The organism is Oceaniglobus ichthyenteri (genome assembly GCF_003057885.1).
Classification (GTDB): Bacteria; Pseudomonadota; Alphaproteobacteria; order Rhodobacterales; family Rhodobacteraceae; genus Oceaniglobus; species Oceaniglobus ichthyenteri.
Map to the genome: position 1 here is coordinate 1 of NZ_QAGK01000017.1, position 53974 is coordinate 53974.

The 53974-nt window shown below is 59.8% G+C and carries 56 protein-coding genes; 30 read left to right on the forward strand and 26 right to left on the reverse strand.

Annotated features, from left to right (window positions below):
- The 6 genes from C8265_RS17580 to C8265_RS17605 all read right to left on the reverse strand — a co-directional run.
- Window positions 1–457: acyl-CoA dehydrogenase family protein (locus C8265_RS17580; protein WP_206050364.1), on the reverse strand; the 457-nt coding region annotated here is incomplete at its 3' end.
- A complete protein-coding gene (locus C8265_RS17585) occupies window positions 457–1263 on the reverse strand; it encodes an enoyl-CoA hydratase family protein (RefSeq protein WP_108485349.1) in 807 nt (268 codons plus the stop codon). The genes C8265_RS17580 and C8265_RS17585, both read right to left, overlap by 1 nt.
- Window positions 1260–1727 (reverse strand): MarR family winged helix-turn-helix transcriptional regulator, encoded by a 468-nt coding sequence (locus C8265_RS17590; protein WP_108485350.1) that lies wholly within the window; start codon window positions 1725–1727, stop codon window positions 1260–1262. Before C8265_RS17590 ends, C8265_RS17585 begins: the two co-directional genes overlap by 4 nt.
- Window positions 1724–2467 carry an SDR family NAD(P)-dependent oxidoreductase gene (locus C8265_RS17595; RefSeq protein WP_108485351.1) on the reverse strand — a complete coding sequence of 248 codons (744 nt, stop codon included), beginning with the start codon at window positions 2465–2467 and terminating at the stop codon, window positions 1724–1726. Before C8265_RS17595 ends, C8265_RS17590 begins: the two co-directional genes overlap by 4 nt.
- Window positions 2464–4752, reverse strand: coding sequence for a bifunctional salicylyl-CoA 5-hydroxylase/oxidoreductase (locus C8265_RS17600; RefSeq protein WP_108485396.1), 2289 nt, complete (start codon window positions 4750–4752; stop codon window positions 2464–2466). Before C8265_RS17600 ends, C8265_RS17595 begins: the two co-directional genes overlap by 4 nt.
- A 96-nt stretch (window positions 4753–4848) precedes the next feature.
- On the reverse strand, window positions 4849–5814 hold the full coding sequence (locus C8265_RS17605; protein WP_108485397.1) for an AraC family transcriptional regulator: 966 nt from the start codon (window positions 5812–5814) through the stop codon (window positions 4849–4851).
- Between the two features lie 134 nt (window positions 5815–5948).
- On the opposite strand from C8265_RS17605, the gene C8265_RS17610 reads away from it, so the two are divergent.
- From C8265_RS17610 to C8265_RS17660, 11 genes are all read left to right on the forward strand, one after another.
- The gene (locus tag C8265_RS17610; protein WP_108485352.1) at window positions 5949–6389 is read left to right on the forward strand and encodes a cupin domain-containing protein; all 441 of its coding nucleotides are present in this window, start codon (window positions 5949–5951) and stop codon (window positions 6387–6389) included.
- Window positions 6389–7873, forward strand: coding sequence for a flavin-containing monooxygenase (locus tag C8265_RS17615; protein ID WP_108485398.1), 1485 nt, complete (start codon window positions 6389–6391; stop codon window positions 7871–7873). The genes C8265_RS17610 and C8265_RS17615 overlap by 1 nt, the downstream gene beginning before the upstream one ends.
- A gap of 3 nt (window positions 7874–7876) precedes the next feature.
- Window positions 7877–8677, forward strand: coding sequence for an alpha/beta hydrolase (locus tag C8265_RS17620; protein ID WP_108485353.1), 801 nt, complete (start codon window positions 7877–7879; stop codon window positions 8675–8677).
- Window positions 8678–8738: 61 nt separating this feature from the next.
- Window positions 8739–9569, forward strand: a complete 831-nt coding sequence (locus C8265_RS17625; protein WP_108485399.1) for a tryptophan 2,3-dioxygenase — start codon at window positions 8739–8741, stop codon at window positions 9567–9569.
- Complete coding sequence (gene kynU / locus C8265_RS17630; protein ID WP_206050365.1) at window positions 9566–10756, forward strand: kynureninase; 1191 nt, start codon at window positions 9566–9568, stop codon at window positions 10754–10756. The genes C8265_RS17625 and kynU overlap by 4 nt, the downstream gene beginning before the upstream one ends.
- Before the next feature lie 5 nt (window positions 10757–10761).
- Entirely contained in the window at window positions 10762–12237 is a 1476-nt protein-coding gene (locus tag C8265_RS17635) for a xylulokinase (protein WP_108485354.1), read from the forward strand.
- A complete protein-coding gene (locus C8265_RS17640; RefSeq protein ID WP_108485355.1) occupies window positions 12238–13149 on the forward strand; it encodes a substrate-binding domain-containing protein in 912 nt (303 codons plus the stop codon).
- 21 nt (window positions 13150–13170) lie between these two features.
- Window positions 13171–14676 carry a sugar ABC transporter ATP-binding protein gene (locus C8265_RS17645; protein ID WP_108485356.1) on the forward strand — a complete coding sequence of 502 codons (1506 nt, stop codon included), beginning with the start codon at window positions 13171–13173 and terminating at the stop codon, window positions 14674–14676.
- A 1-nt stretch (window position 14677) separates the two neighbouring features.
- Window positions 14678–15625, forward strand: a complete 948-nt coding sequence (locus tag C8265_RS17650) for an ABC transporter permease (protein WP_108485357.1) — start codon at window positions 14678–14680, stop codon at window positions 15623–15625.
- A 134-nt stretch (window positions 15626–15759) separates the two neighbouring features.
- On the forward strand, window positions 15760–16665 hold the full coding sequence (locus C8265_RS17655; RefSeq protein ID WP_108485358.1) for a LysR substrate-binding domain-containing protein: 906 nt from the start codon (window positions 15760–15762) through the stop codon (window positions 16663–16665).
- Between the two features lie 4 nt (window positions 16666–16669).
- Window positions 16670–17416, forward strand: coding sequence for a sulfite exporter TauE/SafE family protein (locus C8265_RS17660; RefSeq protein WP_108485401.1), 747 nt, complete (start codon window positions 16670–16672; stop codon window positions 17414–17416).
- A 7-nt stretch (window positions 17417–17423) separates the two neighbouring features.
- Here the strand turns inward: C8265_RS17660 and C8265_RS17665 are convergent, their stop codons facing one another.
- Genes C8265_RS17665 through C8265_RS17690 form a run of 6 tightly spaced genes read right to left on the reverse strand, consistent with a single transcriptional unit; the run spans window position 17424 to window position 22167 of the window.
- A complete protein-coding gene (locus C8265_RS17665; protein ID WP_108485359.1) occupies window positions 17424–18089 on the reverse strand; it encodes a fumarate hydratase C-terminal domain-containing protein in 666 nt (221 codons plus the stop codon).
- Window positions 18086–19045, reverse strand: coding sequence for a fumarate hydratase (locus C8265_RS17670; protein ID WP_108485360.1), 960 nt, complete (start codon window positions 19043–19045; stop codon window positions 18086–18088). The genes C8265_RS17665 and C8265_RS17670 overlap by 4 nt, the downstream gene beginning before the upstream one ends.
- Window positions 19042–20796, reverse strand: coding sequence for an L-aspartate oxidase (locus tag C8265_RS17675; RefSeq protein WP_108485361.1), 1755 nt, complete (start codon window positions 20794–20796; stop codon window positions 19042–19044). Before C8265_RS17675 ends, C8265_RS17670 begins: the two co-directional genes overlap by 4 nt.
- Complete coding sequence (gene sdhC, locus C8265_RS17680) at window positions 20796–21137, reverse strand: succinate dehydrogenase, cytochrome b556 subunit (protein ID WP_108485362.1); 342 nt, start codon at window positions 21135–21137, stop codon at window positions 20796–20798. Before sdhC ends, C8265_RS17675 begins: the two co-directional genes overlap by 1 nt.
- Window positions 21134–21463, reverse strand: coding sequence for a succinate dehydrogenase (locus C8265_RS17685; protein WP_240611132.1), 330 nt, complete (start codon window positions 21461–21463; stop codon window positions 21134–21136). Before C8265_RS17685 ends, sdhC begins: the two co-directional genes overlap by 4 nt.
- Entirely contained in the window at window positions 21463–22167 is a 705-nt protein-coding gene (locus C8265_RS17690) for a succinate dehydrogenase/fumarate reductase iron-sulfur subunit (protein WP_108485364.1), read from the reverse strand. Before C8265_RS17690 ends, C8265_RS17685 begins: the two co-directional genes overlap by 1 nt.
- A 190-nt stretch (window positions 22168–22357) precedes the next feature.
- Between C8265_RS17690 and C8265_RS17695 the strand changes: the two genes are divergently transcribed.
- Together C8265_RS17695 and C8265_RS17700 are read left to right on the forward strand one after the other, a co-directional pair.
- Window positions 22358–22972 (forward strand): glutathione S-transferase family protein, encoded by a 615-nt coding sequence (locus tag C8265_RS17695; RefSeq protein WP_108485365.1) that lies wholly within the window; start codon window positions 22358–22360, stop codon window positions 22970–22972.
- Window positions 22965–23795, forward strand: coding sequence for a nitroreductase family protein (locus C8265_RS17700; RefSeq protein ID WP_108485366.1), 831 nt, complete (start codon window positions 22965–22967; stop codon window positions 23793–23795). Before C8265_RS17695 ends, C8265_RS17700 begins: the two co-directional genes overlap by 8 nt.
- On the opposite strand, the gene C8265_RS17705 is transcribed toward C8265_RS17700, so the two are convergent.
- The 4 genes from C8265_RS17705 to puuE form a co-directional block, all read right to left on the reverse strand.
- Window positions 23792–25390: a thiamine pyrophosphate-binding protein gene (locus C8265_RS17705; protein WP_108485367.1), complete on the reverse strand. Its 1599-nt coding sequence runs from the start codon at window positions 25388–25390 to the stop codon at window positions 23792–23794. The two genes, C8265_RS17700 and C8265_RS17705, sit on opposite strands and share 4 nt — an antisense overlap.
- A 128-nt stretch (window positions 25391–25518) precedes the next feature.
- Entirely contained in the window at window positions 25519–26961 is a 1443-nt protein-coding gene (locus C8265_RS17710) for a uracil-xanthine permease family protein (protein ID WP_108485368.1), read from the reverse strand.
- A gap of 48 nt (window positions 26962–27009) precedes the next feature.
- The gene (locus tag C8265_RS17715) at window positions 27010–27501 is read right to left on the reverse strand and encodes an ureidoglycolate lyase (protein WP_108485369.1); all 492 of its coding nucleotides are present in this window, start codon (window positions 27499–27501) and stop codon (window positions 27010–27012) included.
- Window positions 27498–28910 carry an allantoinase PuuE gene (gene puuE / locus C8265_RS17720; RefSeq protein WP_108485370.1) on the reverse strand — a complete coding sequence of 471 codons (1413 nt, stop codon included), beginning with the start codon at window positions 28908–28910 and terminating at the stop codon, window positions 27498–27500. The genes C8265_RS17715 and puuE overlap by 4 nt, the downstream gene beginning before the upstream one ends.
- Window positions 28911–29058: 148 nt before the next feature.
- Here puuE and uraH point away from each other — a divergent pair, with 148 nt between their 5' ends.
- Window positions 29059–29412 (forward strand): hydroxyisourate hydrolase, encoded by a 354-nt coding sequence (gene uraH, locus C8265_RS17725; protein ID WP_108485371.1) that lies wholly within the window; start codon window positions 29059–29061, stop codon window positions 29410–29412.
- On the opposite strand, the gene C8265_RS17730 is transcribed toward uraH, so the two are convergent.
- A complete protein-coding gene (locus C8265_RS17730) occupies window positions 29397–30320 on the reverse strand; it encodes a LysR family transcriptional regulator (protein WP_108485372.1) in 924 nt (307 codons plus the stop codon). The genes uraH and C8265_RS17730 overlap by 16 nt on opposite strands.
- A gap of 103 nt (window positions 30321–30423) precedes the next feature.
- Here C8265_RS17730 and C8265_RS17735 point away from each other — a divergent pair, with 103 nt between their 5' ends.
- Window positions 30424–31656, forward strand: coding sequence for a urate hydroxylase PuuD (locus C8265_RS17735; protein ID WP_108485373.1), 1233 nt, complete (start codon window positions 30424–30426; stop codon window positions 31654–31656).
- A 7-nt stretch (window positions 31657–31663) separates the two neighbouring features.
- On the opposite strand, the gene C8265_RS17740 is transcribed toward C8265_RS17735, so the two are convergent.
- Window positions 31664–32485, reverse strand: coding sequence for a bifunctional allantoicase/(S)-ureidoglycine aminohydrolase (locus tag C8265_RS17740; RefSeq protein ID WP_108485374.1), 822 nt, complete (start codon window positions 32483–32485; stop codon window positions 31664–31666).
- Between the two features lie 232 nt (window positions 32486–32717).
- Between C8265_RS17740 and phnD the strand changes: the two genes are divergently transcribed.
- The 8 genes from phnD to repC all read left to right on the forward strand — a co-directional run bounded on the left by phnD (window position 32718) and on the right by repC (window position 40778).
- Window positions 32718–33692, forward strand: a complete 975-nt coding sequence (phnD, locus tag C8265_RS17745; RefSeq protein ID WP_108485402.1) for a phosphate/phosphite/phosphonate ABC transporter substrate-binding protein — start codon at window positions 32718–32720, stop codon at window positions 33690–33692.
- Window positions 33693–33788: 96 nt separating this feature from the next.
- Window positions 33789–34580, forward strand: coding sequence for a phosphonate ABC transporter ATP-binding protein (gene phnC / locus C8265_RS17750; RefSeq protein WP_108485375.1), 792 nt, complete (start codon window positions 33789–33791; stop codon window positions 34578–34580).
- Window positions 34577–35395 carry a phosphonate ABC transporter, permease protein PhnE gene (gene phnE / locus C8265_RS17755; RefSeq protein ID WP_108485376.1) on the forward strand — a complete coding sequence of 273 codons (819 nt, stop codon included), beginning with the start codon at window positions 34577–34579 and terminating at the stop codon, window positions 35393–35395. Before phnC ends, phnE (C8265_RS17755) begins: the two co-directional genes overlap by 4 nt.
- Window positions 35395–36210 (forward strand): phosphonate ABC transporter, permease protein PhnE, encoded by an 816-nt coding sequence (gene phnE, locus C8265_RS17760; RefSeq protein ID WP_108485377.1) that lies wholly within the window; start codon window positions 35395–35397, stop codon window positions 36208–36210. Before phnE (C8265_RS17755) ends, phnE (C8265_RS17760) begins: the two co-directional genes overlap by 1 nt.
- 2 nt (window positions 36211–36212) lie before the next feature.
- On the forward strand, window positions 36213–37100 hold the full coding sequence (locus C8265_RS17765; RefSeq protein WP_240611133.1) for an HAD-IIA family hydrolase: 888 nt from the start codon (window positions 36213–36215) through the stop codon (window positions 37098–37100).
- 273 nt (window positions 37101–37373) lie between these two features.
- Window positions 37374–38552, forward strand: coding sequence for a plasmid partitioning protein RepA (repA, locus tag C8265_RS17770; protein WP_108485379.1), 1179 nt, complete (start codon window positions 37374–37376; stop codon window positions 38550–38552).
- Between the two features lie 3 nt (window positions 38553–38555).
- On the forward strand, window positions 38556–39530 hold the full coding sequence (gene repB / locus C8265_RS17775; protein ID WP_108485380.1) for a plasmid partitioning protein RepB: 975 nt from the start codon (window positions 38556–38558) through the stop codon (window positions 39528–39530).
- A gap of 171 nt (window positions 39531–39701) precedes the next feature.
- Window positions 39702–40778, forward strand: coding sequence for a plasmid replication protein RepC (repC, locus tag C8265_RS17780; protein ID WP_108485381.1), 1077 nt, complete (start codon window positions 39702–39704; stop codon window positions 40776–40778).
- Between the two features lie 74 nt (window positions 40779–40852).
- Here repC and bhcD read toward each other — a convergent pair whose 3' ends face one another.
- On the reverse strand, window positions 40853–41818 hold the full coding sequence (bhcD, locus tag C8265_RS17785) for an iminosuccinate reductase BhcD (protein ID WP_108485382.1): 966 nt from the start codon (window positions 41816–41818) through the stop codon (window positions 40853–40855).
- Window positions 41819–41989: 171 nt separating this feature from the next.
- Here bhcD and bhcR point away from each other — a divergent pair, with 171 nt between their 5' ends.
- Complete coding sequence (bhcR, locus tag C8265_RS17790) at window positions 41990–42829, forward strand: HTH-type transcriptional regulator BhcR (RefSeq protein ID WP_108485383.1); 840 nt, start codon at window positions 41990–41992, stop codon at window positions 42827–42829.
- Here bhcR and C8265_RS17795 read toward each other — a convergent pair.
- The gene (locus C8265_RS17795) at window positions 42826–43692 is read right to left on the reverse strand and encodes a PfkB family carbohydrate kinase (protein WP_164512380.1); all 867 of its coding nucleotides are present in this window, start codon (window positions 43690–43692) and stop codon (window positions 42826–42828) included. The two genes, bhcR and C8265_RS17795, sit on opposite strands and share 4 nt — an antisense overlap.
- A 99-nt stretch (window positions 43693–43791) precedes the next feature.
- On the opposite strand from C8265_RS17795, the gene C8265_RS17800 reads away from it, so the two are divergent.
- The 6 genes from C8265_RS17800 to nagB all read left to right on the forward strand — a co-directional run bounded on the left by C8265_RS17800 (window position 43792) and on the right by nagB (window position 49107).
- Window positions 43792–44658, forward strand: a complete 867-nt coding sequence (locus C8265_RS17800; protein WP_108485385.1) for a dihydrodipicolinate synthase family protein — start codon at window positions 43792–43794, stop codon at window positions 44656–44658.
- Window positions 44651–45307, forward strand: a complete 657-nt coding sequence (locus tag C8265_RS17805) for a GntR family transcriptional regulator (RefSeq protein WP_108485386.1) — start codon at window positions 44651–44653, stop codon at window positions 45305–45307. Before C8265_RS17800 ends, C8265_RS17805 begins: the two co-directional genes overlap by 8 nt.
- A 69-nt stretch (window positions 45308–45376) precedes the next feature.
- The gene (gene dctP / locus C8265_RS17810) at window positions 45377–46372 is read left to right on the forward strand and encodes a TRAP transporter substrate-binding protein DctP (protein ID WP_108485387.1); all 996 of its coding nucleotides are present in this window, start codon (window positions 45377–45379) and stop codon (window positions 46370–46372) included.
- A 61-nt stretch (window positions 46373–46433) separates the two neighbouring features.
- Complete coding sequence (locus tag C8265_RS17815; RefSeq protein WP_108485388.1) at window positions 46434–46976, forward strand: TRAP transporter small permease; 543 nt, start codon at window positions 46434–46436, stop codon at window positions 46974–46976.
- Entirely contained in the window at window positions 46973–48268 is a 1296-nt protein-coding gene (locus tag C8265_RS17820) for a TRAP transporter large permease (RefSeq protein WP_108485389.1), read from the forward strand. Before C8265_RS17815 ends, C8265_RS17820 begins: the two co-directional genes overlap by 4 nt.
- 53 nt (window positions 48269–48321) lie before the next feature.
- The gene (gene nagB, locus C8265_RS17825) at window positions 48322–49107 is read left to right on the forward strand and encodes a glucosamine-6-phosphate deaminase (protein WP_108485390.1); all 786 of its coding nucleotides are present in this window, start codon (window positions 48322–48324) and stop codon (window positions 49105–49107) included.
- Here nagB and C8265_RS17830 read toward each other — a convergent pair.
- The 6 genes from C8265_RS17830 to C8265_RS17855 are packed head-to-tail and all read right to left on the reverse strand — an operon-like array spanning window position 49104 to window position 53963.
- Window positions 49104–49508 (reverse strand): RidA family protein, encoded by a 405-nt coding sequence (locus C8265_RS17830; RefSeq protein WP_108485391.1) that lies wholly within the window; start codon window positions 49506–49508, stop codon window positions 49104–49106. The two genes, nagB and C8265_RS17830, sit on opposite strands and share 4 nt — an antisense overlap.
- Window positions 49505–49906, reverse strand: a complete 402-nt coding sequence (locus tag C8265_RS17835) for an acyl-CoA thioesterase (protein WP_108485392.1) — start codon at window positions 49904–49906, stop codon at window positions 49505–49507. The genes C8265_RS17830 and C8265_RS17835 overlap by 4 nt, the downstream gene beginning before the upstream one ends.
- A gap of 19 nt (window positions 49907–49925) precedes the next feature.
- Entirely contained in the window at window positions 49926–51542 is a 1617-nt protein-coding gene (locus C8265_RS17840) for an AMP-binding protein (RefSeq protein ID WP_108485393.1), read from the reverse strand.
- A 3-nt stretch (window positions 51543–51545) separates the two neighbouring features.
- Window positions 51546–51995: a cupin domain-containing protein gene (locus tag C8265_RS17845; protein ID WP_108485394.1), complete on the reverse strand. Its 450-nt coding sequence runs from the start codon at window positions 51993–51995 to the stop codon at window positions 51546–51548.
- Window positions 51996–52011: 16 nt separating this feature from the next.
- Window positions 52012–53157: an acyl-CoA dehydrogenase family protein gene (locus C8265_RS17850; protein WP_108485395.1), complete on the reverse strand. Its 1146-nt coding sequence runs from the start codon at window positions 53155–53157 to the stop codon at window positions 52012–52014.
- The gene (locus C8265_RS17855; RefSeq protein ID WP_108485349.1) at window positions 53157–53963 is read right to left on the reverse strand and encodes an enoyl-CoA hydratase family protein; all 807 of its coding nucleotides are present in this window, start codon (window positions 53961–53963) and stop codon (window positions 53157–53159) included. Before C8265_RS17855 ends, C8265_RS17850 begins: the two co-directional genes overlap by 1 nt.
- Window positions 53964–53974: the final 11 nt, after the last annotated feature.

Below are 53974 nucleotides of genomic sequence, written 5' to 3' on the forward strand. Positions count from 1 at the left end.
TCAGCACATAATCATCGCCATCGCGTGTGGCGGTCATGGTGGAATTGGCCACATCTGACCCGGAATTGGGTTCGGTCAGGGCAAAGGCCGATATCGCCTGACCCCGGCGCACCGCTGGCAACCATTCCTGTTGCTGTGCGGGCGTGCCAAACAGCGAAATCGCGCCGGTGCCAAGACCCTGCATCGCAAAGGCGAAATCGGCCAAGCCATCGTGGCGCGCCAATGTTTCGCGGATCAGGCACAGGGCGCGCACATCCAACCGGCCCTGTGACCCCGGTTCGATTGTGGCGTGGTTCAACCACCCCGCAGCACCCAGTTGCGCCACCAGATCACGGCAGGCCTGATCGGTGTCGGTGTGATCAACGCGCAAATCGCTGGCAAAGCCTTCCAGTGCATCCGCCAGGGCGCGGTGGCGGTCCTCAAAAAATGGCCAGCTCAGGAAGGTTTTGTCGGCCATCAATCGCCCTCGAACACTGGTTTTTCCTTGGCGACAAAGGCGTTATAGGCGCGTTCGAAATCGCGGGTCTGCATGCAGATCGCCTGAGTCTGGGCCTCGGCCTCGATCGCCTGTTCGATCGACATTGACCATTCCTGCGCCAGCATGGTTTTGGTCATCATATGGGCAAAATTCGGCCCCGCGGCGATGCGCGTGGCCATATCCCGCGCGGTTTGCTCCAAATCATTGGCACCCACGACGCGGTTGTAAAACCCCCAGGCCGCGCCCTCATCCGCCGACATTGACCGCCCCGTATACAGCAATTCGGCGGCGCGCCCTTGGCCGATCAGGCGGGGCAGGATCGCACAGGCGCCCATATCGCACCCGGCCAGACCAACGCGGGTGAACAGAAACGCGCATTTTGCATCCTGGCTGGCAATGCGCAGGTCTGACGCCATGGCAATAATCGCCCCCGCCCCGGCGCACACCCCATCGACGGCGGCAATCACCGGTTTGCCGCAATTGATCATCGCCTTGACCAAATCGCCGGTCATGCGGGTGAAATTCAGCATTTCCTTCATGCTCATCCGGGTCAGCGGGCCGATGATATCATGCACATCCCCGCCCGAGCTGAAATTGCCGCCGTTCGAGGCGAAAATCACCACATCCACATCGTCGGCATAAGCCAGATCACGAAACCAATCGCGCAATTCCGCATAACTTTCAAAGGTCAGCGGGTTTTTACGGTCGGGCCGGTCCAGCGCGATTGTGGCGATACGATCGGCAATGGTGCATTTGAAATGGGTCACATCGGTGCGGGTATTCATGGCGTCAAACTCTTTTCCATACGGTCAAAACGGGCGGCCAGGGTGGCGGCCTCGTCGGATTGAAAATTGCCCAGCATCTGGTCGATCCAGGATTCGTGCGCGGCGGCCTGGCGCGCGAATTCCTCGCGCCCACGCTGGGTCAGCCGCACAAGGGTGGCGCGCCGATCTCCGGGTACGGCGACGCGCATGATCAACCCATCATCGGCCAATCGGTCAACAATGCCGGTGACATTGCCGTTGGACACGCGCAGCACGCCGGAAAGCTGGCTCATCTTCAACCCCGCGTCATGGTGCGACAGGGCCGCCATCACATCGAACCGGGGCAGGGTGGTGGCAAATTCCCGGCGCAGATTGTCGCGCAGGTGGGTTTCCACCCGGCGGCTGGCCTTGAGCATTCGCAACCACAGGCGCAGGCGGTGTTTTGATCCGGGGTCGGGCGTGGGTTTTGGGCGCGTTTGGGTCATGTTTCGCCCCCCGACAGGGTCAGGGTGTGGCCATTGACCGACCGCGCGCCATCGCTGCACAGCCACAGGGCGGCGCTTGCCACCTCGTCGGTCTGGATGAACCGGCGTTGGGGGTTGCCCTTGGTCAGGGAATTGGCGGCGTCTTGTCGGCTCATCCCGGTTTTTTCCACGATATTGTCGATGGATCGGTGCAACATCGGGGTTTCGATAAAGCCGGGGCAGATCGCGTTCACGGTGATGCCGGTCGCGGCCAGTTCCAGCGCCAGGGCGCGGGTCAGCCCGATAACCCCGTGTTTGGCGGCGCAATACCCGGCGGCATAGGCGTATCCCTTAAGCCCGGCGGTTGAGGCGATGGCGATCATCCGCCCCGTGCCTGCGGTTTTCATATCGCTCAGGGCCGCCTGCCAGACGTTGAACACCCCGGTGACATTCACATCATTCATCGCGGATAAATCGGCGGCGGTCATTTTGGCGAATGGCACTGATTTGGCCGCACCCGCATTGGCAATCACCACCGTGATCGGCCCCTGTTCGGTGCGCGCGGCGTCAAATGCGGCGCGCACGGCATCGCCGTCGGTGACATCGCAGATCTGATAGGGCAGGTTTTGCGCCGCCAGGGATTGTTCGCTGCGGCCCATGATCGTGACCCGTGCGCCCGCCCTGGCAAAGGCATGGGCGGTTTGTGCCCCCACCCCGGTGCCGCCGCCGGTGATCACCACATGGGTTTGGGGCTGTATCATACCCGGCTTGCCTCGGCCTCGCGGTCGGCCAGACGCCAGGCCTGATCGCGCCCGGCATCATAGGGCAGGGGCCAGATTTCGTGCCGGTCGCCGATTTTCGTGGCCTCGTGCAATGTCCAATAGGGATCGGCCAGATGTGGGCGGGCCAGACACACCAGATCGGCGCGCCCCGCCATCAGGATCGAATTCACATGATCCGCCTCGTAAATATTGCCCACCGCCATGGTTTTCAGCCCCGCCTCGTTGCGGATGCGGTCACTGAACGGGGTTTGGAACATGCGGCCATAAACCGGTTTGGCAAGGGTCGAGGTTTGGCCCGCCGACACGTCGATAATATCAGCCCCGGCGTCGGCGAACATTTTGGCGATGGTCACGGCGTCATCTGCGGTGACACCATCATCGGCCCAATCGGTGGCCGAAATCCGCACCGACATGGGTTTGGTTTCGGGCCAGACGGCGCGCATGGCGGTAAATACCTCAAGCGGAAAGCGCATTCTGTTTTCTAAGGAACCGCCGTATTCATCAGTGCGGATGTTGGACAGGGGCGAAATGAAGGATGAAATCAGATAGCCATGGGCGGCGTGCAGTTCGATCATGTCAAATCCGGCGCGTTCGGCCATTTCGGCGGCGGCGACAAAATCGGCCCTGACCCGGTCCATATCATCGCGATCCATCGCTTTGGGCATGGCATTGCCATCGGCCCAGGGAATGGCCGAGGCCGAAATCAGCGGCCAGTTGTCGGCGATCAGGGGTTGATCCATCCCTTCCCATCCGATGCGGGTTGACCCCTTGCGCCCGGCATGGCCGATCTGACAACAGGTTTTGGCAGTGGTTTCACCGTGGATAAATGTATTCAGCCGCGCCCAGGCGGTTTCATGTTCGGGCGCATAGAGGCCCGGACAGCCCGGCGTGATCCGCCCATCGGCCGATACACATGTCATTTCGGTATAGACCAGACCGGCGCCGCCCTTGGCCCGTTCGCAGTAATGGATCAGGTGCCAATCGGTGGGGGTGCCATCCACCGCCTTGTATTGCGCCATGGGGGAAACGACGATGCGGTTTTTCAACGCCATATCGCGCAACTGAAACGGCGCGAACATCGGCGCGCGCACCGGCCCGTTGGCCCCGGCGCCCGCCTGCTCCATGAACCAGCGTTCGGCAGAGGCCAGCCATTCAGAATCACGTTCGCGCAGGTTTTCATGGCTGATCCGTTGTGACCGGGTCAGCATGGAATAATTCAACTGCACCGGGTCCAGATCAAGATAGCGTTCCACATCCTCAAACCACTCAACCGAATTGCGCGCCGCCGATTGAAGGCGCAAAACCTCAAGGCGGCGCTTGTCCTCATAGTTGGCAAATGCGGTGTCCAGATCGACGCCTGACAATACCTCATCGGCCAAGGCAATCGCGCTTTCCAGCGCCAGTTTCGTGCCCGATCCGATGGAAAAATGCGCCGTGGCCGAAGCATCGCCCAAAAGAACCACGTTCTTATGGCTCCACTTTTTGCACAGCACGCGCGGGAACCTGATCCAGGCCGAGCCGCGAATGTGTTTGGCATTGGTCATCAGGGCGTGACCATCCAGATGATCCTTGAACACCTCTTCGCAGATGGCGATGGTTTCTTCCTGGCTCATCTCGCCAAAACCATAGGCATCGAATGTTTTCTGGCTGCATTCGACAATGAATGTCGCGGTGTCGTCATCGAATTGATAGGCATGAACCCAAAGCCAGCCCTTATCGGTTTCCTCGAATATAAAGGTAAAGGCATCGTCGAATTTCTGATGGGTGCCCAGCCAGATGAATTGGCATTTGCGGGTGTCGATATCGGGTTCGAACGTGTCCTGAAATTCCATCCGGGTTTTTGAATTCAACCCGTCACTGGCCACCACCAGATCGTAATCATCCATATAATCGCTGGCGGCGCCGACTTCGGATTCAAACCGCAGATCAACGCCCAGTTCGCGCGCCCGGCCTTGCAAGATCAACAGCAGTTTCTGCCGCCCGATGCCGCAAAACCCATGGCCGCGCGACACCAGTTTTTCGCCTTTGTAATGCAGGGCGATATCATCCCAATAGGCGAAATTGGCGCGAATTTCCTTGGCGCTGACCGGATCGTTGACCGCCAGATTATCCAGCGTTTCATCCGACAGAACCACGCCCCACCCAAAGGTATCGTCGGGTTTGTTGCGTTCAAACACTACCACCTCGGCGTCTGGAGACCGAAGTTTTGCAGAAATCGCGAAATAGAGGCCGGCAGGCCCCCCGCCGAGACATGCGATGCGCATCATATTGCCTTGTGATCGGGTCTGTTCGTGAAAAAGGCTAGGGAACAACAAGATTCGTTTCAAGTATAAATATTTTGAGCTTGAAACATTTAACGCTCAGTGGCGTTGGCTGGGCAAATGCCCGAACCGCGCCTTGTAGGCTTGGGAAAACCGGCCCAGATGGGAAAACCCGCTGGAAAACGCCACATCCGTCACCGAAGGCGGCGCGGTGCGTTGGGCCAGCTGATACCGGGCCGCATCCAGCCGGGCATCGCGCACCATGTCCATCGGGCTTTTGCCATAGTGGTGTTGAAACCCCTTTTGCAAACTGCGCGCGTTGATCGCGGCGGCGGTTGCAATATCATTCAGGCGGATCGGATTGCACAGGTTGGCATGAATGTAATCCACCGCGCGGCGCAGGGCGGCGGGCACCGCACCCCGGTCGATCCGGTTCAGCATGTGGGTGATATTGCTGGGCTGATGCAGGATCAGGGCGGTGGCCAGATCCCTTTCGGCCCACAGATCGCGCGCGCCTTGTACGGTGGTAAACAACGCCCCCGCCCCGGCCAGTTGGGTGGCGCGCAGGATCAGACGTTTCAACCCCGCGCCGCCCGGTCGGGTCAGATCGATCTGCGGCTCAAACCGGATCGGCCCCGGCGCGCCATGGCCGATCAGTTCGGCGGCAGTGGTTTCAACGAAACCCTTGTCGATCTGCAACAACAGTTTTCGGCAATCGCCCTGCCATGACATCCGGGTGTCGCGGTCAGGATTGAGCAGCGTGGCGGTGTCGGCATCGGCGGCAATATCGCTGCCCCGGTGGCGCACCCGCGCCTGACCGCTGATGGGCATCTGCAACAGATAAAACCCGCCCAATTGCCCCGGATCAATCGTCACATCGGCCCCATAATGCAGATAATTGATCGACATATGCCGCCCGGCCACATGATTGTGACGCACCATCAATGGCCCGCGTGCGGGCATGTGCAACCGGTGATCGCAAAACCTTTGGGTGACGCAAAACCGGGCCTCATCCAGATCGGATGTGCGCAACACTGGGAAAGAGGCCAGAAATTCGGTGTGCATGGGGTCTTTTACACCGGAACCGGCAAATCCCAAAAATTTATTTCAAGCCTGAAACAGTTTGAGTCGCAATCTGGATAATCGCCCTGACCGGTCTGGCGCAGAGTAGCCCACACATCAACAAGGAGGAAAACCGGATGGACAAGGGGATAACACCTGCCGCCGAGGGATTGAACAACGCCAGCTGGAATGTGGTCGGCCAAACCTATGTGCCGAAACTGCACAGCACCAATGCGTTTGTCTGGAGCGCCGATATTCCGGCCGATACATTCGTACCGCCCCATATTCACCCCACCCAGGATGAATGGATCATCGTCATCGACGGCAACCTTGAGATCGAGTTTTCGGGCGATCTGCACAAGGCGGGGCCGGGGGATGTGGTGCAAATGCCGATGGGGGTGGCGCACGGCATTTTCAACCGGTCCGGTGCCCATGCCAAGGCGATGTTCGGCGTGGCCCCGGCGCGCAAGCTGTATGATCTGTTCACCGTGCTGGACGGTGTCACCGATCCGGCGGAACTGACCCGCCTGTCGGCCCTGCACGAGGTTGATTTTCTGCCCCCGCCGGAGGGTGCATGATGGCGACCCCAAAGCGCAAGAAGGTTGCAGTGATCGGCGGCGGCATCAGCGGGCTGGCCGCCGCCAAGGCATTTGATCAACAGGGCCACCGGGTGTGCGGGTTTGAACGCAGCGCCGATTTTGGCGGCGTCTGGGAATTGTCGCGCAGTTACCCCGATGTGCAAACCCAATCGCCCAAGGATCTGTATTGTTACACCGATCACCCGATGCCCGACGATTACCCCGAATGGCCCAAGGGCCCACAGGTGCATGCCTATCTGCATTCCTACGCGGCAAAGCATGATCTGGCGCGGCTGTTCAAGCTGAACACCACGGTCAAGACCATGCAACAGGCCAAGGGCGGCGGTTGGACCCTGACGTTGAACCAGGGCGGGGCCGATTGGGACGAACATTTCGATTTCGTCACTGTTTGCACCGGGCAGTTTTCCGAGAAAAACATCATTTCTCATCCGGGCCAGGAGGCATTCATCGCCCGTGGCGGGCAGGTGATGCATTCGTCGGAATACACCGATCCGTCGATCTGCAAGGGCAAGGATGTGGTGGTTCTGGGCGGGTCGAAATCGGCCACCGATATTGCGGTCAACGCCGTGAACAGCGGCGCGCGGTCGGTGCGGATGGTGTACAAGAAAAACGTCTGGCGCCTGCCGTATTTCGTGGGCGGGATCAATTTCAAACGTCTGCTGTACATGCGCGCGCAGGAATTGCAGTTCAACACCTGGGGCAAAACGCCGGTGCAACGGGCCGTGGCGGCGGTGATGAAACCGCTGGTCTGGGCCAATTTTCGCGGTCTTGAAACCCTGATCAAACTTCAGCTTGGTTTGAAAAAGCACAATATGGTGCCCACCACCCCGATTGAAAAAGAGGTGTCGTGTTCGGTGCCTTTGGTCACGCCGGGCCTGTTTGAACATCTGAACGCGGGCAAGATCAAACCGGTGATCGGCACGTTTGAGAAATACACCGATGACGGGCTGAAACTGTCGACAGGGGAAACCGTGCCCTGCGATCTGGCGATCCTGGCGGTGGGGTGGAAACTGGGCGTGCCGTATCTGCCGCAGACGTATCAGGACAAGTTGATCGAGGAGGATGGCCAATACCGGGTGTATCGGTTGGCGGTGAATCCCGATTTGCCCGATCTCGGCTTTGTCGGTTTCAACTCCAGCTTTTGCACGGTGTTGTCGGCGGAAATGGTGGCCAACTGGCTGGTGCGGTTTGCCGATGGGCAATTGGCCGATCAACCCGATGCCGCACAGATGAACGCAAATATCGACATGATGCTGAACTGGAAACGAAATGAACGCCCGGCGGCGCAAATCTATGGCGGGTTGTGTTCGGCGCCGTTTCATTTCAAACATTTCGATGAACTGCTGGCCGATATGGGGGCCACAAAACACAAACGCGGGCCGGTCGGTGAATATTTCAGCTATCCCGATTACCGGGCCTATGGTGAATATCTGGCCTCGACGCCGCACTACCGGGTGGGATGAGCGATGAAAGATTGGGACGATGCCTTTGCGAATATGGCGCATATTCCGGGTGCTGATGCACTGCCCGGCATATGGGCCAGTGATGCCGCCGCCTATCGCGACAGCGGCGTGGCGGTTGACGAACACCGATACGGCGATCAGCCGCGCGAGACGTTTGATATGGTCTGGCCGGATGGCGCGCCCAAGGGGTTGGCGGTGTTCGTGCATGGCGGGTTCTGGATCAGGATGGACAAATCCCATTGGACCCATTTTGCCCAAGGCGCGCGCGCCAATGGCTGGGCCGTGTGCATGGTGCAATACACGTTGGCCCCCACCGCGCGGATTGGCCAGATGACCGCGCAGGTGGGCCGCGCCATCACAATGGCGGCGGGGCTGGTTGATGGGCCGATCCGCCTTTCGGGGCATTCGGCGGGGGGCCATCTGGTCAGCCGGATGATGTGCGATGACAGCCCGCTGTCGGGCGATGTGTTGGACCGGGTGGAACACACCCTTTCAATCAGCGGGCTGCATGATTTGCGGCCCCTGATGCGCACGAAAATGAACGCCGATCTGCGCCTTGATGAACCCGAGGCGCGGGTGGAAAGCGCCGCCTTGCACCGCCCCGATCCGCGCGCCAATCTTACCGCCTGGGTGGGCGGGGGCGAACGGCCCGAGTTTATTCGCCAGGCAAAGCTTTTGGCGCTGATCTGGGAAGGGTTGGATGTGCCGGTGTCCTGCACGATCGACGGCACCCATGATCATTTCTCGGTGCTTGAGGATCTGCGCGACCCAAACGGCGCAATCACCCGGGCCTTTGCGCCCTAGATTGCGTTTTCCCGGCGCGCGGCGTTATGTAATGTCAAACGCCGCAACCGGAGATCACACCATGGCAGGGTACAACCCCGAAACCGAAGGCGCGAAAATGTCGTTCGCCACGGATATGTCTTATATCGACTATCTGTCGCTTGATCCGATACTGGGCGCGCAAAACTGCCAATCGGACGCCCATGATGAAATGCTGTTCATCATTCAACACCAGACATCGGAACTGTGGATGCGCCTGTGCCTGCATGAGTTGGCCACGGCTCGCGGCGCGCTGATCCGGCGCGAATTTCAGCCCAGTTTCAAAATGCTCACCCGGGTGTCGCGGATTTTTGAACAGTTGAACAATGCCTGGGATGTGCTGCGCACCATGACGCCCAGTGAATACACCCAGTTTCGTGGCGATCTGGGCGCGTCGTCGGGGTTTCAATCGCATCAGTACCGGTTGATTGAATTCATCCTGGGCAATCGCAATCCGGCAATGATGAAGGTGCATGAACACCGCCCCGAACTGCATCACATGCTGGGTCAGGAAATGCGCACCAAATCCCTGTATCACGTGGTTCTGGAGTGTCTGGCCGAACGGATGGAAACATCCTTTCCGCCCGAGGCATATCGCATGGATGCCCCCCACGCCGCCTGTGATGCGGTCACGGCGGCCTGGGCCAAGGTATATAATGATCCAAAAACCTATTGGACCCTGTATGAGCTGGCCGAAAAGCTGGTGGATCTGGAAGATTACTTTCGCCGCTGGCGGTTCAACCATGTCACCACGGTAGAGCGGATCATCGGATTCAAACGCGGCACCGGTGGCACGGCGGGCGTGTCCTATCTGCGCCGGATGCTTGAAGTTGAACTTTTTCCCGAACTCTGGAACGTACGAGGCGTATTGTGAAAACCCTTCCCAAGAAACACGCGTTTTCCCTGCCTGAGGGCATGATTTACCTTGATGGCAACTCGCTTGGCCCGCTGCCCAAGGGCGTGGCCGAACGGGTGCAACAGATGATGCAGGATGAATGGGGCGCGCATCTGATCAAGGGCTGGAATGTCGATGACTGGATGGGCCAGCCGGTGCGCGTGGGCAATATGATTGCCCGGCTGATCGGCGCGCCCGAGGGATCGGTGACCATGGGCGATACCCTGTCGATCAAGGTGTATCAGGCCCTGTCGGCGGCGTTGAAAATGCGCCCTGACCGGCGCGTGATCCTGTCGGACAGCGGCAATTTTCCATCGGATCTGTATATGGCCGAAGGTCTGATCAACCAGCTTGATCAGGGGTATGAGTTGCGCATTGTCGCGCCCGAAGATGTGGCCGGGGCCATGGGCGATGACATTGCCGTGGCGATGATTACCCAGGTCGATTATCGCACCGGACGGATGCACGACATGGCCGGTATCACCAAGGCGGCCCAAGATGCGGGTGCGGTTATGCTGTGGGATCTGGCGCACAGTGCGGGGGCGGTGCCGGTTGATCTGGCCGGATGCGGCGCCGAATTTGCCGTGGGGTGCAGTTATAAATACCTCAACGGCGGGCCGGGTGCGCCCGGTTTCATCTATGCCCGCCCCGATATTGTAGGCGATATTCAGCCCGCCCTTGCCGGATGGCTGGGCCATGATGCGCCGTTCGCGTTTGAACGCGGTTATCGCCCCGCGCCCGATATCGAACGGATGCGTGTTGGCACCCCGCCGGTCATTCAGATGACCGCATTGGAAGAGGCGCTGAAGGTGTGGGAGGGCGTGGATATGGCCGATTTACGCGCCGCCTCAATTACCCTGTGTGATCTGTTTATCGAACTGGTCGAATCGCGCTGCCCGCAATTAACGCTGGCCAGCCCGCGTGACGGCGCGACGCGCGGCAGTCAGGTCTCGTTTGCCTTTGAACATGGCTATCCGGTGATACAGGCGTTGATTGCCCGCGATGTGATCGGCGATTTCCGCGCCCCTGACATCATGCGCTTTGGCTTTACCCCGCTTTATATCGACGAAACCGATGTGCGCGGCGCGGTCGATATTTTGGCCGATATTCTGGACAACCGGCTGTGGGATGCCCCCGAATACCACAAAAAAGGTCGGGTGACATAATCGCAATGACCGCCGACAGGATCATCGGCATTGATGTTGGCACCACATCGGTCAAGGCCGCCGTTCTGGGGTTGAACGGGCAGGTCCACGCGCGGTTTTCCACCGGCTATGACACCGCGCGCAGCGGCGCCAACCGGGTGGAACAAAACCCCGACGACTGGATTCGCCTGATCCGCGCCGCCCTGGATGACTTTGCGGATCAGCCGGTTGCGGCGATTGGCCTGTGCAGTCAGGTCAACACCCATGTGTTTGTCGATGCGGCGGGCAATGCCCTGTGCCCGGCGATTTCGTGGCAAGACGGGCGCGCGGGCCCCGAGGCGGCGGAATTGGATGCGCAGATCAGCGCGGCGCAAAAAACCGCATGGTGGGGCGCGCCGATGCCGATTGATGCCAGCCACGCGATTGCGCGCATGGCCTGGATGGCCAAACACCGCCCCGATATCTGGGAGAAAACCCGTTGGGTGATGTTGCCCAAGGATTACTGCCTGTTGAAACTGACCGGCGTGGCCGCAACCGACCCGGTGTCAAACATCGGGCTGGTCGATAAGGATCTGCGCTATATCGATGATGTGCTGGCCCTTGTTCCCGGTGCCGCCGATCGTCTGGCCCCCCTGGTGGGCATCACCGATGTGGCCGGGCAGGTGGGCGATGGGCCGCTTGCGGGCTGCGCGGTGGTGGCGGGCACGATGGATGCCTGGGCCGGGCTGGTTGGCACCGGCGCGGCGCAGGATCGTTCAACGATCTATCTGAGTGGGACGAGCGAGATTTTGGGCATATCCTCGGCCACGGTCACGCCCACGCCCGGCGTTATCGTGTTTCCGGTGGCGCAATCGATCCGGCTGCATGCCGCACCCACCCAGAATGGCGGCGATGCGGTGGCGTGGTTTTCACAACTGACCGGGCTGTCGATGGCGGCCATCGAACACCATGTCGCCACCACCCCGCGCAGCGGCGCAACGCCGCTGTTCCTGCCCCAGCTTGATGGCGAACGCGCGCCGTTGTGGGATGCCGATTTGCGCGGCGCGTTTCTGGGCGTGGGGCGACAGACCGGGATGGGTGATTTTGCCCGCGCGGTGTATGAGGGCGTGGCGTTTTCCGCCCGTCATGCGCTGGCGCCTTTGCAAACCTCGGCGGATGTGGCCGATGGTGTGATTTCGTGCGGTGGCGGCGGGTTTCGCGCCCCCACCTGGGCACAGATCCGCGCCGATGTGTTGGGCCGCCCCCTGCGCACCCTTGCGGCGGGCGAACCGGGGGTTTTGGGCGCGGCCATGCTGGCGGCCATCGGCACCGGGGCGTTTGCCGGGTTTCACCAGGCGGCCGCCTTGGCGCGGTACGAACGGCACTATCACCCGGACGGCGAAAAAACCGCGCTGTATGACCGGGTGTTTGCCATATACAAAGACGCAATCGCCGCCCATGGCGATATTTCAAAACGGTTAACGCGGGCCGTGCAGGATACCGAAATTCCGGGAGGATACTGAATGAAAAACACATTGAAACTGGCCGTTTCGGCCCTTGCCCTGACCGCCTCGGCCGCCTGGGCGGAAACGGTGGCGGTGATCACCCCCTATCTGGCACAGCCCGGCACCCAGGCCGCGATTGAGGGGTTTCAGGCATCGGCCAGCGAAAAGGGCTGGGATGTCAACGTGATCGACACCGCGGGCGATGTTGCCGCCGTGATCAGCCGGATCGAGGACGCGGTAACGCAAAACGTCGATGCCATCGTTATTGCCGTTGATCCCGCGCAGGTGGCCATTGGCCTCTTGGCGGCCCAAGATGCTGGAATTCCGGTGGTCGGTCTGGATGCCGGGTCTGATCCGCTGTTGGCGGCCAATGTCACATCGAACGGCTATGCCATGGCGGCGGAAACATCGGTGTATCTGGCCAACCGGATCAACGGTGAGGGCAATGTGGTGATGTTTGTGTTCGATGCCTTTCCGCCGGTGCAAATTCGCGGTGTCGTGGCCGATGCGGTGTTTGGCAATTTCCCCGATATCGATGTGATTGACCGGGTAACGCCCGATGTGTCCGACGGCGGCATTGCCGACAGCCGCGCCAAGATGGAGGCGATTTTGGCCGCCAACCCCGACCCCGGTTCCATCGCCGCCGTCTGGGCCGCCTGGGATCAACCGGCCCTGGGCGCGTTACAGGCGATCGAGGATGCAGGGCGCGCCAACGAGGGCATCGTGATTGTCGGCATGGATGCCAACCCCCAGGCCCGCGATGCCATCGCGGCGGGTGGCAATTTCGAAGCGTCAATGGCCCAGGATTTCGCCGCCATGGGCGCACAGGCCGCCGATGTGGTGGCCCATGTGGCGGGCGGGGGCACACAACTGGCCAAGGTCGTGTATGTGCCAACCCGTCTGATCACCGCCACCAACGCCGCCGAGTAACCGGCAGATCAAAAGACACCCATGCACAGCCTGACGTTTTCAAACATGTCCAAGGCCTATGGCGGTGTGCCTGCCTTGGCCGATGTGACACTGCACCTGGCCGGGGGGCGGGTGCATGCCCTGATGGGGGAAAACGGCGCGGGTAAATCGACGCTGATCAAATTGATTGCCGGGGTGGTGCGCGCCGACAGTTTGACGGTGATCAAGGATGGTCAAACCCTGCCCCTGACCAATGCACAGGATGCGCAAGATGCGGGGTTTCGGTTTATCCATCAGGAATTGAACATCGTGCCACAGGTATCGGTGGCCGAAAATATCCTGTTGGGCCGGGCATTGCCGCGCCGGTTTGGCGTGGCCGTTGATTGGGCCGATCTGCGCGCACAGGCCCGCGCGGCGCTGAAATTTCTGGGCGCAACCCATATTGACGTGCGCGCGCTGGCCGGGGATCTGCCCGCAGGCGACAAGATGATGATGAAAATCGCCGCCGCCCTTGTTGCCGCCCAAGGCACGCCTGCCGATTTATATGTGTTCGATGAACCCACCGCCGCCCTGACCGGCGAAGAATCCGACATGCTGTTCGCGGTGATTGAGCGTTTGCGCGCCGGGGGGGCGGCGGTTTTGTATGTCTCGCACCGCATGGATGAGGTGTTGCGCATTTGCGATGATGTCACCGTTTTGCGCGATGGTGCGCGGGTCAGCACCAAACCCGTGGCCGACACGTCAAAGGCCGAAATCATTCAGGCGATGACCGGGCGCGATGTAAAAGACGCCTATCCCCCGCGCAGCAGCGCCATGGGCGATACCATCGCGCGGGTGGAAAACGTGCAAACCCGCGATTTGCACGATCTGACCTTTGATATCAAAGCGGGCGAGGTGTTGGGCGTGTCGGGCCTGGCCGAGGCAGGGCAAAGCCGCCTGTTGCGCCTGTTCATGGGGCTGAACCGAGTGCAATCGGGGCGCGCGGAATTTGATGGCGCGCCGCTGCCCAATTCTCCGGCGCAGGCATGGGCGCGCGGCGTCGCCTATATCCCGCGCGAACGGCGGGCCGATTCCCTGTGCCTGAATATGGCGATACGATCCAACATCGTGCTGCCGCATCTGGGCCGCTATGGCCTCCGCGCGCAAAAACGCCGTGAACGGCGCGATGCGGTGGATATGGGCCAAAAGGTGCGGCTGAAATCAAACGGGCCCGAACAACCCGTTGGCCAGCTTTCGGGGGGCAATCAGCAAAAGGTGGTGTTTGCCCGTGCGCTGTTGGGCAATCCAAAACTGTTGCTGCTGGATGAGCCGACGCGCGGTGTCGATGTGGGCGCGAAATACGATATCTACCTGCTGGTGCGCGAACTCAGCGCGCAGGGCTGCGCCGTGATCCTGACCTCAACCGATCTGCCTGAAATTCTGGGCATGTGCGACCGGGTGCTGGTATTGCAGGACGGACGGCAGGCGCATCTTTTGGATCGCGCCGCCCTGTCGGGCAGTGGCGATCTTTTGACCCGGTTTTACAGTGCCGAACAGGGCGGACAGTGACATGATGAATACCTTTCGCCAATCCGGCACATTGTTGGGCTTTGCCCTGATCGTTGTGTTTTTTGCGGTGCAATTGCCCGATACGTTCCTGACCGCGCGCAATCTGATCAACATCAGCCAACAGTTATCAATGCTGGCCGTGGTGGCGGCCACCATGACCATCGTGATGGTGATGAACGATTTTGATTTGTCGGTCGGTTCCATGGCTTCGCTGTCGGGGATTGTTGCGGCAATGGTGTTTGCCGCCGGATATCCGGTTCCGGTGGGGTTGGCGGCAGGGCTGTTGGTGGGGGTCGCGGGCGGGCTGTTTAACGGATTTCTGGTGTCGGTCGTGGGAATTTTGCCGTTCGTCGCCACCTTGGGCACACTGACCGTGTATTCGGGGGCGGCGTTTTACATTTCCAACGGCAAAACCATCTTTGGGCGCGATATCCCGGCGGGGTTTTCCGGCTTTGCCCGCGGCGGAGTGGACATTGGCGATGTGAAAATACCGTTTCTGACGATCACGGCGGGCTTGGTGATTTTTGCCTGTTGGTTCATTTTGGAACACACCACATTTGGCCGCCGCCTCTATGCCATTGGTGGCAACAAAGAGGCGGCGCATCTGGCGGGCCTCAAGGTGGTGCGCCTGCGCCTGATTGCCTTTGGGCTGACCGGGCTGGGGGCGGCGGGGGCCGGGTTGATGTATGCCGCGCGCGTTGCCTCGGCCAATCCGACCCAGGGGTCTGGCCTGATGCTCGATGCCATTGCCGCCGTGTTTCTGGGCATGACGATGAGCCGCCGGGGCGCGCCGCGGGTGATGTACACGCTGGTGGGCGTGCTGATCCTGGGGGTGCTCGACAATGGGTTGACGCAAATGCGCGTTGACAGTTACGTGCGCGAAATGCTGGTCGGGCTGATCGTGATTTCGGCGGTGGCCATCGCATCGCTATCACAGCGCGGGCGATAAAGGATTGGTTAACATAATCATCCTTATAAATCGGTCCGCACGCATGCTTGACAATCGCGTTTTGTAAGGCAAACTGTGGTAAACACCCGGTCGATTGCGGTAATCGAAAGTTTTCCTGACAACAAGCGGGCGCCATGTCGATCCGAATGCTTCGAACCCTGATCGCCGTCGAAGAGCGCGGCACGTTCAGTGCGGCGGGCGATGCCGTGTTCGTGACCCATGCCGCCGTCAGCCAACAGATGAAGGCGCTTGAACAGACCTGGGGCATTGCCCTGTTTGATCGCACGCACCGCACCCCGAAACTGACTCCGGTGGGGCGCGCCATTGTCACCCGCGCCCGCGAAATCGTGGCCGCCTATGACAATCTGCTGCCTTCGGTTCTGGGCGATGACGGGCTGCGCGGCACCTTGACCCTGGGCAGTGTGCCAACCGGGCTAAGCAGCCTTGTTCCCTTTGCCATCACCCTGATCAAGGCGCGGTTTCCCGATTTGCATATCGCGGTGGTGCCGGGGCAAACCAAGGAACTGCTGATCGATCTTGAGCGCGGGATCCTTGACGCGGCGGTGGTCACAAAACCCCATGTCATCCGCGAAAACATGCGATGGGCCAAGATCAGTGATGAACCGATGGAGCTTTTGACCTCGCTCAATGTCACGTCAGACGATCCGTACCAGATTTTGGCGACCCATCCCTATATCCGCTTTACCCGCAAGGCGCTGGTTAGTGAATTCATTGAAAAATGGCTGCAATCGAAAGGGATTGTGGTGAATGACACGATGGAGCTGGAAAACCTTGAAATCATTTCAAGCATGGTCCATGCCGATCTGGGGGTGTCGATTGCGCCCCGGCGCAGTGTCGCGCCGCCCAATCCCCTGCCCCTGCGCCATATTTCCTTGGGCGATGATGCGCCGGTGCGGCAATTGGGGCTGATGTCGTTGGCCAACACGGTCAGATTGAGAGTGCTTCAGGAAATGGAAACCGAATTGCTGAATGCGGTCAGGGTTGGCCGGTTTGATCCCTTTCCCCGGGCAGAAAGTTGAACAGATGACAGTCGAATTTATCGTGATCCTGCTTCTTGGGGCGGCAGCGGGCGGGTTCATGAACGGGCTGGCCGGGTTTGGCACGGCGTTGTTTGCCATGGGGTTCTGGTTACAGATCATGCCCCCGACACAGGCGGTGTCGGTTGTTGTGGTGGTGTCGGCCCTGACCGGGTTGCAGGGGGTTTGGCTGGTGCGCGGATCAATCACCGACCATCCGCGCCGGTTGGCGCGGTTTCTGTTGCCGGCGCTGTTGGGCATCCCGTTGGGCGTTGCGGCGTTGTCGTATCTGCGGGCCGATACCCTGAAACTGATCATCGCCGGATTTCTGATTTTATATGGCGGGTTTTTCACCCTGCGCGCCGCCCTGCCGAAAATGGAGCGTCCGACGCCGGTGATCGACGTTTTGATCGGGTTTGCCGGTGGGATATTGGGCGGTGCCACGTCGTTGTCCGGTGTGCTTCCGACCATGTGGTGTGCCATGCGCCCCTGGCCCAAATCCGAAACCCGCGCCGTGTTGCAACCGTTCAACGTGGCGGTTTTGGCGGTGATCACCGGTGCCCTGGCGGTCAAGGGTAATTATACGGCGCAAACCCTGACCTATCTGGCCACGGTCCTGCCGGTAACGGTGATCTTTGCACAGCTTGGCATTGTCGTGTTCAAACGGCTGAGCGATGATCAGTTTCGCCGTTTGCTGATTGCGCTGATGCTGCTGTCGGGGCTGATTCTGATGGCGCGCGAGGTGGTGTGGTAAACCGGGCTTAAATCACCTCGTCCTTGCGATCATCGGTTTCGCCATACCGTTTCAGGGTGGCGGGGCGGGTGCCCTCATATACGCGGTGCAGGTTTTCAGCGATCTTGGCGTTTTCCCGTTCGAACAGGCAATCGCCGTTCTTGTCCGAGGCCACGATGAACGGCCCCATGTTATTGCACTTCAACACCCACATCGCCTGGGCCAGGCCCAGTTCTTCGTTCCAATGCACCGCTTCGACGTTTTCAACCCCGCGCCCCAGCAATGCGCCGGTGCCATAGCCCACGGTTGACAGATAAATCGCGCCATTGGGCACAAAGAACGATTTGTAATCCTTCGATGTCATGCCGCCTTTGCCGATAATCAGCTTGGCGCCTGTTTTTTCCATCCATTCCGGCAGCCATTTGGCAAACCGGAACGATGCGGTGGCCGTCACCGCGCCCATTTCAAACGAACCGTCGCTGTTGATCCGGGCGGCGGGCGAGCAATGGAAATTGGCGGCAGAATCGCGGGGCAATTCCATCGGGATGTTGGCTTTGTCCTCAAGCGCGCGTTTGTAAACGCCTTCGCGCGCTGTGTACATCAGCCCGTCAAGATACACGATATCGCCCAGGCGCAGATCGTTCAGCGCCTCTTGGGTCGGGGTGGTGCTGAGGCGGATTTTACGCGGGCTCATTGTGCGGCCTCCAATGCGGGGGCGTCCCATTCGACGGTTTCGCGGCGTTGATAATCGGTGAACCAATCGGGATCGGTGCGGTATTCCACCCGCCCATCGCCATAAACCCGCGCCACCGCGCGGCGCGATGACAGGCAAAAGGCATGAACCGACATTTGCATGCCCCCGGTGTGGCAATAGCCCACTTCGATATTGCAATCGACGACCATGGATTTACCGACAAACCCCATCGCCCCCATGCCGATGGAATTGCCGATTTCCTTGAATTCCCGCTCTAACGCGGCGATTTTCGGGTCGGAATTTTCGCTGCCCACGGTGCGCAGACAGGCGGCGCGTTTGCCCAGAACCATACAGGTGTCTTTGCACCCGCCAAGGCCGATGCCGATGATCGCGGGCTGACAGGCCAGACCGCGTTTGCCAAAGGCCACCAGACTGTCGAGGTAAAACCGTTTGATCCCCTCGATCCCGTCAGACGGAAACAGCATCCGGTAATCGGTGCCGAACAACCCGCCCTTGTGCACGGTGATCAGATCGATCCATTCGCCGCCCGGCTCATACCCATATTCGATTTCGGGCGCGCCGATGCCGACGTTGTTGTTGTGATCGGTGCGCCACAGGGGGTGCACCCGATTGGGGCGCAGGGGCACGCCATTGGTGGCCTGTGCCGTGGCCCGGCGCAGCGCCGCCTCAAGCGCGATTGGCCCGCCTTCGATCTGGGTTTCATTGCCCATCTTGACGTACCAGCGCGGCGTGCCGGTATCGCCGCACATGGCGCGGCGGTCTTCCTTGGCGGCCTCGTAATTTTCCAACATCGCCTGAAGAACAAAGGACGACAGATCGCCGTCTTCCACGGCGGCGGCGGCCTCTAACCCATCCAGATAATCCTGAGGAATTTCGATCGCTGCCTTGTCCATCAGCGTTTGCGCGGTTTGTTCGATGATCTTGATCGGAATCATTCTGCGGCCTCCACCAATGATACGGGTTCGCCTTCGGGCAATATGGTTTCGCCCGGGCGTACGATTGTGAATTGAACGTCTTCGCGGCTGACCTCAAGCGTGCCGCCGGTCTGTTTGGCCACGGTGAAATAGCTGCTTTCCATTGATCCGCTTTCGGGAAAATCCTCGCGGAAATGCGCGCCGCGTGAATTTTCGCGCGCCAGACCGGCCTTGGTGATCACCTCGGACACTTCGCACAAAGACGCCAGATTCAGCCAGTCATGCCAGGTCAGGTTAAAGGCCAGATTGTCGCCCGCCACGCCGGTGGCCAGAAGTTCGGCCTGCACATCGGCAATGCGGGTCAGGCCGCGTTCCATCCCGGTTTCGGTGCGCATGACGCCCACATCTTCCCACATCGCCTCTTGCAATTTATCGCGCAGGGGTTGGATGGGGGCAATTTTATTGGATAGCGGGCGCAGGGCGCGGGCGATTTCGGCCTGCAACACATTTTCATCCGGGTCACGCAGCGCGCCCATGTTGCGAATATCCATGCCCATCACATCACCGGCGACACCGCCATAGACGGTGGAATTGGCCACGCCATTGCCGCCCAACCGGTTTGATCCGTGCGCGCCGCCCGCATCTTCGCCCGCGACATACAGACCCTCAATCGCGGTGCGCGTATCGGGGTCAACCACGACGCCGCCCATGAAATAATGCGCCGTTGGCACCACTTCGACCTTGCCGGCGGCCAGATCGAAACCGCTGTCGGCACAGCGTTTGACCATGCCGGGAAATTTGGCGCGCACATTATCGGGGCCAAGGTGCGACATTGAAATGTAAACGCCGCCATTGTCGGATGTGTTCGATTTGCGCATTTCCGCGAATATGCCGCGGCTGACCACATCGCGGGTGGCGCGCTCCCCCTTAGCGTCATAATCGAACATGAACCGGTTTTCCGCCCCGTTCAACAATTGCCCGCCCGCGCCGCGCAACCCTTCTTCTAACACTGTGCCGGTCATCTTGGTGTGATCGCCCGCCAACAGCCCGGTGGGGTGGAATTGCACCATTTCCATATCGCGCAACGGCAACCCAAGGCGCAGCGCCATCGCCAGACCATCCATTGTCTTGTCGCCGCTTGGGGTGTGGTATTTATACATGGTCGGCCCGCCACCGGTGCCCATCATCACGGTCTTGGCGCGCACAAACCGGAATTTGCCGGTGCGCATGTCAATCATCAACACCCCGGCCAGGGCGGTGCCGTCTTTTGTCGGGATCAATCCGATGGCGCGATGCTCTTGCAGCTTTTCAACCGGGCGCGACAGAACCTGTTCCATCAACCGGTTGATGATTTCGATCCCGGTCAGATCGCCCTTGTGCACCGTGCGGTCGGCGGTTTGCCCGGCAAATGCCTTTTGATGCAACGTGCCATCACTATTGCGATCAAAGAAACAGCCGATTTCGTTTTCCAGCTCGCGAATGCGCACCACCGCCTGTTCGCACAGCTTCCAGGCCATATCCTGATTGGGCAGCCATTTGCCGCCATTGATCGTATCCATGAAATGCCGCTCAACCGTGTCGCCCCCGCCAAGCGCCACGTTATAGCCACCCTGCACCATCCGGGTGCAGCCGCATTTCCCGATCAGACCCTTGACCGCGATGGTGATTTTGGTGCCGGCCGGGGCACTTTGTTGCGCGTGCAGGGCGGCAAACATGCCCGCCCCACCAGTGCCCAGGATCAGGATATCGGTGTCATGTCTTTCGATTTGCATCAGATCGCCCTCAAAAGGAAAACGCCGGCCAACAGCGTCGAAAGGCCCACAGCGCCCGCCGCCGCGGTTTTCTGGCCCGATGTCCATGGCAGCCATTCCAGCGCCATCAACCGCAATCCGCCAAACATGTGCACCGCCAGCAAAAACACCAAACCAAATTCGGCCAGTTTGACAATGCCCATATCGGCCCAGTTCAAAAACCCATCCAGGCTTTCGGGTTTGTTCAACGCATAGGACAGCACCCAAAAATGCGCCGGTAAAAACAGCGCCAGCGCCACGCCCGAAACACGGTGCAGCAAAAACGCCAGCCAAAGGGTGTGGGTTCGGTATCCGCGGATCATGTTGCCGTTACCCCGTACACTGCCTGCATTCCCAGGATCAAAAGCACCGCCAGAATCGCCCAGGCGATGCCATTCAACAGCCCGCCGCGCAGGCCCGCCCATTCGGATAAAACCGTGCGCAGGCCAATCGCTGCATGCACCGAAACCGCCACGACAAAGGTGGCATAAAACAGCATCCACAACACGCTGCCTTGGGTGCGGCCCAGAATTTCGGCCGCCGACAACCCGCCCTGAATGGCGTAAATCATCACCGCGATATGCATCAGAACCAGCGGCGCCATGATCAGTGCCGAAATCCGCTGTGCCATATAAAGTTTCAGGGTCATCATTTGCGCCTTTTGAAAAAGTTGCGCGCGGTTTCGCGTTTCAGCCCGGCAATCGCCGCCATCGGGTTCAACTCGTTCGGGCAATGCACGGTGCAACTGCCCTGACTGTGGCAATTGTGGCATCCGCCCACGCCCGACACGGCATCAAGGATCGCCAGTTTATTGGCATCCTTGCTGTCGTTATACACGCTCCACGCCCGTTGCAGCGCGGCAGGGCCCAGATAATCGGGGTTGCCCGCCACCGTATCACAGGCAGCATAACAAACCGAACAGTTGATACATTCGATCCCGGCGTTTGCCTCAACCCGGTCTTCGCTGGTCGGGCTGATCGGTTCAATCGGGTCATGGCGGGTTTGGGTGGGGTGGTGAAACCCCTCGGCGGCGACCCATTTTTCAAAAAACGGGTCCATGTCGGTTGCCAGATCCTTGATCACCGGCAGGTTGCGCAGGGGGGCAATTTCCATTTTGCCATCCACCAGAACCTTGTTCACATGGGTGCGGCAGGTCCAGCGCGGCGTGCCATTGACCATCATCGCGCAAGACCCGCACATGCCCACCCGGCAGGCATAACGATAGCTCAGCGTCGGATCGGCATATTGCTGAATCCAGGCCACCACATCCAGAACGGTCTGATTATCCTCGACCTTGACGGAATAGGATTGAAACGATCCCGTCGCGCCCCCGCGCCAGACAGATACAGACATCTGCTGCTTATCTTCCAAAGCGCAACTCCCCCGGTTAGCGATCAGTCGGGTTTGGGTATAGATGATTGTTTTTCTAACACAAAGGAATAAAATCTTACCCATACCGTAACAAATATTTACACAACTGACGCCTTTTCAAACGCTGCCCTGTCGTTATGGTAAAATCCGAAACTCTGGCAAAGGACTGCGCATGTTTACACTTTATTACGCCAAAGGCACGGCGGCCCTGCCCGTTCATATCGCATTGCAAGAGGCCGGCGCCGATTACGATCTGCGCCTGATCGAATTTTCCAACCAGGATCAACTCAAACCCGAGTTTCTGAAGATCAACCCGAAAGGGCGGGTGCCGGCCCTGGTGACGGATCAGGGTATCCTGACCGAAACGCCCGCCATTCTGGCCTTTATCGCGCAAAGCTTTGGCGCCGCGAACCTGATTCCGTCAACGCCGTACGGGTTTGCAAAGGCACAGGAATTCAACGCCTATCTGGCCGCAACGGTGCATGTGGCCCATGCCCACAAGATGCGCGGCACACGCTGGTCGGATGATGCGGGCTGTGTTGCCTCAATGCAGGCGAAAGTGGCACAAAACATGGCCGATTGCGCGGATTTCATTGAAAACAACTGCCTTGAGGGGCCGTGGGTGATGGGCGCGCAATATACCATTTGCGATCCGTATCTGTTTTTGATCGCGCGCTGGCTCAGGGGGGACGGGGTGGATGACACCGCATTTCCCCGCATTCTGGCCCACCGCGCCCGGATGGAGGCCCGCCCCGCCGTACAGGACGTGTTGAAACACCATGTCTGACCGGCTCAATGCCGCCCTGCGCGCGCGGTTCACCGATGCCCCCGATACGCCCGCAGATCTGGCCGGTAATGACGCGGTGCACACGATGGCCGCGCGCGGATCGTGCCGGGCGTTTCGCCCTGATCCGGTGCCGATGCCGGTGATCGAAACGCTGTGTGCGGTGGCGTTATCGGCACCGTCAAAAAGTGATCTGCAACAGCGCGACATCGTGATTGTTCAGGATCCGGCCCTGAAGGCGCAGATCGTGGCGCTGTTGTCGGCCCAGACATGGATTGCCGATGCGCCGCACCTGTTGGTGTTTTGCGCCAACAACCGCCGACAGCGGCAGGTGCACGAATTTCAAGGTTTGCCTTTTGCCAACGATCATCTGGATGCGTTTTTCAACGCCAGTGTCGATGCGGGCATCGCCCTGGGCAGTTTCGTGAATGCGGCCGAGGCGGCGGGCCTTGGATGTTGCCCGATCAGCACCATTCGCAACCATGCCGGGCAGGTCAGCGATCTGTTGCGCCTGCCCGATCATGTGTTTCCGGTGGCCGCCCTTGCCCTGGGCCATCCGGTCCGCGCGCCACGGATCAGCCCGCGCTTGCCCCTGCGCGCGACGGTGCATCATGACACGTTCAGCGATGACACCTTGGCCGAAGATTTGGCCCACTATGATGCCCACCGCGCCACGGTGCAGCCCTATCGCACACAGCGCAGCGCGGAAAGATACGGCACCAGCCCCGCCTATACCTGGTCAATGGACAAGGCCCGGCAGTACAGCCTGCCGGAACGCGCCGATTTCGCCGCCTTCATCAAGGCCAAGGGGTTCAACCTGGATTAATGGGCGGCCCCGCTGGGGGCGGCCAACCCTTCGATCTGGACATTGACACAGGCGGGCTTGCCGCTGTTCACCGCGCGCTCCAGCGCGGCGTCCAGATCGGCCAGATCGGTGACATATTCACCGTGCGCGCCCAATCCCCGCGCCGCCAGATCATAGCGCGCGCCGCTTAATTCGCACCCGATCAACCGATCCGGGCCATATTCGCGCATTTGTATCAGATGTTCGGCGTTCCAACGCCCGTCATTGCCGATGATCACCACATAGGGGCGGTGGGCCCGCACCGCGGTTTCAAATTCGGCAAAGTGAAACCCGACCGTGCCATCGCCCATCATCGCAAACACCGTGGCGTCAGGCAGCGCGCATTTCGCCCCCAGACCATAGCATAATCCGCCGCCAATCGCGCCGGAAATGCCGTTGATCACCCGGTGATTGGCGTGGGTTGCGGCCTGTGCCCATTGGCCAAATTCACCCCCATCGCAAATCATCACCGAGGTTTCGGCCTTTTCAACCTGCCGCTGCACGGCGGCGCACAGTTGCGCGGGGGTGATTTTGCCCGATGGTACGGTGTCATCGGCGCTGAAACTGCGCGCGCCGGTCAGGGTTGCAACCTCGTCTTGCCAGGCGTCCCCGCCCCCCTGCCCCGCATCAATCAGGGCCGCGATACTGTCGCGCGGATCGGCGGCGAAACAGGCGGTTAAGCGGGTGCCAAGATTGCGGTGGGCGCGGTCACGTTCGGCGGCGTCTGCCTGCACCACGATCCAGGTGCAATCGGGATCAACCAGATTGGCGGCCCCGAACCCCAGGGTGAAATCAACGGATTTGCCCAGGATCACCACCAGATCGCACCGCGCGAACGCCTTGGCAATATCGCCCAACATCGGGTCTTTGAACCCTCGCGGGCTTTCCATTGCGATCACCGGCGCGCCAAGGGCGGTTTGCAGATCGGCCAGATCGGGCGCGCGGGTGGCGTTCATTGCCGGGCCGCAAATCACCAGCGGGCGATTGGCCTGTGCAATCGCGCGGGCGATGGTTTTGGCCTCGGCCCCGGCCAATGGCATCGGTTCCTTGCCAAGGGCGGTCGGAATTATGCCGCCGGTTGCATCCGCCTCGACCAAATCGAAAGGCAGGGCCATGTGAACCGGCCCCGGTTGCCCCGACAAAGCGGTGCGCAGGGCGCGCGCCGTGTCGATGCCAAAATCCGCCGCGCGGATCGGGCGAAACGAAAGTTTCGTGACCGGTGCTGTCATCGGCACCTGATCCAGCTCCTGAAACGCGCCCCGGCCATCCTGGCCAATCGGGGAATCGCCGGTCAGCAAAAGCACCGGGGTTTGCGAGGCCGAACAGGTGAACAGCGCGCCCAGGGCATTGGCGGCCCCTGCCCCGGCAGTCACCATCGCCACCCCGACCGTGCCGGTCAGTTGCGCGTAAGCCTCGGCCATGAACACGGCGGCGGCCTCGTGGCGGGTGTGGATGATTTCGATTCCGGCATCGAAACAGGCATCGTAAATCGGCATGATCTGATTGCCCGACAGTGAAAATATACGCTCAACGCCCGCGGCCGCCAGCGTTTGAACCAAAAGATCCGCGCCTCGCATGATGTCTGTCCCCCCAGATGAATTTTGCGCCATCTGACTGTATATCGCCGCTGCCGTCCAGTGTTCGCCAACGCAAAAGGCCCGGCAATCCTGCCGGGCCTTTCCCTGTCATCTCCTGGCGCTCTGCCTCAGCGGTCTTTTTCCAACGAGCCAAGCCCGTGGCCCGCCATGCCGCCTGACACTTCCTCGGTCGATTCCCCGCTCAGTTCTTCGGGCAGGATCAGGTTCAGAACGATGGCAATCAGCGCCGCAGGCAACAGGCCCGATGTGGCCAGAATGCGCAGGGTTTCGGGCAGATATTGCACCGCCTTGGGATCAAGTTGCAGACCCAGACCCACCGACAGGGCAATGGCAAAGATCACCATGTTGCGCCGGTTCCAATTCACATCCGACAGCATCGAAATGCCCGCCGCCACAACCATGCCGAACATCACGATCACACCGCCGCCCAACACCTCGATCGGGACGGTGTTGATCACCGCGCCCACTTTCGGGATCAAACCACAGATGATCAGGAAGATCGCGCCGATGGTCACCACATGGCGGCTCATCACGCCGGTCATGGCGATCAGCCCGACGTTTTGCGAAAACGATGTGTTGGGAAATCCGCCAAACACACCCGCCACCGCCGAACCGAGCCCGTCGGCATAGGTCGCGCCGGTGATTTCGGCCTCGGTGGCCTCGCGCCCTGCCCCGCCTTTGGTGATGCCTGAAACATCGCCTACGGTTTCAACCGCCGACACGAATGCCATCAGACAAAACCCGACAACGGCGGCAATGCTGATTTCAAAGCCGTATTTGAACGGCATCGGAAAGGATACCGGCGCGGCGCGGTTCCAGCTGTTGGCGATGCCTTCGAATGTGACCATCCCCATGCCCAAGGCATAGACATAGCCAACCAGAATCCCGATCACCACGGCAGAAACCGCCAACATGCCCCTGGCATAAAATTTCAGCCCAAGGGTGACAAACACCACCACCAAGGCGGCAGACCAGTTCAACAGGCTGCCGTATTCGGGCAAATCGCGCGCTTTGGCCGGAACACCGCCTGCGGCATATTCGATACCCACCTTGACCAGCGCCAGACCGATCATCGTCACCACCAGGCCGGTGACCAAAGGTGGCAGGGCAAACCGGATCTTGCCGATGAACGTGGCGATAAAGGTGTGAAACAACCCGCCGATCACGACCCCGCCAAACAGCGCCGGAAGCGCCTCAACCCCCTTGCCCGCGACGAGGGGAATCATGATCGGGATAAAGGCAAAACTGGTGCCTTGCACGATCGGCAGGCGCGCGCCGACCGGGCCGAACCCGATGGTTTGAAACAGGGTGGCGACCCCGGCAAACAGCATCGACATCTGAATCAGATAGGTCATATCGGGAAAGCCCTGCGCCCCCGCATCCGAGCCAAACCCGAACCCCGCCGCTCCGGCGATGATGATCGCCGGTGTCACGTTGGACACGAACATCGCCAGAACGTGCTGAATCCCCAAAGGTATCGCGCGGTGCAGCGCCGGGGTGTAATTGGGATCGCGCAGCTGTTCTGGCGTCCCGATGGATGTATCGGCCAAAGTTAGTTCCTCCCTGAAAATTGAAATCCCGGTCTTTTTGCCGGTGTGTTAAACTGTGCCTTCGATCGTGAATGGTGTGTCGAACCAATGCTCTTGCAGATTCGGCCCCTCTCCGATCCGATCTACAACTGCGAATAATCCGGGGGCGTGCAGCGGCGTCAAAACCCCGTGCCAGATGTTGCGATGAAAATTCACCCCCTGCCCCGGCGTGGTGATAAACACCTGCGGCGCACCCGGGCGGCCCGCGTCATCGGGCGCGACCACCACCAGAAACGGGTGAAAACTCATCGGTAAAAACGCCTGACTGCCATCGGGGTGACGTTCCATCATATCCAGGGTGATGGGAAATGTGCGCGGCTCGGCCTGAAACAGGCTGATCCCGGTGCGCCCATCGCCCACATCAATGGTGGCGCGGTCGTGAAACCGGCCACACAGCCCCTGATTGATGATCTTGTCCGGCGCGCCTGATACCTCAAGCACATCGCCAAAGGCGGCGAAGGCGGCGGCGGTCAGCGGGGTGGGGTGCAACACCATGTTCATGCGCCCAGCTTTTCGATCAGACGCAGCTCGGCAATGCGCTCCACCTGTTTGCAGGCTTGGGCAAATTCGGTGTCTGTGTCGTTTTCAATCCGGCGGTGAAACGCCTCGGTGATCGATGCCTTGGTGTTGTCGCGCACCGCGATGATAAAGGGAAAGCCGTGTTTTTCCACATAGGCGGCGTTGAGCGATTGAAACATCGCGCGTTCTTCATCGGTCAGCGCGTCCAAACCCGCCCCGGCCTGTTCTGCCGTGCTTTCGGCGGTCAGTTGTCTGGCCGCGGCCAGTTTGCCCGCCAGATCGGGGTGGGCATTCAGCACCGCCAGACGCTGTTCGGGGCTGGCACGGCGAAACACCCGGGTCAGCGCGCTGTGCACGCCTTTTGCGCAATCGTGGGTCTGGCCCAACTCACCGTCAAACGCGGCCTCGGCGATCCACGGGCTGTGTTCAAAAATGCTGCCAAATTCGGCCACGAATGTATCGCGGTCCATATCCGATGGGCGGGTGCGGCGCTGATGAGGGTGGGTCTTGGCCCAATGCTGTGCAATTTCAAGCCGGGTGGCGAACCACACACCCTCGTGGGATTGGAAATATTCGATTGCCCGGCGCAAGGCGGCGGTGCGTCCGGGCCGCCCGGCCAACCGGCAATGTAGCCCGATCGACAGCATCTTGGGCGCGCCATCGCTGCCTTCTGCGTACAGCGTGTCAAAACTGTCTTTCAGGTAATCCTCAAACTGCCCGCCAGTGGTGAACCCGGCCTGAATCGCAAAGCGCATATCGTTGCAATCCATCGTATAAGGCACGATCAGTTGATCACGCCCGCCAATTTCCAGCCAATAAGGCAGATCATCGGCATAACTGTCGGCGACATAGGCGAATTGCCCGGTTTCGGCGGCCAGACGCACGGTGTTGTTGGAACAGCGCCCGGTGTACCAACCGCGCGGCGCCTCGCCCACCACCTCGGTGTGGAGCCGGATCGCCTCGGCGATCTGGGCGCGCTCTTCGTCCTCGGGCATGTCCTTGTGTTCGACCCATTTCAACCCGTGGCTGGCCATTTCCCACCCGGCCGATTTCATCGCCGCCACCTGTTCAGGGGCGCGGGCCAAGGCCGAGGCCACACCGTATACCGTGACCGGCAGATCGCCCAACAAACGGTGCAACCGCCAGAACCCGGCGCGCGACCCGTATTCATAGATCGATTCCATGTTCCAGTGGCGTTGCCCGGCCCAAGGCGCGGCACCGGTGATTTCCGACAAAAACGCCTCGGATGCCGGATCGCCGTGCAGGATATTATTCTCGCCGCCTTCTTCGTAATTCAGCACGATCTGCACGGCGATCTTTGCGCCACCGGGCCACTGGGCCGCGGGGGGCGTTGCGCCATATCCGGTCATATCACGGGGGTAACGGGGCAAGGCTGGCTCCTTTTTTCGGTTGTCTGTTGATAATCCAAAACAATCGGATTGTTTTTCAAAAAATATGCGAAGGACTGTCTTGCCGACGCTGATTTGCGCCCATCCTATCGCAAGGGATATAGAGAGGACATACACAAGGAGAGGCGCGATGACTGGATACCTGACCACCCATGTTCTTGACACGGCGCGCGGCTGCCCGGCGGCGGGCCTGAAGATTGAGCTGTTTCGGATCGACGGCGCGGCGCGCGATCTGTTGAAAACCCTGACAACCAATGCCGACGGGCGCACCGACGTGCAAATCCTGCCCGCCGATGAATTTGAAACCGGCACCTATGAATTGGTGTTTCATGCCGGGGCCTATCTGGATGCCAACGGCACGCCGCCCGAATCCCCCCGGTTTCTGGATCTGATTCCGCTGCGGTTTGGCATGTCGGAACAGGATCATTACCATGTGCCGCTGTTGCTGTCGCCGTTTGGATATTCAACCTATCGCGGCAGTTGATCCAACCCGCGCACGGCGTCTGAAATCCGCTCGATCACATAATCCATGAACAGCCGCGCCTTGGGATCCTGGCGTTTGCGGTGGGTGAACAGACAGGCCATTTGCACCGGCTCGGGCGGGGTGGCGGCGGCCACCACAACCAACCGCCCGGCGGCCAGATGATCGGCCACGGCGAAAACCGGTTTCAACACGATGCCTTCCCCGGCCAAGGCCCAGTCGGTCAACACATCGCCATCGTCGGATTCATAGCGCCCGGTCACGGCAAACCGTTTCGTCCCCTCCGGCGTGATCAGCGGCCATTGAAATTCGGTCGATCCGGGAAAGCGCAGGTTCAGACATTCGTGATTGTCGGCGATCAATGCCGCCCCATCCGCCGGATTGCCCCGCGCCGCAATATAGGATGGCGCCGCGCACAGCACCCGCGGCACATCGGCGATCTTGCGAATCCGTAATGTGCTGTCTTCCGGCTGACCCAGGAAAAACGCCAGATCCAACCCCTCGGAGGTCAGATCGACCTTGCGATCGGTCAGGCGCAGACGCAGTTGCACATCGGGATAGGCGGCCATGAACCCCGGCACGGCGGGCGCGATCAACCGTCGCCCCACGCCCAAAGGGGCCGCCACATGCAACGATCCGCGCGGATTTTCGGTGATGTTCACCACCTGCGCCTCGGCATTGTCCACCGCCTCGAGAATTTCACAGGCGCCTTTGTAAAACGCCTTGCCCTGTTCGGTGGGTGTTAAACTGCGGGTGGTGCGCTGAAACAGACGCACACTGAGATGTTCCTCAAGCTGGGAAATCCGCGACGAGGTCACAGCAGGCGAAATCCGCAAATCGCGCCCGGCGGCAGACATGCTGCCCAGATCGTAAACACGAACGAATGTGCGGATATTGTCGAGGTAAGACATTATTTTGATTTTTTTGATGCTGCTTGGTCCGATGACGGGATAGCAGGATAATACGCCGTCGCCTAGGCTGCTGCGAATTGTAGGACCAAAGAGGGAGAGAGCCATGTATGATCTGGCCATTATCTGGGATTGGATCGCGTTTGCCGTGCGCTGGTTGCACGTTATTACCGCGATGGCGTGGATCGGGGCGTCTTTTTTCTTTATCGCGCTGGATCTGGGCCTGCGCAAAGCGCCCAACATGCCCGCCGGGGCCCATGGCGAAGAATGGCAGGTGCATGGCGGCGGGTTTTACCACATCCAGAAATATCTGGTGGCCCCGGAAAACATGCCCGAACACCTGATCTGGCACAAATGGCAAAGCTATATCACCTGGGTGTCGGGTGCGGCGTTGTTGATGATTGTCTATTGGGTGGGGGGCGAACTGTTCCTGCTTGACCCGACCAAGGCCGATCTGGCGCTGTGGCAGGGGATTTTGATTTCCGGCGGATCGCTGACCATTGGCTGGCTGGCCTATGATGCGATGTGCAAATCGAAACTGGGTGAACAGCCTACTTTGCTCATGCTGTTGCTGTTCGCGATCCTCGTGATCATGGCCTGGGGGTATAACGAAATTTTCACCGGCCGCGCCGCGCTGTTGCATCTGGGGGCGTTCACCGCCACGATCATGACCGGCAATGTATTTTTTCAGATCATGCCGAACCAACGCATTGTTGTGGCCGATCTGATTGCCGGACGCACGCCCGATGCCAAATACGGCAAGATCGCCAAATTGCGCAGTACCCATAACAATTACCTGACCCTGCCGGTGGTGTTCTTGATGCTGGCCAATCATTATCCGCTGGCCTTTGGCACCGAATATGCCTGGATCATTGCCAGCCTGGTGTTTTTGACCGGCGTGACGATCCGGCATTATTTCAACACCATGCATGCCACCGGTGCCGGCCCGAATTGGACCTGGGCGGTAACCGTGATGCTGTTTATCGTGATCGCGTGGTTGTCGACCTATTCCGGCACCGAAACCCTGGAACAGGCCGAGGCGCGCGAACTCACCGCCTATGAACAACACTATGCCAGCGCCGATGGGTTTGAGGCGGCCTATGATACGGTGCGCGGCAATTGTTCGATGTGCCATGCGCGCGAACCGTTCTGGGATGGTATCCGCTGGGCCCCCAAGGGCGTGATGCTGGAAACCCAAGGCGACGTGGCCCGCCATGCGCGCCAGATCTATCTTCAGGCCGGGGTCAGCCATGCCATGCCGCCCCCCAATGCGATTGAAATGGAGGGCGAGGCCCGCGCCGCCATCGTGGCATGGTACAAGGCGGCGCAGATCGATTAAGCCGGGATCACAGGCTGAGGGGCATATGCCGGTTGACGTCTTTATAGAGCAGATACCGGAACGGCCCCGGCCCCCCGGCATAACACGCCTGCGGGCAAAACGCGCGCAGCCACATGAAATCGCCTGCCTCAACTTCGACCCAGTCGGTGTTCAGACGGTACACGCCTTTGCCCTCTAACACATACAGCCCGTGTTCCATGACATGGGTTTCCAGAAACGGGATCACCCCGCCCGGCTGCAGGGTCACGATCGTCACATGCATGTCATGGCGCAGATCGCCGGGATCGACAAACCGTGTCGTGGCCCAGGCGCCGTTGGTGTCGGGCATGACCGTTGGTGCGATATCCTGTTCATTGGCGATCACCACATCGGGCGCGTCCAATCCATCAACCCGTTGATATGCCTTGCGCACCCAATGAAACCGCAGTGTTTCATCGCCTTTGTTGTGCAAGGTCCAATCGGCACCGGCGGGCAGATAGGCATATCCGCCGGGGGCCAGAACATGGGTGTCACCGTTGACGGCCAACGTCGCGCTGCCGCCAACCACAAACAACACCCCTTGCGCCGCCATGTCGGTTTCGGGCCGGTCCGACCCGCCGCCGGGCGCGACCTCCATTATATATTGCGAAAAGGTTTCGGCAAATCCGCTGAGCGGGCGGGCAATGACCCACAGGCGGGTGTTTTCCCAGAATGGCAGAAAACTGGTGGTGATGTCGCGCATCGTGCCTTTCGGGATCACCGCATAGGCCGGGTTAAACATGGCGCGATCTGTCAATAATTGCTGTTGGCCGGGGTGGCCGCCCATGGGGGCATAATATTTTTCTGTCATAAAACATCCTTACAGGTGCGGTAGGTGCAGGCCAAGTATGGGCGGGCCATCCGGTGCAAACCACCTGCATCTATACGACAACACCTATTGAAAGGATTTGAAAATCTTGACGAAAATCCAAAAACAGCGCCCCGACACCGTTCGCGCGCGCAAGGAACACGCCATGTCGATCAATAACATCTTTGTAAAATGCAAATTTGCCGTTAGCGTCTTTCAACAGGGAGGAACAAAAATGAAAACACTGAATACACTGATGTCCGGAGCGGCACTTGCGCTGATCATGGCGGTGGCCGGTCCCGCCGCCGCGCAGGATTGTGAACGCGGCGATCTGGATGAGCGGTTTTGCGATGTCGATGGCGATATGCTGGCGGATTCGCCAACCGATGAATCGCAACTTGTGGACCCCAGCACCCTGGTCTTTGCCTATACCCCGGTCGAGGATCCGGCGGTGTACAAAACCGCATGGGCCGATTTTCTGACCTATCTGGAAGAAAAAACCGGTAAATCGGTCGCCTTTTTCCCGGTACAGAACAACGCCGCCCAGATCGAGGCGATGCGCTCGGGTCGGCTTCATATTGCCGGGTTCAATACCGGGTCAAACCCCTTGGCCGTGAATTGCGCCGGGTTCAAACCCTTTGCCATCATGGCGGCCGAGGATGGTACGTTCGGGTATGAGATGGAAATCATCACCCATCCCGGATCAGGCATCGAAACCCCCGCCGATATCAAAGGCAAAAAACTGGCCTTTACCGCGCCAACATCCAATTCAGGCTTCAAAGCCCCCAGCGCGATCCTGAAGGCCGATTACGATCTTGAACCCGATCGTGATTTTGAACCGGTGTTTTCGGGCAAGCACGACAATTCGATCCTGGGCGTCGCAAACAAGGATTATCCCGCCGCCGCGGTCGCAAATACGGTGATCACACGGATGATCGCCCGCGATGTGATCAAGGAAGATCAGGTAAAGATGATTTACCGCTCGCAAACCTTTCCCACCACGGGATACGGCACCGCGCATAATCTGAAACCTGAATTGCGTGAAACCATCCGCGATGCCTTCTTCAGCTTTGACTGGAGCGGCACCAGCCTGGAAGAGGAATTTGGCAAAGGCGGTGAAACGCAGTTCATTCCGATTGATTACAAGGGTTTCTGGGAAGTCATCCGCAAAATTGATTCGGCAAACGGCGTCAGCTACGCCTGCCAGTAAGATATCTTTTCAAGGTATCGTTGGGGCGGTTCGGTTCGGACCGCCCCACACATATGAATCAACGAAAAAGTCATAAAAACAAAACGGGGGCATGGTATGCTGCGGCTCGACAAGCTGGTAAAGACATACAAGACCGGGGATCAGGCGCTGAAGGCGGTTGAATTGGAAATTCCCGAAGGCCAGGTTGTGGCGCTGATCGGCCCGTCGGGGGCCGGAAAATCAACCCTGATCCGCTGTATCAACCGGTTGGTCGAACCGACCTCGGGCAAGGTGTATCTGGGCACTGTGGAACTGACCGGGCTGTCCTCGGGGGCGTTGCGGCGGGAACGCCGCCGCATGGGGATGATTTTTCAGGAATACGCCCTGGTCGAACGCCTGTCGGTGATGGAAAACGTTCTGTCGGGGCGGTTGGGTTATGTCGGGTTCTGGCGGTCATTCCTGCGGCGATATCCGCAATCGGATGTGGACGAGGCATTTCGGCTGCTTGATCGGGTCGGGCTGGCCCATATGGCCGACAAACGCGCCGATGAACTGTCGGGCGGGCAACGCCAGCGGGTCGGCATTTGCCGCGCGCTGATCCAGAATCCGGCGCTGTTGCTGGTGGATGAGCCCACCGCATCGCTTGATCCCAAAACCAGCCGCCAGATCATGCGCCTGATTTGCGAGCTGTGCAAGGAACGCGGATTGGCGGCCATCATCAACATTCACGATGTCGCCTTGGCGCAGATGTTTGTGCAACGGGTGATCGGCCTGCGTCTGGGTGCGGTCGAATTTGATGGCCCCCCCGAGGGTCTGACACCCGAGGTTCTGACCACGATCTATGGCGAGGAAGATTGGGAAGCCACCATCGAAGCGGTGGAAGACGATGAAGACGAGGCCGCAGAATGAGCGATACGTTCGATGTTCAGGCCCGATTGGGCAAACCGTGGAAAAAACCCCCGTTTGTGCGGCGCGCCTGGCTGCGCTGGACCCTGATTGTGGGTTTTGTCGCCTATCTGGTTGCCGCCTACCTGACGATAGATATCAACTGGACCCGGGTTTATGAAGGGTTGGAACGTGGCAAACAGTTCGTTCTGGCCTTTACCAGCCCCGATTTCACCACCCGGTCTGGCGATATTTATGCCGGCATGGTGGAAAGCATCGTGATGACCGTGACATCCTCGGTGGTGGGCATCGCCATTTCCATTCCCATCGCATTGGGCGCGGCGCGCAATATCGCGCCTTTGCCGATCTATCTGATCTGTCGCGCCATCATTGCCGTATCCCGCGCCTTGCAGGAAATCATCGTGGCGATTTTGCTGGTGGCGATTTTCGGCTTTGGCCCTTTGGCCGGGTTTCTGACGCTCAGCTTTGCAACCATCGGATTTCTGGCAAAACTTCTGGCCGAAGACATCGAAAGCATGGACAAGGTACAGGCCGAGGCGATCCGGGCATCGGGCGCAAAATGGCTGCAATGGGTCAATTACGGCATTCAGCCCCAGGTGATGCCGCGCCTGATTGGCCTGTCGATTTACCGGTTCGATATCAATTTCCGCGAAAGCGCGATTTTGGGTCTGGTTGGCGCGGGGGGCATCGGCGCCACCCTGAACACCGCTTTTGACCGCTATGAATACGACACGGCGGCGGCGATCCTGTTGATCATCATCGTGATTGTCATGGCATTGGAATACCTGTCAGGCATCATTCGCGCGAGGGTTCAATAATGCCGGTAACAGATCACAACGGCACGAAACTGTGGCAGCGGCGCACAGCCCGCGAAAGCCTGTCCCATTGGGTGATGTGGCTGATCGGCGTGGCGATCTTTGCCTATTGCTGGCAACGGATTTCCGAAACCACCACCTGGTTCTTTGTCTGGGATGCCCCGCGCATCGCGGGCGATCTCTGGGCCCGGGCCACCCCGCCGAAATGGGACTATATCGCGCAATTGGGCAAACCCATCTGGGACACTCTGAACATCGCCACCCTTGGCACGCTTATCGCGCTGGTTCTGGCGATTCCGGTGGCGTTTCTGGCGGCGCGCAACACCACGCCGTCAAAACTGTTCATCCGGCCGATTGCCTTGCTGATCATCGTGTCGACCCGGTCGATCAATTCATTGATCTGGGCGCTGTTGCTGATTGCGATCATCGGGCCGGGGGTGTTTGCCGGGGTGATTGCCATTGCCATCCGGTCGGTCGGATTTTGCGCCAAACTTCTGTATGAGGCGATCGAGGAAATCGATGACACCCAGGTTGAGGCGATCACCGCCACCGGCGCGTCGCGCTGGCAGGTCATGGCCTATGGCATCGTGCCGCAAATCCTGCCCGCCTTTGCCGGAATCGCGGTATTCAGGTGGGATATCAACATTCGTGAAAGTACGGTGTTGGGACTGGTCGGCGCGGGCGGTATCGGGCTACAACTGTCGGCATCGTTGAATGTGCTGGCCTGGCCGCAGGTGTCACTGATCCTGCTGGTGATTCTGGTGGCGGTTGTGGTGTCAGAATGGGTTTCGGCAAAAGTAAGAGGCGCGATCATTTGAATATGGAACTGGCCTTTGCGGCCTATGAAAACGTGCGGGCCCGGCTTCCGGGTCCGGCACGCGATGCGGCCTGTATCGCCCTGCCCGATCTGGATGCGCTGGCCGATGATATGGATACCTTTCTTTTGGATGCGTTCGGGGTGCTGAACATCGGGGAAACCGCGATTGCCGGGGTGCCTGAACGGGTGGCGCGGCTGCAACAGGCGGGCAAACGGGTGATTGTGGTGTCCAACGCCGCCGGATACCCCCATGCCGATCTGATGGCGAAATATGCGCGTCTCGGCTATGATTTTGCCCCCGAAGACGTGATCACCAGCCGCAAGACGATCTTGCATGGTCTGGCACAGGAACCGGCGCGCCACTGGGGGTTGATGGCCAATGCCGCCTTGGGGCGGGGCGATCTGGAATCCCTTGATGTGGCCTATCTGGCCGATGATCCCGCCGATTATGACCGCGCCGAGGCGTTTTTGCTGCTGGGCAGCGCGGTATGGACACCGCCGCGTCAGGCGATGCTGATCGATGCCTTGCGCCGCAATCCGCGCCCTGTCTATGTGGGCAACCCCGATATCGTGGCCCCCCGCGAAGACGGGTTTTCAACCGAACCGGGCCGTTTTGCCCATGATCTGGCCGATGCCACGGGCGTGGAGCCGAAATTTTTTGGCAAACCCTTTGGCAATATCTTCGATCTGGCCTTTGCCCGGATCGGCGCGGTCGACAAATCGCGCACGGTGATGGTGGGCGACAGCCTGCACACCGATATTCTGGGCGGTCAGGCGGCAGGGCTGAAAACCGCGCTGATCGCGGGATTCGGGTTTTTCGCCGGGCACGATGTGCAAGATCCCATCGCCACCTCGGGGATTCGGCCCGATTACATTCTGGCGCGCCCCTGATCGGGGCGCACCCACCGCCGCATTTGCGCCGCGACAGGCACTGTTGCGGCCCAAAATGCGCCCCATCCCCCGTTTCAGTGCCGTTTTTGCGCCCCCTGCCCCGTGGCGCTGGGGGTGTGTCACTATTCTCTTGCCGGAATCGCAAAACTGTTGCACATAAATACGGAGGCAAATGAATAAAACGGCATTCACCGTAACAATGGCACGGCCAACGGGGAACTGACCGATCGGCGGACACCCGGGCGCACCCGGCACAAAACAGGCTCTAACCCCATGTCAGAGACTTCTTCCCGGATCGACGCCCTGGTTGGCGATCACGCGCAACGGTTATCCGAGCGGCTTCAGGCGCACCGCGCCCAGTTGTTTCCCCCCGATGCCAAACGCGCGTTGCGCAAATTCACATCGGGCGAAGTGGCCGATCTGTTGGGGGTCAAAGATGCCTATTTGCGCAAGCTTAGTCTCGATGGCAAAGGCCCGTCGCCCGAAACCCGGGCCGGGGGGCGGCGGTTTTACAGCCCCGAAGACATTCAGGCCCTGCGCACCTATCTTGAGGCGGGGGCCAAGGTGCCCGGCACCTATCTGCCCGGCCGCAAACCCGGCGATAAATTACAGGTGATCACCGTCATCAATTTCAAGGGTGGGTCAGGCAAAACCACCACAGCGGCGCATCTGGCGCAGAAACTGGCGCTCGATGGCTATCGGGTTCTGGCGATTGATCTTGATCCACAGGCGTCGCTTTCGGCGCTGCATGGGTTTCAGCCCGAATTCGATCTGCTGGATGGCGGCACCCTGTATGATGCCATCCGCTATGATGATCCGGTGCCTTTGGCACAGGTCATTCAGAAAACATATTTCACCAATCTTGATATCGTGCCGGGCAATCTGGACCTGATGGAGTTCGAACACGACACGCCCCGCGCGCTTGCCAACCGCGATGGCACCCTGTTTTTCACCCGCGTCGGCGAAGCGTTGGGCAGTGTCGAATCCGAATATGATGTGGTGGTCATTGATTGCCCGCCCCAACTTGGGTTTTTGACCATGTCGGCCCTTTCGGCGGCAACGGCGGTGTTGGTCACGGTGCATCCGCAGATGTTGGATGTGATGTCGATGTGCCAATTCCTGCTGATGACATCAAATCTTCTGGGTGTGGTCGGTGAGGCGGGCGGCGATATGTCCTATGACTGGTTGCGTTATGTTATAACGCGGTATGAACCGGGCGACGGCCCACAAAACCAGATGGTCAGCTTCATGCGATCGATGTTTGGCGATCATGTGCTGAACCACACCGCCCTGAAATCCACCGCCATATCCGACGCGGGAATCACCAAGCAAACCCTGTATGAGGTTGAGAAATCGCAATTCACCCGTGCGACCTATGAACGGGCTGTTGAGAGTTTGAATGCAGTAAATGGTGAGATCGCGGATTTGGTGCAAAAGGCATGGGGGCGTTAACCGATGGCACGCAAGGATTTACTCAAAGGGCTGATGGCCCCTGCCCCGTCCAAAACCGGGCCCGAAACCGACCCCGAACCAGAGCAGCGTGTGGATGTGGCGCGCCCCCGGTATAGCGGCGGCGCCATCGGCGCGGTCAGCCAATCGATTGCCGAACTCAAAAGCCGGTCGGTCAGTGATATCGATAGTGCGCTGATTGACGATGGCGGGTTGATCGACCGGATCGATCTGGAAGATCCCGATCATGCGTCCCTGCGCGATTCAATCAAAACCCACGGTCAACAGGTGCCAATCCTTGTGCGCCCCCATCCCCAATCGCCGGGGCGGTTTCAGATCGTTTATGGCCGCCGCCGTCTGGCCGCGCTGCGCGATCTATCCCTGCCCGCGCGCGCCTTGGTGCGTGATCTGGATGATCAGGCGGTGGTCATGGCCCAAGGGCAGGAAAACTCGGCGCGCAAGGATCTGACCTTTATCGAAAAGGTCAATTTTGCCCGGCAAATGCGCGCGGCGGGTTATCCGCGCACCGCGATTTGCGACGCACTTACCCTGGATAAAACGGTGATTTCGCGGATGCTGACGATTGCCGACAAAATCCCCATCGACGTGATCGAACTGATCGGATCGGCCCCGGCGGTGGGCCGGGATCGGTGGGGCGCGCTGGCCAAACGGTTTGACGCAGGCACCACCGATCTGGCCACGGCGCGCGATCTGGTCGCCGCCCTGCCCCCATCGGCCACGTCGGACATGCGGTTTGATACGGTTCTGGCCGGACAGCGCACAGTCGCCAAAACGCCCGCCCCGCCCCGCGAAACCCTGAACACCGCAGAAGGTAAACCCATCGCCCGGATCACCCGAAAATCCGGCGCGCTGACCCTGACCCTGCCGCGAAAAGACAGCGGCGGGTTTGAGGATTGGTTGGCCGAGCATCTTATCGACATTCACCGCGATTGGGCCAAGGCCCGCGGTGAGGAAACGTAAACAAAACCCTAACAGGAGGCACGATTCGACAGAACCAAAGCAAAAGGCCCCCCAAGATACATCCCGAGAGGCCCTTTTTCGATAACTGAACACCATCGAAAATAGCCATTCGTTGACAGCTGTCAACACCGTCTTGTGGGCGAAAGCAAAAGTTTTGCCGCGTGACAGCAAATGAAACACATTTCAACGATGTCCATCGGGCAGCGATCCCAGATGGTTTGCCCAAAGCCAGACGCCATCGGCCATGATAAATGGCAGTTGTTTGAACAGGTCTGCATCGCGCGCAAACACCACGGGGTCAGCGACCGCGACCTCAGCGTTCTTCACGCTTTGTTAACGTTTCATCCCAACCGATATCTGCAGGATGACACCCAGATGACGGTGTTTCCCTCAAACAAAACCCTCAGCACCCGCGCCCATGGCATGGCCGAAAGCACCCTGCGCCGGCATCTGGCGGCACTGGTGCGGGCGGGATTGATCGAACGTCAAAACAGCCCCAATGGCAAACGCTATGCCAAACGCGGCGCGGGCGGTGTGATCCGCCATGCCTATGGGTTCAACCTCGGGCCTCTGGTTCAGCGGGCCGTTGACATCGCCCAAGCGGCACAGATGACGCAGGAACACGAACAGCACCTGCGCGATCTGCGCGATGAGATCCTGATCCTGCGTTGGGAGATTGAACAATCCGCACAGGCCGCCAACAATCATGACCTGGTGGCGCAAATGACCGGAATCAAACGTGTCCTGCGCCGCAAACTGGACGGCGCTACCTTGGCGCAAATGCACGGCACTTTGCGCGAAATCCACGGGGCAGTCATACAATCCGAACCCCCCGAAACAGAAAAAACAAGCGCCACAAACGCCCAAAATGAGCGGCACAATCAGAGTTCAGATAAGGATATATCTGAAGAAAAGACCGAAACCCCAAGCCTGAGCCAAATCACAACCGCCGTTCCCGATTTGAAAACGTATTTTGGCAATGAAATATCGACTTGGGATCGGTTGTTCCAAGCGTCGGGAACGCTGAGTGCGATGATCGGGGTTACAAAACAAACCTGGGCCGAGGCGATACATGTGATGGGGCCGAAACAGGCGGCAATCGCGGTGGTTTGCATTCTTCAACGTGGGGCCGAAATCAAAAGCCCCGGTGCCTATCTGCGGCGATTGGTGCAAAAGGCCAGTCTGGGTGATTTTACAGTCGGACCAATGGTGAATGCCCTGTTAAATCAGCGCACGGTAAATAGTTGACAGCTGTCAACCTTTCACCGTGCGGTGCAAAGAATGGCGGACAGGGGTGTGATACGCGCCCTGCCCTGCATCCGCTAGAAATCAACCTCGATCGCCACGCCATTGGCTATGGCCGTGTCCACGACAGCGGCGGCAACGGCAAGATCCTGCAACCCGACGCCTGTGCCATCGAACAGGGTGATTTCATCGTCAGAGCTGCGGCCGGGGTGGGTGCCGTTGATCACTGCGCCCAATTGGTTCACATCGGATTCGGCGATCAGACCCTGGGCGACAGCGTGCTGCGCCTCGCCAATGGAAACCGCTTGCGCGACTTCGTCGGTAAATACCGTGGCGCGGGCCAACAGGGCGGCTTCGACCTCTTGTTTGCCTTTGGTGTCGGTGCCCATACAGGCGATATGGGTGCCCGGTGCCACATGATCGGCCATCAACGACGGCGAAAACGCCGAGGTGATTGAGATGATGACATCGGCGCGCTGCATCGCGTCAAGGTTCACCGCCTCAAACGGCAGGCCTGCCTCGGTTGCGACCTTTTCGATGTTGGGCAACATATCCGGGTGGTAATTCCAACCGATCACCTTTTCGAATTGGCGCTGTTCCAATGCGGCGCGCAGTTGGAATGTGGCCTGATGGCCCGCGCCGATCATGCCGATGACTTTGGCATCCTTGCGCGCCAGATGTTTGATTGACACCGACGATGCAGCCGCCGTGCGCAGGGCGGTCAACAGATTGCCGCCGACCATGGCTTTTACCCGACCGGTATCGGGGTCAAACAAAAACACGGTGGATTGGTGATTGATGATGCCCTGTTTGGCCAGGTTGTTGGGCCAATATCCCCCCGCCTTTAACCCCAGGGTCAGACCACTGCGATCAAATCCGCCCTTGAACCCGTACAGTGCATCTTCGTGACCAATCGCCTCGCGCACTACGGGAAAGTTATAGGCATCACCGGCGGCCATGGCGGCAAACACCTTTTCCACAGCATCAAAAGATGCGGCGCGGGTGACTAGATCGGCAATCTCGCGTTCGGGAACAATGAACATTGTAGGCTCCTTGAAAATCAATGGTTTGCGCGATCATAGGCGAAAGGGCAGGGCGGGGGAAATTTTTTGAAACCGGGGGCATGGGCAGCAGGGCGCGTGAAAATGGCGTATTGTCAGGGGGTTGCATTTTTCATACGGTGAAATGATTTTTCTATTTGGGGGGGCTGCACGATGAGCATTGATGACACAGGCACACGGCGCGCCCGGGGGCGGCCGCGCGGATGGGATGACAAGACCGCGCAAAATACGATCAAATCCCTGGATCGTGCGATGGAAGTGTTCGAGTTTCTGAGCAAGGAACAAGGCAAGGCATTATCGACCATTGCCCAGCAAATGGGGCAATCCCCGGCCACGGTGTACCGGATTTTGATCACGCTTGAGGGGCGCGGATTGGTTGAATTCGATCCTGTCGAACAGGTGTGGCACATCGGGGCGCGGGCCTATGTGATCGGCGCGCGGTTCTTGCGCCGCACCAGTTTGGTTGAGAGGGCGCGCCCGGTGTTGCGCCGGTTGATGGAGGACACCGGCGAAACCGCCAATCTGGGCATCGCGCGTGACAATCTGGTGCTGTTTGTCAGTCAGGTGGAAACCCATGCCACGATCCGCGCGTTTTTTCCGCCCGGCACATTGTCACCGATGCATGGATCGGGAATTGGCAAGGCGTTGTTGGCGGAAATGGACGCGGCACAATTGGCGCGCACCCTGTCGGCGCACCCGCTCACGGCATTCACAAGACACACGATCACCGATCCCGACCGTTTGCGCGCCGATCTGGCCGCAGCGCGGGCGCGGGGATTTGCCATTGATGGCGAGGAGAAAAACATCGGGATGCGATGCATCGCCGCGCCGGTGTTTGATGTGAACCGTGAGGCGGTGGCGGGCATATCGGTATCGGGCCCGACCAGCCGGGTTGGCGTGGATCAGATTGATCGGTTGGGCGCGCATGTGATTGCGGCGGCGCGTGCGCTGACCCATGCGATTGGCGGCACAGAGGCGGGGCAGGGGGGTTAGCCGCCCAGCAATGCGTTGACCTGATCGGCGGTGGGCATGGCACCGGCATGGGCCACCTTTAACGCGGCGGCGGCATTGGCGTGGCACACGGCGGTGATTTCACGATGCCCCGCACCAAGCGCAAGGGCAAACGCCCCGTGCCACACATCGCCCGCGCCCAGGGTGTTGACCGGGGTGGCGGGAAATGTTGCCACCTCATGCAAGGCCGAGCCGTCATGGCACAACACCGGCGCGCTGCCCCGTGTAACCGCCACCCAAAGCCCCAAACTGCGCGCCACCTCCGCCAAGGTATCGGCATCACAGGCACCGGCGAAATCGGTCAATCCCTGTTCGGAAAATACGATATGGCTGGCCGCATCCACCGCATCCTGTGCCACGCGGACCGGGCTTTCGCCATCCAGAATCGCGGGTTTGCCCGCCGCCTGCGCCGCGCGCAAAATATCGGCGCCGCCACCGGGCCAGCGGGTATCGACCAGCGCGGCATCAAAACTGAACGGCAGATCGAAGGTATCGGGAAACAGCGCATCATCGCGGTGATTGATCACCGTGCGTTCGCCATCGGCCCCGACAATCACCGCCGAACGGGCCGTGCCGACACCCGCAATCGTGTGCAGATGATCGGTGCCGATGCCCCGGTCTTTCAGGGCGGTGTGCACGAAATCGGCCAAAGCATCCTCGCCCACCGCGCCCGCCACGCTGGCCTGTCCGCCAAGGGCGGCAATCGCCGAGGCGGCAAAGAACGCCCCGCCCCCCGGTGCCATATCGGTGGCACTGGCGCGGTTTTTCGTGCCCTCAACGGGAAAAGCATCGGTGTGAAAGGTGAAATCGACGGTAATCAGACCGCCGCACAGGATATGGGCCATGGGGTGCCTTTGCTCTATCATCTGATGACTGTGTGACATGTTAGCTTGACAGTCAATGATCAGTCCGTAACATCAGGGAAAGTACAACTTGGGGGTGAGATGTCCAAAATCGGTATTTCGGTGGCGTTGCTGACGCCGTTCACGCAGGATGGCGGCATTGATACCGCGCTTTTGGCCAGCCATGCGCGCCATGTGGTCGACCAGGGCGCGCGCGGTGTCACCGTGTTCGGCACCACCGGCGAGGGGGCTTCGATCGCGCTGAATGAACGGCCCGCCGCGTATCGCGCGATTCTTGATAACGGGATTGCGCCGGATCGGGTGTTTTCCGGCCTGTGCGCCACATCCTTGGGCGATACATTGGCGCAGATCGATCAGGCGCTGGAATTTGGCATTGAAACGTTTTTGTTGCTGCCGCCCTATTATTTCCCCGCGCCCGGCGATGCGGGATTGCGCGCCTGGCATGAAACCCTGTTCGCACAGGCCGATCCGCGGGCGAAATTCATCCTTTATCACATTCCTCAAATCACCGCCGTGCCTTTGTCGGTTGATCTGGTTCGCGGGCTGCGGGCCGATTATCCCGACCGGGTGATCGCGATCAAGGACAGTTCGGGGCAATGGGCCAATACCGAACAATTGCTGGCGGGTGGCGATATTGCGGTGCTGGTCGGGGATGAGCGGTTTTTGCACCGCGCGATTCCGCTGGGTGCGGCGGGGTCGATCTGTGGCATGGCCAATTTGCATCCTGCGCGTCTGGCCGCGCTGTTTGACACGGCGGTTGAGGATGAGGCGCTGTCGCGTCAGGTGGATGCGGTTGTGTCCGGCCCGGTCATTCCGGCGCTGAAAGCGTTGATGGTGCGCGATACGGGCAATGCGGCCTGGGCCAATATCCGCCCGCCTTTGGCCCCGTTGGACGATGCGGCGCGCGATGCCGTGCTGGCCCAAAGTGCAAAGCCCGCCGGTGTCTAACACCGCCGATGCCCGCGCGCGTGATCACGCCTATTCCAGCTTTACCCAAAAGCTGTTGGCGAAGGATATCGCGCCGGGCCAGATCGTGTCACAGCGCGAATTGGTGGAACTGACCGGTATGCCTTTGGGCGCGATCCGCGAAATGATTCCCCGGCTTGAGGCGGACGGGCTGATTCAAACCGTGCCCCAGCGCGGCCTTCAGGTGCTGAGCATTGATCTTGATCTGGTGCGCAACGCGTTTCAGTTGCGCCGCATCATCGAGGGCGAGGCGATTGCCGTGTTCTGTGCCCAGGCCAGTGACGATGAAATCGCCCGTATCACCATCGAACACGAAGACATGCGCGCCCAGGCGATTGCCGGGCTGACGCCCGAATTGTTGGACCGCGCGCAACAGATGGACTGGGCGTTTCACGACCGGGTGGTGGATGCCATGGGCAACCGGATCATTTCGGATATCCACCGGGTCAACACCATGAAAATACGGCTGATTCGCAATTCTGACACGCGGATACTGCCGGAATTGGCGGTGTCGGTTCTGGATGAACATCTGGCGGTGATCCGGGCCCTTTCGGCGCGTGATTGTGCCGGGGCCGTGGCCGCGATACACACCCATATCAACAGTGCAAAGCGCCGCGCGCTTGGCCTGTAAACAGAATTTTCGCAGATGGAACCTGCGGGAAAAGCGGTTAACCTGCCGCATCTCAGAGGAGGAGACACGATGAAGATGAACTTTACCCGCCGCACCCTGATGGCGCTGAGCGTGGCCGCCCTGGCCAGCCCGGCCTTTGCGCAAGACACGGTGACATTGCGCATGTCGACCCCGGCATCGGAAACCGATCAACGCTCGGTCGCCCTGGCCGAGGTGTTCGCCCCCGCCGTGGCCGGTTTTGCCACCTATCAGCCCCATTATAACGGCTCGCTGATCGCGCAAAACTCCGAGCTTGAGGCGATTGCATCGGGCGATTTGGAAATGTCCATCGCATCGGCACAAGAGCTGGCACAGTTTTTCCCCGAATTTTCGATTTTCGCCACCGGGTATGTGCATCAGGATGCCGAACATCAGGTCGCGGTGTTCAACGATGCATTGATGGACCCGTTCAAGAAAACCGTCGAGGATGAGTTGGGCGTGAAACTGTTGGCCGTGATGTATCTGGGCCGGCGTCATGTGAACCTGCGCCAGACCAAGGACGATCTGACCGTGATGACACCCGATGATCTGGCCGGTGTCAATCTGCGCATGCCCGGCACCGACGCCTGGCAATTCCTGGGCAAGGCCCTGGGTGCGAACCCCACGCCGATGGCCTTTACCGAAATCTATACTGCCCTGCAAACCGGCAGTGTCGATGGCCAGGACAACCCATTGCCCACCGTGGTGGATGCCAAGTTTTACGAGGTCACCAATCAAATCGTGCTGACATCGCATCTCGTCGATCTGAACTATGTGGCGTTTTCCAAATCCGTCTGGGACGAGCTGAGCGAAGAGCAGCAAGCCACCGTGCAAAAGGCCGCCGAAGACGCCGCCGCAAGCGGGCGCGCCCAGCAATTGGCGAAAGAAGAAGAACTGGTGTCGTTCCTGCAAGACCAGGGCATGGCCGTGTACGAACCCGACATGGCCGCCTTCCGCAATCATGTGCAGGAACAGTATGTCGGATCGGAATTTGCCGCATCATGGCCCGAGGGCGTGTTGGAGCAGATCAACGCCTTGGGCAACTGATCCTTTAGTCAACGGGAAAGGCGGCGCGTCTGCCTTTCCCCCCAATGCCCGGAGCCGTCCGATGACCCCCGTTGCCCTGTTGCGCACCCTGGCCCAGGCGGTTGCCGCGGCCATGATGGCGCTGATGTTTCTCACCTTTGTCCTGCAAATCGCGGTGCGTTATTCGGCACGGATTGACGGGCTTGCCGAAACCTTTCCGCTGTTTGACCCGTCGCAATATGGCTGGACGCTGGAATTTTGCCTGTTGCTGTGGGTGTGGCTGGTGTTTTGGGGCAATGCGTTCATCGTGCGCGACCGCGATCATGTGACGTTTGATATTCTGTATCTGGCGGTGCCGCCGGGAACGCGGCGTTGGTTTGCGATCATTGGCGGGCTGGCCATTTGCATCGGGCTGTTTGTGTCGATCGGGCCGACATGGGAAAAGTTTCACATCCTGCGCCTGAAAAAAACCGCCACCCTGTCGGCGCTGTTTGGCGGATGGATCAGGATGCGCGATATCTATTCGATCTACATCGTGTTTCTGGCGGTGGTTTCGGCGCGTTATGCCTATGGGGTGTATCGCGCGTTTCGCTATGGGGTCGACGAGCCGGAGCATGATCTATGAGTCTTGAGTTACTGACCTGTCTGGTCACGCTGTTTGTGCTGGCCGGAATCGGCGCGCCGATTGCCTATGCCATTCTTATTTCATCCTTTGCCTATCTCACCATGACGGGGCAGGGGGTTGGCATTGCCGGCAAGGTATTGATGGATGGGCTGTATAACAGTTTCATCCTGCTGGCCGTGCCTTTGTTCATCGTTGCCGCCAATGTGATGAATGCCGGTACGATTTCGGATCGGTTGCTGGGATTTTGCGTCGCCCTTGTAGGGCGGTTTCGCGGCGGTCTGGGCCATGTGAACGTTGTGGCATCGCTGATCTTTTCGGGGATGTCCGGTTCGGCCGTGGCCGATGCCGCCGGGATTGGCAAGATCATCATCCAGATGATGACGAAAAGCGGGCAGTATCCGCGCGGATATGCCGCCGCGATCACCGCCGCATCGGCCACAATCGGGCCGATCATTCCGCCAAGCATTCCCATGGTTCTGTATGCTTTGGTGTCCAACACATCCATTGGATATCTGTTTTTGGGCGGTATCATTCCGGGCCTGATGATGGGCGCGGTGTTGATGGCGATGAACACAGTGCTGTCGCACCGGCGTGATTTCGCGCTGGAAACACCGGTGCCTTTGGTCGAACTGCCGCGCCGTACGGTTAATGCGTTCCCGGCGCTGTTGATGCCTGCGATCCTGCTTTATGGGATCTATGGCGGTGTCACCACCCCGACCGAGGCGGCGGCGGTTGCGGCGTTTTACGCGCTGTTGCTCTCGGCGCTGTTTTACCGCGCTCTCAGCTTCAAGGCGCTGTTTCACATTCTGGTCGACAGCGCGCGATCTTCGGCCGCTGTGGGCCTTGTCATCGGTGGCGCGCTGATCCTGAATTATGTCGTCGCGTCCGAAAACATCCCAAGTCAGCTTGCCGCGCATTTGCTGGGGCTGGATGTGTCGCCAGTGGCGTTCATGCTGGGCGTGATGGTTTTGTTGCTGTTGCTGGGCTGTGTTCTGGATGCCACCACGATCATTCTGGTGATCATCCCGTTGTTTTTGCCCGCCTGTCGTGAATTGGGCATTGATCTGGTGCATTTCGGGGTGGTGGCGGTGATCAACTGCATGATCGGGCTGATCACGCCGCCCTATGGGATATTGCTGTTTGTGATCAACGCGGTAACGCGGATTCCGCTGTCCGAGATCATTCGCGAAATCTGGCCGTTTCTGGTTGTGCTGTTGGTGGCGCTTTTGGTTCTGGCGCTGGTGCCGGGGATTGTTTTGTGGTTGCCGCGGGTGTTTGGCTATGCCGGTTAGGGCGGCCCGGTCCGATTTTGGCGCCTTAATCGCCAGCGGTAAAGGGTGATGCGATGAAAGTGTTGATTTTGCCGGACGCCGCACAGGCGGTGGGCCGGGTGACGCGCGAAATCCGCGATCTGGTGGCACAGCGCCCGGATGCGCGGCTGGGCCTGGCCACGGGCGGCACGATGGAGCCTGTTTATGCCGCTCTGGTGGCCGGTGACGTGGATCTGTCACGGGTGACCACATTCAACCTGGATGAATATGTCGGGCTTGGCCCGGATCATCCGCAAAGTTACCGCGCCTATATGAACACCCGCCTGTTCGGGCCAAAAAACATGCCCGCCGCGCAGACCCATCTGCCACGGGGCGATGCCGATGATCCCGCCGCCGAGGCGGCCCGATACGAGGCGGCGATTTGCGAGGGCGGTATTGATCTGCAACTGTTGGGGCTGGGGGCGAACGGGCATATCGGGTTCAATGAACCGTCGTCCTCTCTGGGGTCGCTGACCCGGGTGAAAACCCTGACCAACAGCACCCGCGACGCCAATGCGCGGTTCTTTGGCCCCGGCGAAGATGTGCCGCGTTACGCCATCACCATGGGCATCGCCACAATCATGCAGGCCCGCCATGTGGTGTTGCTGGCCACTGGCGCGGCCAAGGCCGATGCCGTGGCCGCGATGATCGAGGGGCCGATCACCGCGATCTGTCCGGCGTCGATCCTGCAGATGCACCCCCGCGCCACCATCGTTGTGGATGAGGCGGCAGCGGCCCGCCTGACCCTGCGCGATTATTACCAGACCGTGCACCCGGGCGGCGCGGAACCGCCGCCGATGGGCCGGTCTGTGCGCCCCTAGGCCGGTTTGCCCAGATAGGCGGTGGCCTCGATTTCCAACAGCGCCGCGTCTTCGATCAATCCGGCGACCACAACCATGGACATGGCCGGAAAATGGCGGCCCAGCACCCGGCGATACACTTCGCCGACCTCGCGCTGGCGCGCCAGATATTCGGCCTTGTCGATCACGAACCAGGTCAGGCGCACGATGTCTTCGACCTGCCCGCCGGCCTTTTCAATCACATCGACGATGTTTTTCAGTGCCTGTTCCATCTGGCCGATGAAATCATGGGTTTCAAACACCTGCTGTGCGGTCCATCCGACCTGTCCGCCGATATACAGGGTGCCATCGGCGGTCAGCATTCCGTTGGCATAGCCACGGGCGGGGGTCCAATGGTCGGGTTGAATGGTTTGGGCGGTCATGGCGTACTCCGTAGATGAGAGGTAAAGGATTGGCGCAGGGTGTCGGGCCAGCGCACCGGGCGACCATCGGCATTGATATAGACAAGGGTGGCATCGGTGGTGAACCGCGCCTCGCCCCCGGCGCGGGCGTTCAGTTGAATATCCAGACTGGCATTGCCCAGGCGCAAAACCTCAAGCGATATGATCAGGTGATCGCCATGGCGGCTGGGGGCCTGAAAGCGGGTGCTGATCTGTGCCATCGGCACCGCGTTTTTGCCATGCAGGGATTCAAACGGATGATCGATGCTGTCAAAAAACGCCTCGACGCAGTCGTTCATCATTTCGAAATAGCGCGGGTAAAACACGATGCCCGCAGGATCGCAGTGTTTGAACAACACCTTTTGTGGAAATGAAAACATGGGTGTGGGCCTGTGCGTGTCAATCGGTCTTTTTCAACAGGAAGCGCTGAATCTTGCCGGTCTGGGTTTTTGGCAATGCGGTGCAGAATATGATGCGCCGGGGGTATTTGAACGGCGCGATTGCCGCTTTTACGTGGTCTTGCAACGCTTTGATCATATCCGCGTCGGGGGTGCCAGAGGCCAGCACCACATGCGCCTCGACGATCATGCCACGTTCGGGGTCGGGCGCGCCGATCACGGCGCATTCGGCCACGGCGGGCGCGGACAACAGCGCCGCCTCAACCTCGGGTCCGGCGATGTTATACCCCGATGACACGATCATATCATCGTTGCGCGCGGCGAAATAACAATATCCGTCTTCGTCCATCCGAAAGGCATCGCCGGTGATGTTCCACCCATCCAGCACATATTTTGCCTGTCGCTCATCGGCGAGATACCGGCACCCGGTGGGGCCGCGCACCGCCAGACGGCCAACAGTGCCGCGCGGCAGTTCATTGCCATCGGGGCCGATGATCTTGGCCTGATAGCCGGTGACGGGGCGGCCGGTGCAGGACGGTTTGTGATCGTCAAACCGGTTGGTGATAAAAATATGCAGCATTTCGGTGGCGCCGATCCCATCCAGCATCGGTTTGCCGGTTTTCGCGATCCAGTCGTCATAGATCGGGCCGGGCAGGGTTTCGCCCGCCGACACCGCCGCGCGCAGGGATGACAGATCGGCCCCCGATTCCATCGCCGCCAGCATCGCGCGATAGGCGGTGGGCGCGGTGACACAGACGGTTGCCTTGTATTTTTCGATGATCTTGATCATGTTCGGCGGTGACGCGGTTTCCAGCAATGTCGCCGTTGCACCAAAACGCAGCGGGAAAACCGCCAGCCCCCCCAGCCCGAAGGTAAACGCCAAGGGCGGCGAGCCGACAAAGATATCGCCCGGCACCACATTCAGCACTTCGCGCGCATAGCCATCGGCGATGATCAACAGATCGCGGTGAAAATGCATCGTCGCCTTGGGCGATCCGGTGGTGCCCGACGTAAAGCCAAGCAGCGCCACATCATCGCGCCCGGTGTTCACCGCGTCAAATTGCACCGGTTTTTCCAATGCCAGCCGGTCAAGTTCGGCATCGTGGTTCGATGTGCCGTCAAACCCGACCACGGTTTTCAAGAACCGGCTGTTCTTGGCGCACAGGGTCATTTCATCCATCAACCGCGTGTCGCACAGCGCATGCGAGATTTCGGCCTTGTCGACAATCGCCGACAATTCGCCCGCGCGCAGCATCGGCATGGTGTTGACCACCACCGCCCCCGCCTTGGTCGCTGCCAGCCAGCAGGCCACCAAAGCGGGGTTGTTGGCCGAACGGATCATCACCCGGTTGCCCGGCTTGACCCCCAGATCCTGAACCAGGGCGGCGGCCAGTTTGTTGGTCCAGTCGGCCAGTTCCTTGTAGGTGCGCCTGCGCCCATTGCCGATCAGCGCCGTGTGATCGCCAAACCCCTTGGCGACCATGGCATCGGTCAGTTCAACCGCCGCGTTCAACCGTTCGGGGTAATCGAACCCGTCAAGCAACAGATCAGGCCAGGTGTCGGGCGGCGGCAGGTTATCGCGGGTGAATGTATCGGTATGGGCGGAGGGGCCAAGCATGGCTTACTCGTTCGCTTCTGGGGGAAGGAAATTCACGTCATGTTCGGCGGATACCTTGACCACCTGTTCCACATCGCTGAGGTTGTCGAGCTGTACAAACAGATCCTTCAGCTTGCCCTTGGGCGATACCCAGAACAGCGCGCGGCAGGGTTTGTCGGATTTGTTGAAATAGCCATGGGGGATGCCGCGCGGCATCCGCACCACATCGCCGGCATAGGCCTTGCTCCAGACGCCATCCAGTTTCAGATCCAATTCGCCCTCTTGCACCAGAATGAATTCATCCTGGGTGGGGTGGATATGCACCGGCACAAAATCGCCCGGCGCCGAGTTGGTTTCAAAGGCAAAGCTGCTGTCGCATTCCACCTTTGGAAAATATTTCTGGCCCAGAATATTCCAGGTGGTGTCGCCGTATCCGGTGCCGTTTTTGGTGATGCCTTTTTCAAGCTCTTTCATGATGGTTCCTCCCTTTTCATGATCCGATGGTTTGGCGGGCAATGATCACGCGCTGGACGTCTGATGCGCCCTCGTATATGCGCAAGGCCCTGATTTCGCGGTACAACCGTTCCACGGTTTCACCGCTGCGCACCCCGTCACCGCCATGTAATTGCACGGCGCGGTCGATGATCTTTTGCGCGTGGTCGGTGGCAAACAGTTTCGCCATCGCCGCCTCGCGGGTGACACGCGGCGCGCCGGAATCCTTGGTCCAGGCGGCGCGGTAAACCAACAGCGCGCTGGCGTCGATGTCGACGGCCATATCGGCAATATGCCCCTGAACCATCTGCAAATCGAACAGGGGCGCGCCCTGTACATGGCGGGTGGTGACGCGTTTGATCGCCTCGTCCAATGCGCGGCGGGCAAAGCCAAGGGCCGCCGCCGCCACGGTTGAGCGGAACACATCCAGCACCGACATGGCAATCTTGAACCCCGCGCCGCTGTGCCCAATCATGGCGCTGGCGGGAATGCGGCAATCGCTGAATTTCAGGGTCGCCAAAGGGTGGGGCGCGATGACGTGCAAACGTTCGGCAATGGCAAGGCCCGGTGTATCGGCAGGCACGATAAAGGCCGACAATCCGCGCGCGCCCGGCGCATCGCCGGTGCGGGCAAACACCGTGTACAGATCGGCAATGCCGCCGTTCGAGATCCAGGTTTTTTCACCGTTCAGCACATAATCATCGCCATCGCGTGTGGCGGTCATGGTGGAATTGGCCACATCTGACCCGGAATTGGGTTCGGTCAGGGCAAAGGCCGATATCGCCTGACCCCGGCGCACCGCTGGCAACCATTCCTGTTGCTGTGCGGGCGTGCCAAACAGCGAAATCGCGCCGGTGCCAAGACCCTGCATCGCAAAGGCGAAATCGGCCAAGCCATCGTGGCGCGCCAATGTTTCGCGGATCAGGCACAGGGCGCGCACATCCAACCGGCCCTGTGACCCCGGTTCGATTGTGGCGTGGTTCAACCACCCCGCAGCACCCAGTTGCGCCACCAGATCACGGCAGGCCTGATCGGTGTCGGTGTGATCAACGCGCAAATCGCTGGCAAAGCCTTCCAGTGCATCCGCCAGGGCGCGGTGGCGGTCCTCAAAAAATGGCCAGCTCAGGAAGGTTTTGTCGGCCATCAATCGCCCTCGAACACTGGTTTTTCCTTGGCGACAAAGGCGTTATAGGCGCGTTCGAAATCGCGGGTCTGCATGCAGATCGCCTGAGTCTGGGCCTCGGCCTCGATCGCCTGTTCGATCGACATTGACCATTCCTGCGCCAGCATGGTTTTGGTCATCATATGGGCAAAATTCGGCCCCGCGGCGATGCGCGTGGCCATATCCCGCGCGGTTTGCTCCAAATCATTGGCACCCACGACGCGGTTGTAAAACCCCCAGGCCGCGCCCTCATCCGCCGACATTGACCGCCCCGTATACAGCAATTCGGCGGCGCGCCCTTGGCCGATCAGGCGGGGCAGGATCGCACAGGCGCCCATATCGCACCCGGCCAGACCAACGCGGGTGAACAGAAACGCGCATTTTGCATCCTGGCTGGCAATGCGCAGGTCTGACGCCATGGCAATAATCGCCCCCGCCCCGGCGCACACCCCATCGACGGCGGCAATCACCGGTTTGCCGCAATTGATCATCGCCTTGACCAAATCGCCGGTCATGCGGGTGAAATTCAGCATTTCCTTCATGCTCATCCGGGTCAGCGGGCCGATGATATCATGCACATCCCCGCCCGAGCTGAAATTGCCGCCGTTCGAGGCGAAAATCACCACATCCACATCGTCGGCATAAGCCAGATCACGAAACCAATCGCGCAATTCCGCATAACTTTCAAAGGTCAGCGGGTTTTTACGGTCGGGCCGGTCCAGCGCGATTGTGGCGATACGATCGGCAATGGTGCATTTGAAATGGGTCACATCGGTGCGGGTATTCATGGCGTCAAACT

Excerpts from the sequence above, each read along its gene's own strand:
- C8265_RS17685 (WP_240611132.1), bottom strand. The coding sequence starts at position 21,463 with ATGACCCTGAAACTTTATATGGCACAGCGGATTTCGGCACTGATCATG.
- C8265_RS17625 (WP_108485399.1), top strand. The coding sequence starts at position 8,739 with ATGGCAGGGTACAACCCCGAAACCGAAGGCGCGAAAATGTCGTTCGCC.
- C8265_RS17815 (WP_108485388.1), top strand. The coding sequence starts at position 46,434 with ATGACCCCCGTTGCCCTGTTGCGCACCCTGGCCCAGGCGGTTGCCGCG.
- C8265_RS17695 (WP_108485365.1), top strand. The coding sequence starts at position 22,358 with ATGTTTACACTTTATTACGCCAAAGGCACGGCGGCCCTGCCCGTTCAT.
- C8265_RS17690 (WP_108485364.1), bottom strand. The coding sequence starts at position 22,167 with ATGTCTGTATCTGTCTGGCGCGGGGGCGCGACGGGATCGTTTCAATCC.
- bhcR (WP_108485383.1), top strand. The coding sequence starts at position 41,990 with ATGAGCATTGATGACACAGGCACACGGCGCGCCCGGGGGCGGCCGCGC.
- C8265_RS17830 (WP_108485391.1), bottom strand. The coding sequence starts at position 49,508 with ATGACCGCCCAAACCATTCAACCCGACCATTGGACCCCCGCCCGTGGC.
- repB (WP_108485380.1), top strand. The coding sequence starts at position 38,556 with ATGGCACGCAAGGATTTACTCAAAGGGCTGATGGCCCCTGCCCCGTCC.
- C8265_RS17660 (WP_108485401.1), top strand. The coding sequence starts at position 16,670 with ATGACAGTCGAATTTATCGTGATCCTGCTTCTTGGGGCGGCAGCGGGC.
- C8265_RS17605 (WP_108485397.1), bottom strand. The coding sequence starts at position 5,814 with ATGCACACCGAATTTCTGGCCTCTTTCCCAGTGTTGCGCACATCCGAT.
- C8265_RS17850 (WP_108485395.1), bottom strand. The coding sequence starts at position 53,157 with ATGGCCGACAAAACCTTCCTGAGCTGGCCATTTTTTGAGGACCGCCAC.
- C8265_RS17795 (WP_164512380.1), bottom strand. The coding sequence starts at position 43,692 with ATGGCCCATATCCTGTGCGGCGGTCTGATTACCGTCGATTTCACCTTT.
- C8265_RS17800 (WP_108485385.1), top strand. The coding sequence starts at position 43,792 with ATGTCCAAAATCGGTATTTCGGTGGCGTTGCTGACGCCGTTCACGCAG.
- C8265_RS17590 (WP_108485350.1), bottom strand. The coding sequence starts at position 1,727 with ATGACCCAAACGCGCCCAAAACCCACGCCCGACCCCGGATCAAAACAC.
- bhcD (WP_108485382.1), bottom strand. The coding sequence starts at position 41,818 with ATGTTCATTGTTCCCGAACGCGAGATTGCCGATCTAGTCACCCGCGCC.
- C8265_RS17845 (WP_108485394.1), bottom strand. The coding sequence starts at position 51,995 with ATGAAAGAGCTTGAAAAAGGCATCACCAAAAACGGCACCGGATACGGC.
- dctP (WP_108485387.1), top strand. The coding sequence starts at position 45,377 with ATGAAGATGAACTTTACCCGCCGCACCCTGATGGCGCTGAGCGTGGCC.
- C8265_RS17650 (WP_108485357.1), top strand. The coding sequence starts at position 14,678 with ATGATGAATACCTTTCGCCAATCCGGCACATTGTTGGGCTTTGCCCTG.
- C8265_RS17675 (WP_108485361.1), bottom strand. The coding sequence starts at position 20,796 with ATGCAAATCGAAAGACATGACACCGATATCCTGATCCTGGGCACTGGT.
- repA (WP_108485379.1), top strand. The coding sequence starts at position 37,374 with ATGTCAGAGACTTCTTCCCGGATCGACGCCCTGGTTGGCGATCACGCG.
- C8265_RS17640 (WP_108485355.1), top strand. The coding sequence starts at position 12,238 with ATGAAAAACACATTGAAACTGGCCGTTTCGGCCCTTGCCCTGACCGCC.
- C8265_RS17645 (WP_108485356.1), top strand. The coding sequence starts at position 13,171 with ATGCACAGCCTGACGTTTTCAAACATGTCCAAGGCCTATGGCGGTGTG.
- C8265_RS17740 (WP_108485374.1), bottom strand. The coding sequence starts at position 32,485 with ATGACAGAAAAATATTATGCCCCCATGGGCGGCCACCCCGGCCAACAG.
- C8265_RS17855 (WP_108485349.1), bottom strand. The coding sequence starts at position 53,963 with ATGAATACCCGCACCGATGTGACCCATTTCAAATGCACCATTGCCGAT.
- C8265_RS17635 (WP_108485354.1), top strand. The coding sequence starts at position 10,762 with ATGACCGCCGACAGGATCATCGGCATTGATGTTGGCACCACATCGGTC.
- repC (WP_108485381.1), top strand. The coding sequence starts at position 39,702 with ATGAAACACATTTCAACGATGTCCATCGGGCAGCGATCCCAGATGGTT.
- C8265_RS17735 (WP_108485373.1), top strand. The coding sequence starts at position 30,424 with ATGTATGATCTGGCCATTATCTGGGATTGGATCGCGTTTGCCGTGCGC.
- sdhC (WP_108485362.1), bottom strand. The coding sequence starts at position 21,137 with ATGATCCGCGGATACCGAACCCACACCCTTTGGCTGGCGTTTTTGCTG.
- C8265_RS17715 (WP_108485369.1), bottom strand. The coding sequence starts at position 27,501 with ATGAACATGGTGTTGCACCCCACCCCGCTGACCGCCGCCGCCTTCGCC.
- phnD (WP_108485402.1), top strand. The coding sequence starts at position 32,718 with ATGAAAACACTGAATACACTGATGTCCGGAGCGGCACTTGCGCTGATC.
- C8265_RS17840 (WP_108485393.1), bottom strand. The coding sequence starts at position 51,542 with ATGCTTGGCCCCTCCGCCCATACCGATACATTCACCCGCGATAACCTG.
- C8265_RS17655 (WP_108485358.1), top strand. The coding sequence starts at position 15,760 with ATGTCGATCCGAATGCTTCGAACCCTGATCGCCGTCGAAGAGCGCGGC.
- C8265_RS17700 (WP_108485366.1), top strand. The coding sequence starts at position 22,965 with ATGTCTGACCGGCTCAATGCCGCCCTGCGCGCGCGGTTCACCGATGCC.
- phnE (WP_108485377.1), top strand. The coding sequence starts at position 35,395 with ATGCCGGTAACAGATCACAACGGCACGAAACTGTGGCAGCGGCGCACA.
- C8265_RS17665 (WP_108485359.1), bottom strand. The coding sequence starts at position 18,089 with ATGAGCCCGCGTAAAATCCGCCTCAGCACCACCCCGACCCAAGAGGCG.
- C8265_RS17600 (WP_108485396.1), bottom strand. The coding sequence starts at position 4,752 with ATGCGCATCGCATGTCTCGGCGGGGGGCCTGCCGGCCTCTATTTCGCG.
- C8265_RS17730 (WP_108485372.1), bottom strand. The coding sequence starts at position 30,320 with ATGTCTTACCTCGACAATATCCGCACATTCGTTCGTGTTTACGATCTG.
- uraH (WP_108485371.1), top strand. The coding sequence starts at position 29,059 with ATGACTGGATACCTGACCACCCATGTTCTTGACACGGCGCGCGGCTGC.
- phnE (WP_108485376.1), top strand. The coding sequence starts at position 34,577 with ATGAGCGATACGTTCGATGTTCAGGCCCGATTGGGCAAACCGTGGAAA.
- C8265_RS17765 (WP_240611133.1), top strand. The coding sequence starts at position 36,213 with ATGGAACTGGCCTTTGCGGCCTATGAAAACGTGCGGGCCCGGCTTCCG.
- nagB (WP_108485390.1), top strand. The coding sequence starts at position 48,322 with ATGAAAGTGTTGATTTTGCCGGACGCCGCACAGGCGGTGGGCCGGGTG.
- C8265_RS17835 (WP_108485392.1), bottom strand. The coding sequence starts at position 49,906 with ATGTTTTCATTTCCACAAAAGGTGTTGTTCAAACACTGCGATCCTGCG.
- C8265_RS17620 (WP_108485353.1), top strand. The coding sequence starts at position 7,877 with ATGAAAGATTGGGACGATGCCTTTGCGAATATGGCGCATATTCCGGGT.
- C8265_RS17670 (WP_108485360.1), bottom strand. The coding sequence starts at position 19,045 with ATGATTCCGATCAAGATCATCGAACAAACCGCGCAAACGCTGATGGAC.
- C8265_RS17595 (WP_108485351.1), bottom strand. The coding sequence starts at position 2,467 with ATGATACAGCCCCAAACCCATGTGGTGATCACCGGCGGCGGCACCGGG.
- C8265_RS17820 (WP_108485389.1), top strand. The coding sequence starts at position 46,973 with ATGAGTCTTGAGTTACTGACCTGTCTGGTCACGCTGTTTGTGCTGGCC.
- C8265_RS17615 (WP_108485398.1), top strand. The coding sequence starts at position 6,389 with ATGGCGACCCCAAAGCGCAAGAAGGTTGCAGTGATCGGCGGCGGCATC.
- C8265_RS17585 (WP_108485349.1), bottom strand. The coding sequence starts at position 1,263 with ATGAATACCCGCACCGATGTGACCCATTTCAAATGCACCATTGCCGAT.
- C8265_RS17705 (WP_108485367.1), bottom strand. The coding sequence starts at position 25,390 with ATGCGAGGCGCGGATCTTTTGGTTCAAACGCTGGCGGCCGCGGGCGTT.
- phnC (WP_108485375.1), top strand. The coding sequence starts at position 33,789 with ATGCTGCGGCTCGACAAGCTGGTAAAGACATACAAGACCGGGGATCAG.
- C8265_RS17610 (WP_108485352.1), top strand. The coding sequence starts at position 5,949 with ATGGACAAGGGGATAACACCTGCCGCCGAGGGATTGAACAACGCCAGC.